We start from the raw sequence: 57,671 nt of genomic DNA on the forward strand, positions 1-57,671 counted from the left end.
GTGTGAAAGTAGGTTATCGTCAGGCTTTTATTCCGCATACCCCCAGTTACTTTACAGTGACTGGGGGTTTTGCTTTGCGCGAACAGAAAATCATTCCAGCAAAAACACGATCAACATCAACACCCACCAATAGTTCCGGGAGAACTTACACAGTTATTTTTACAGGCTCCAGCGGCACAGAGTTAGGAAGGGCCGCTTGCAAGCAGCCTTCGTTTCGCAGGCGCGCAGCATGCTGCACGAATTCCCTGCTATACCACAGAGATCCACAGAGAGATGCTCTGAGAAAAACAAAGCAAGTGCAAAGGCATCTCTGCTTTTACTCTGTGACCCTGCCTTCGGTGTATCAGTGGGAAGTAAGAAAGGTACAAACGGAAGAGTACAAGCTCTGTTTGCTCTGTGTGTTGAACTTTTCACACAGCATTTGTAGCCGTACTGCAACAGTTTTTTCGCAGACCAGGCCACGCTGCTTCCCTTCAGGGAGGGGCAAATTGGGGATAGGGTTCACTCAATTGACGGCATATGCTTTGAAGATAGCGACGCTTAAAATCATGAAATTCTCTTAATTTCTCTGTTGTGAGTGATCTTGTAGCGGTTTTTTGGACCTATTCTGCAAATGTCCGGGTGAGCTAGACCCGAATTCAGTTGACCTAAATTATTGATGCACCAAGATGGGGCAGCTGTATATGGATCAGCTTGGAAGGGCGTTGCAGATATAGCTTGTTGTGGGGGGGATTACGTTTATCCTCATTTTGACTTTCCCTCATTAGGGGGTTACTCTGTTGGAATTGCTTACAAATTTTATTTGTAGGCACAATTTTTGCAGACCCAATAGTGCCTAATATCAAGTATTATTCGCCTATTGAATTGTCGATATGTATTATTCCAACAAAAGAATATTATGAAGTCTCTAATGAGCAAGTCAGAGATCAAGCACTTCAATGGCAAAGAGCGCGGATTCACTCTCATTGAGCTGATGGTTACTATTGTAATATTTGCCATTTTATCTGCGATTGCTGTGCCAGGTCTGAAGGCGTTTATGATCGGTGCACGCATGAGAACGCAATCCAGTGATATCGTTGGCGCAATCAATTTGGCTCGTTCGGAAGCGGTCAAAAGGAATAGTGGCGTGACGATTTGCAGAAGTGCAGACGGTGCCACTTGTCAGGCCGCGGGTAATAACTGGGCTGTTGGCTGGTTAGTTTTTGCTGACCCTAATTACAATGGTGTAGTTAATGCTGGTGAAACGGTAATCCGGGCTTATCCAAGTCTGAGCGGTAATAGTACTGCTGTGGCCTCTGGTGGTAGTACACAAAACTTGGTTTTTACAGGATTGGGGCGACCGTTGCCAACATTTACTGGTGGCAAAATTACTATATGTCCTCCGTCAGGCGATGATCAATCAAATTGCAGGATTGTCTGTGTCAATTCACAAGGGCGGCCGCGGATCGATACGCCGAAAGAGTTAACTACTGACAGTTATTGCGGAAACTAGAGGATCAAGATGTTAACTGGCACAATATTGCGTCGCAAAGCTATGCATAAACGGCAATCTGGTATTGCCATGATAGAGGTTTTGGTAACCATGGTTGTTTTTGCCATAGGTGCCTTAGGCTTGGCTGCCATGCAAATAACATCCTTGAAATACAATAAAGACTCTGCGGTACGTTCAAAGGCAACCTTGCTCTCGCTAGAGTTATCGGATCGTATGCGTGCAAATATGACTGCCGTAAAGGCTGGTAATTACACCAGAAATGAGGGCTATACAGCAGCGGTGGGTGATAAACCGGCTGCTCCTGGTTGTGGAAACAATGGAACTGAATGCAGTCCAGCCAACATGGCCACGCTTGATCTGTCTGATTGGACCAACTCCATCGCCAATACTTTGCCTGGCGGCGCTGGTGCTTTGATACCAACAGCTAATAACTTCGAAGCTTTTAGTATTGTTGTCATGTGGAAGGAAAAAGCGTTGGTGGACGCAAATTCGACTGACTCCACGTGTCCAACTCCAGCAGTTGTTGGTGTGCGTTGTTTGAGCACACCATTCATTCCATGATTAAAGGTTGAAGAAATGACTCGTCCTGTCATCTCCCGGGAAAGCGGCTTCAGTATATTGGAGTTGATGATTGCAATGTCGATCGGGCTTGTGATGTCGGCTGCGGTGGTAAGCCTGTATATCGCGAATACACAATCATTTAAATATCAGGATAGTGACGCACGTCAGCAAGAGACCATGAGGGCTGCGATGGATGTGCTCGGTTACCACATTCGTCTGGCCGGATTTGTTGATTCTGTGAACAATCCTGGGACACGGCAAAATTTGCTGCAACCCGCCAACAAGGCCTGGTTGTCAAAAACAGATCCAACCAGAACCAATTTAGATTTGCTGGCGATGTATTTTGGACTGTCTCCACAGTATAGCAGTGGAACAAACAAGATACACGGTGTCATGGGTTGCAAAGGACTTTTTACCGCATCAAGTGATCCTTTGAAATTGGCTAACTGGACTTGTACAACGGCTGGTCCAAGTTCCCTGACGGTCGCGTATCAGGTACTCAATAGTGATGTAGGTGCTAATGCGGGCACGGTTCAGGCTGCAGCCGGTGCGATTGACACGATGTCGACATACGACGCCAATACTGGCCGGGGATCGGATTGTGGCGGCAATAATGTGAATGGGGCTACCGCAAGCCCTGCAGGGCCTTTGGCAATCAATCGTTTCTATGTTGACGTGGCAAGCAAGCGTTTAATGTGTATTGGTAACGGCGATCCTACTAAACCCAAAGCGATTGCAGAAGGTGTGGAGGATATGTATATCCTGTATGGTGTTGCACCAGCTACTGTCAGCACTACCGTTCCAGGGGACAGTGCTGTCGCCCAATATGTGACGGCAGACAATGTGACAGACTGGTCACGCGTCTTATCTATTCGTGTGTGCCTGCAAACGGTGGCAACAGCAAAGAACGTAGCGCTTACTGGGACAAATTACACTAACTGTCAGGGAACGACCGCGTCAGCATCCGACTTGCTTTATCGTCAGATTACGCGTTCCACCTTTTCTTTGCGAAATAATATTCTTACCTCTCCGGATGTGCTGCCATGAGCTCATTAAGTCTCAAACCGCGTCCAAGGCCACGTCAAATCGCAATGTATCGCGAACGGGGTAACTCCCTGATATTGACTGTGGTATTGCTAATGGCCTTATCCTTGCTGGGCCTGTCCGCAATGCAAAATAGCACTTTGCAAGAACGTATGTCGAATAACTTGCGTGATCGCAATATTGCCCTGCAAGCGGCCGAACTGACATTGCGTGATGCAGAGCGCGATCTTGCCAGTTTACTTGCGGATAATGTAACATTTTGCCCAGGTGGGGGCGCTGCCGGTACCGTGACTTGCCGTCCTGCTTCAGCGCGACCGGATGACGTTGCCCTTAGAGATGGCTTTTGGGTGTGGACAAGTACCATGCGTCAAACCTGGACACCAGATTGTGTTCTTGGGCAATGCCTGCCTTTAGATAATGCGACGGCACCAGTACCAGTATGGGATGACACTGCTGCGAACTGGTCTCCACAAACCGGTTCTACCGGCACTAATCCTACCGTGCAATATGGTACTTATACGGGGGCAACGGCAATACCAAAAGTTGCTGCGCAGCCAAGATATATTATGGAAATTTTCCCCCCTGGCGGGCTCACTCCTGATTTTGCAGGAACTTCAGGTTCTGCGCGTGTCGCGGTCCGGATTACCGTACGCGCTGTCGGACAAAACCCCAACACAGTTGTGATGTTACAGAGCGTCGTTGCTCCTCATTGACTTAAATATTGTCTGGAAAAATGATGATTACCCACTATTTGCCTGGTTCACTTCTGAAAAAATTAGTGCTCGGCTGTTTTATTGCTGCTTTGACCGCTGTTGCAGGTGCCGCGAATGTGATCCCATCCAAGATGCCTCTGGAAAACATTGACCGCGCATTATCCAACGTAGTGTTGGATCTGTCAGTGGAATTTCCTACTGGTGATGCGGCTAGTTATGCAGCAGCAAATGCGGCGTCATCGTCAGGAACCTATGTTCCTGCAACGACCTACTATGGTTATTTTGATAGTGCGAAGTGTTATTCATACAGTACAACCAACCTGTATTTTTCACCGACAACTTGCGCAAATGGGACCTTCAAAGGCAATTTACTGAATTGGGTATCAATGGCCAATTTGGATCAATTTCGCCAAATTATGACGGGTGGTAATCGCATTATCGACCTCCCGGGGACCACGGTATTGCAGCGCGCTTATAACGATGCGCAGAGTGGATCAGGTTACTTCCCGGACCGCTCGGCAACTACGACAGATGCCAACATTGCTACACAACAGACTTATCGCAGCGTTAACATGGGCGACAAGATGCTGGTGCAGGGGGGGGGGAGTGTCTCGGTATCAGGTTTGACGACTGCACAATTGACTACTGACACTTGTGCCCAATTGGTAACACACTATAAAGCAGCTAATAATAACAATAACCCCTCCTGGACTTGTTACCACGTCAGGGTCAAAGTGTGTGACAGTACGGCTGGGCTGGAGTCAAACTGTACCAATTACACTGCTACAGGCGGGACGTACAAGCCTGAAGGGCTGATGCAGCAATATAACCAAAATATGCGCTTTTCTGCATTTGGATTTTTGAATGATGGGACAACATCAAGGCAAGGGGGGGTACTCCGGGCTCGCATGAAATCGGTCGGCCCAACGATTGCCGACCCGATTAACTTTTCAATAGCCAACCCACGATTGGAGTGGAGTGGTACCACAGGTGTGTTCACTCTTAACCCAGATAGTACCGACCAGACTGCAACAAATGGCGCCACTAACAGTGGGGTCATCAATTACCTGAACCAGTTTGGTTATGCCAGTGGTTACAAAGGGTATGACCCAATGGCGGAGTTGTATTATGAGTCGCTGCGCTACCTAAGAAAGATGAGTCCGACACCACAGGCCATCTCGAATCAAACCTCGGCAATGGCAGACGGTTTTCCCGTGATTAATTTTGATGCAACAGTTGCCGCCAATGACCCGATAACCAGTTCTTGCCAACAGAATTTTATTGTTACCATCGGCGACGTCAACAATTGGTGCGATACCAGGGTGCCCGGTGGTAGTGGAAACTGTTCGGGTGTCGTTCCAACTGATAATCCTCCCAGCCCAGGTTCTGCGGTCAATTTTGCTACCTGGACCAACGCAGTGGCGACGATGGAAAATAATAATGGTATTACTGCTTCCTCTTCACCAGGACGAAGTGCGGGTTGGTACCTGGGCGGTCAGGCTTATTGGGCGCATGTTAACGATATACGACCAGACAAGGCCGCACAGCGGATTACGGGTCAGAAACAGACTGTCACCAGCTTCTTTGTTGACGTTATGGAGCCTTTTAACGGTCAAAACCCGGTACAGACAGGTGCAACTGTGACACCTATGTTCACCGCTGCCAAATATGGTGGTTTTAATCCTGCCCTGACACAAGCACCGTACACTGACCCTAACCTGACAGCGACAGGTAGTTTGATCAAATCATGGGATAAAGATGGTAACGGCACTCCAGACAACTGGTATGCAGGTAACGATCCTGTCGGTTTAAAAAATGGCTTGAGTAATGTGTTTCAACAAATCGTTGCCGCTGGCAGCCTGGGTGATGGTGCCGCACCTGCGACGTCTGGTGTGTCAATCGCCACAGCCAAAGAAATTTACTATGCAAGCTATTCTTTGATCAATGGTGGTCGCGGCGCAGTAAAAGCTTGTGGCTTTAATGTTCCTGTTGCTACCTGTGATGCCAGTCCTGACTGGGACGCCTCTGTATGGCTGGACCCGACTGCATCGACCACCTATTCGACCTACCAAACCAGTACTGCACGTCAGATTATTACCCGTTCTGGTGGTGCAGGCGTTGCGTTTAAGTATGCCAACCTTTCAGCGACGGATAAAGCCTTAATGGATACCAATCCAGCGACTGGGCTGACTGATACGCCAACTTTGTTAGGTGTTGACAGAGTTAACTACATACGTGGTGACTCTTCCAAAGAGTCGTCCAGAACAGGTGGTATATTCAGAACCCGTTTGAAAACCCAATTAGGCGATATTGTCGGTTCCGGACCTGTCTATGTTGCTGCACCAAACGCGCTGTATTCGGGTGATGCTTTCCCAGGATATTCGACATTTATTGCTAACAACCTAAATAGAAAACCTGTCATCTATGTAGGTGCAAACGATGGTATGTTGCACGCCTTTGACGCTTCTACTGCGGGCAAAGGCAAGGAATTGTTTGCCTATGTGCCTAGTAAGTTCATGCAGATAGATCCGACCACTTCTGCGCCAAAAATCTCTGCCTTGACAACACTCACCTATACGCACGAGTTCTATGTCGATTCGACACCGATGATAGGTGACGTGAAATTGACCAACGGTTGGGCGACCTTGCTGGTGGGTAGTTACGGTGCTGGTGGTAAGGGTTATTTTGGGCTTGATGTGACAGACCCGACGAAATTTACAGAAGCAAATGCCTCTTTGATTTCCAAATGGGAATTCTCTGAAACCAATGATGCGGATATGGGCTACAGTTTCAATCAACCCACACAAAGTCCTATCTCTGGCCAGGTGTTGCAGATCACAAAAATTCCGGATGGAACAACCACTGGTAAGTGGGCAGTCATCGTTGGTAACGGCTTTGGCAGTACCAACGGAAAAGCCGTCTTGTATATGCTTAACCCTGATGACGGTAGCGTCATCAATAAAATCGTAGTTGAAGGCACGTTAGGAAGCAATGGTCTTGCTACTCCGTTACCAATTGCGACTCAGGGCAATGGCTGGATAGACACGATCTGGGCTGGTGACTTGCAGGGCAATATGTGGCGTATCAGATGGGATACCGCAAGCAGTACATGGGTTGTCTCCAAAGCCTTTGCCGGTAGTGCAACTCAACCTATCACATCAGCACCTGCAGTAGCACCGCATGCCTTGGTGCCTAGCGCATGGGCCGTTGTTTTTGGTACAGGAAAATATATAGAAAGGGCTGATTACAATACCACCGTACAGCAAACAATCTTTGGATTCGCGGATACGTTCTCAGCGACACCCATTACAAAAGCGGATTTGGTAGCGCAAACCATCACGTCAACAACTACTCCAGATACGTCGACCGGGGATTTTTCCAGAACCACTTCTTCCAATGCCGTCGACTTTGCGACCAAGAAGGGCTGGTATATGGATATGCCGAACGTTAACGGTGAACGCAGTATCGTGAATTCGATTATGCCGGCAGATACGGGTATTGTCCTGGTCAGTTCGTTCACACCTGCCACTGCGTGTTTGCCGGGTACTGGGTATGTGAATATCTTTAACGCCTACAGTGGCGCTGCAGTGGTGGACAATACTTCGGGCACGCCTGTCCAACTCAGCAGTTGGGGCGCAATGGGAATGGGGATACCTTATTTCAGTTCCGTGGTATCCAGCGGCAAGAAAACGGTGGTAAAAGTCGGTGGCGTGAGGGTTGGTTATACTGCAAGTGCTAACAGTAAATCAGAGGTTGACGTAAATAAAAGTGTAGTGACAGGAGTAAGGTTTTCCTGGCGGCAAATTCGTTAAATCTTATACATTGTGACGAGCCCCTGGGTCTGCCAGGGGCATTTAAATTTGGAATAGATTATGCGCAAAACCTCAAGTGGTTTTACCCTGATAGAGTTGATGGTCGTGGTTGTCGTTATTGGGTTAATTGCTGCTGTCGCTATCCCTAGTTACCGGAACTATATCTTGACTGGTAATCGAAATACAGCCAAAGGCGATTTGATGGAATTGCAGCAGTGGATGGAGCGGAATTATTCGCTGACGAACAGCTATGCAGTGTTGCCAGATGGGACAACAGCCTTGAAGAACGCGCAGCTGCCGTTCAACACATCGCCGCGTTCATCGAAAACAAAGTACAACTTGTCTTTTACCGCTGATCCCACTGCAACGGCCTATACATTGCAAGCGGTGCCAGTAAATGATCAGGTCAACGATACTACCTGTTCTACCTTGACCCTTACCAGCGCCGGTGTGCGTGATGCAAGTGGTAGTGGCGGTGCTGCAGCTTGCTGGAATAAATAGAGGTCGCGAACGGATGTGTTCTTGCCTGGAGGGAGTCAACAAGAGGTAGGGAAATGTCGCAGCAATTCAATTCCGTGCTTCAACTTATTACAAAAAAAGACTTTTCTCGCTCCATCTTTGCATTAACTTTTTCATTGGTGATGCACGGCTTACTGGTGGTGTTCATCACATGTAAAAGCGCGCAGGATGGCAGTGTAGATAGTATCGTTGCAACGGCTGATACTTCCAAAATCCTGCAAGTTCACTTCGTCGTATCTGACACAACACAGCCTGACGCCAGCCAGGCTGTTTTCAACCCGCAAGCTGGGAACAATTCACAACACAACAATAAAGCAGATAAACCCAGGGCGGCCCAAGTCCAGCGCAAGAGCTTCCCGGCTTTGCTGCAGACCGTCAATTTGCTGACTTATTATCACCATGTTGAAGAATTGACTACACTTCCTGTCGTGCAGGATAACGTAGAGCCAAGTGCGGGCCTTACATTGAGCATGGATGAAGTTCCAGAGAACCCCCTGCAATTGCGTTTGCTGGTCAATGAAAACGGCGACGTTGATGATATCGAAATTGAAGAGAGCAAGCTTTCAGCAGAAGCCACACGAATGGTGAAAGAACAATTCTTGAAAATGAAATTTACACCTGGCATGATTGATGAATTTGCCGTGAAGAGCCAATTTGTGATCGAGGTATCACTGAGCGCTGCAGTGCGCCCATCTGAATTTATTGAAGTGTCAAGGAAAGTGCTTCGGTAGTTAAGCGGCACGACATTCCATTTTTATAGGACTTGCGCAACACCGTCCCAGCTGCGTTGCAGCTCCCGCATTTGGCAAAGACCTTGTACTAAAGTACTGTCTTCCTCGCTAAGGTGTAGTCGGGGTTTCAGGCAACATGTTGCCCGCCGGCGCTGCTGGGACAACTTTGCGTAAGCTCTATTTTATTAAGTAAAAGTAGAATTCATTCTCATGGCGAAATGAGTCCGGTTTGTTTTGCAGCTTAATTCTTCCTGACTTCCTGTATCGCTTCGGCAAATTCAGATACGTCTTCAAAGCTTTTGTAGACGGAGGCAAAGCGGATGTAAGCAATTTTGTCGAGGCGTTTTAATTCACGCATAACCAGTTCACCAACATGGCCAGACATGACTTCACGTTCGCCGCTGGAGAGCAATTTTTCTTCTATGCGCTGGATGGCGGTTTCAACGGCTTCGGCAGAGACTGGGCGCTTGCGCAAGGCCAGCATCAGGCTGGCGCGCAGTTTGGCGGTTTCATATTCTGTACGGCTGCCGTTTTTCTTGACGATGACAGGCATCACCAGTTCAACCCGTTCATAGGTTGTAAATCGTTTATCGCAATCGGCGCAGCGACGGCGGCGGCGGATCACATTGCCTTCTTCTGAAACACGGGTATCGATAACCTGGGTATCGTCATGGTGGCAGAAAGGGCATTTCATAGAGTTCGCCTAAAATTTAAAAAACGCCACTCAATGAGTGGCGTTTTATTTTGCTGAATTATGCTTCGTAGACCGGGAAAGCATCTGTCAGCGCTTTGACACCTGCCTTCGCCCGCTCAATAGTGGCGGCATCATGCGGGTTTTCAAGCACATCTGCAATCAGATTACCGACTTTTACTGCTTCGGCTTCTTTGAAACCGCGTGTCGTCATGGCCGGGCTGCCCAGACGTATACCGGAAGTGATCATCGGTTTTTGCGGATCATTCGGGATACCATTTTTGTTGCAGGTGATATGGGCAGAACCAAGAATGGCTTCCGCTTCCTTGCCTGTCAAACCTTTAGGGCGCAGATCAACCAGCATGACGTGCGATTCAGTACGACCAGAAACAATACGCAGACCACGTTCAGTCAGGGTAGTTGCCAGCGCAGCTGCATTTTTAACGACTTGCTCCTGGTAAGCCTTGAATTCTGGAGACAGGGCTTCTTTGAACGCCACTGCTTTACCAGCGATGACGTGCATCAGCGGGCCACCCTGGATGCCAGGGAAGATTGCAGAGTTGATTTTCTTGGCAATCGCTTCGTCATTGCTGAGGATAATGCCGCCACGTGGGCCGCGCAGGCTCTTGTGGGTAGTGGATGTCACCACGTCGGCAAACGGCACTGGATTAGGGTAGACGCCCGCTGCAACCAGACCAGCATAGTGAGCCATGTCAACCATGAAGTAGGCACCGACTTCTTTGGCGATTTTTGAGAAACGTTCAAAGTCGATACGCAACGCAAATGCAGAAGCACCGGCGATGATCAGTTTTGGTTTGGTTTCACGTGCCAGCTTTTCCATGGCATCGTAATCGATGTCTTCTGCTGCGTTCAGGCCGTAAGAAACGACGTTGAACCATTTACCGGACATATTCAAAGGCATGCCATGGGTCAGGTGACCACCTTCAGCCAGACTCATACCCATGATGGTATCACCTGGATTCAACAAGGCAAAAAATACGCCCTGGTTTGCCTGGGAGCCGGAATTGGGTTGCACGTTGGCAAAATTGGCATTGAACAATTGTTTCAGGCGATCAATCGCCAGTTGTTCAACCACATCCACGTGCTCGCAACCACCGTAGTAGCGCTTGCCTGGATAGCCTTCGGCATATTTGTTCGTCAATTGGGAGCCCTGGGCTTCCATGACGGCTGGTGAGCAATAGTTTTCAGATGCGATCAACTCGATATGTTCTTGTTGACGGACGTTTTCCTTTTGTATCGTAGCAAACAGTTCTGGATCTACGTTGGCGAGAGTTTGATTTTTTGCAAACATGGCGGTTCCTGATTATTCCTGTTAATTAATAAGTAATCAATAAGCAATTGATTAATGTCAATGAGGTGTCTGAAACGGATAGGGGGCAGCCTCATTGCTTTTACCATCAGGCTACCCAGGCGCACGGCTGGAGTCAGATCGACTCCGAAATCTCACGCTTCCCGATGGATATCCATCTTTGGCCGGTGTGATGCGTGTTCTGCATACCCTGCTGATGCAGGTTCGGCCGTTTCGCCAGTCACGTGAGACGAAATGGTGCATGAATTCTACGTGATGGCGTTTGAATGGGCAAGTGCAGGCTAGGCAAATATGTGCCTGTCCATCGGAAATGCTGCATGTGCATTAAAATGCCTGTATTCATCCATCACATTGAAGGAAATCAGCATGATCGTATTGATTACAGGCGCAAGCTCCGGTTTTGGCGAAGAAATGGCACGTAAATTTGTCAGCCAGGGCCATAAAGTCATTGCCGCCGCCCGTCGTGCAGAACGACTTGCCGCATTGCAAGCAGAGCTCGGAGCCGCATTATTGCCAGTGACGCTGGATGTCACCAGTAAAGATTCCATTCGGCAGGCACTGGATGGCCTGCCACAAGACTGGAAGCAGATCGATGTGCTGGTTAATAATGCCGGTCTTGCTCTGGGCACTGAACCTGCCCACCTGGCTTCACAGGATGAATGGGATACCATGATAGACACCAACACCAAGGGGCTGGTGACGGTGACCCGTGCCATTTTGCCTGCCATGGTGGTACGTGGCAGTGGCCTGGTCATCAATATCGGCTCGGTTGCCGGGTCCACTGCATACCCAGGCGGTAATGTGTATGGGGCAACCAAGGCTTTTGTTGATCAATTTACCAAAAATTTGCGCGCTGACCTGGTAGGAACCGGGGTACGCGCAACGAATATTGCCCCTGGTCTATGCGGTGGTACCGAGTTTTCGAACGTCCGCTATCGTGGAAATGACGATGCCGCAGCCAAGGTATATGAAGGGACTGTACCGCTGACTGCAACAGATATTGCTGAAACGGCCTACTGGATTGCGACTTTGCCAGCGCATGTGAACATCAATCACATAGAAATGATGCCGACTTGCCAAGGGTATGGACCATTGACCATCAAGCGTACGACATAAGCGCACACATAAGCGTTTCTGATGTCCAGATTGCTGTCGTAGAGACTCAACATGCTGATCAGATGCCAGATCAGCATGGTTTCAGTCATTCCCGGCAGAAGCAGCTTACAATAATGAATTCAATGCCAATTTTTTCACATCCCCGCTAAAGTTTTACCATATGAGCAAACCGTTTGAGTGGCAAGTACGGGTCTACTATGAAGATACCGATGCCGGTGGTATCGTTTTTTATGCCAATTACCTGAAGTTTTTTGAGCGTGCACGTACCGAATGGCTGAGGGCTGCCGGGGTGAACCAGCAGCATATGGCCGATCAGCTAGGATTGATGTTTGTCGTCAAAGCCACGGCAGTCGAGTATCATGCACCTGCCAGACTGGATGATGAACTAAGACTGACGGTAGTGGTCGAAAAGTTGGGCAGGGCATCAGTACAGTTCGAGCAGCAGGCCTGGTGCGGCGAACGTTTGCTGGCCAGCGGCAAGATCAAGGTGGGGTGTGTGGATAAGGCGAATGTGCGTCCAGCAGCTATTCCTGTCGAGGTCCTGGCAAAAATTGCCTGAAATTATTTGATACTGCTGAATACTCGTCTGGCTGAACGCAGCACATCACCAGGCTTACGTTTTTTGTTTTTTTATTTGATTCAATATGACTGTTACCCAAGATCTCTCATTCTTAAGCCTGATTACCAATGCTTCCGTCCTGGTGCAACTGGTCATGTTGTTGCTGTTGGGTGTATCCCTGACCAGTTGGACCTATATCTTCAGCAAAATGTTTGCCATCAAAAAAGCCCGTGGGCAGACTGAAGAGTTTGAACGCAATTTCTGGTCTGGTGGCAATCTGGTGGACTTGTACGCGGCTGCCACCAATAACCGCCGCACTGGCCGTGACAGTACAGGCGCGCTGGAACGTATTTTTGAAGCTGGCATGAGCGAATACCACAAGGTAAAAACTGCCAACAAGGCGTCGCTGGATGCTGGTGCCATGCTGGATGGCGCGCGTCGTGCCATGCGTGCTTCTTACCAGCGTGAAATGGATTTGCTGGAATCGCATTTATCTTTCCTGGCGTCGGTCGGTTCGGTTTCACCTTATATCGGTTTGTTTGGTACCGTCTGGGGCATCATGAATTCTTTCCGTGGCCTGGCGAATGTGCAACAGGCAACGCTGGCTGCGGTGGCACCGGGTATTGCCGAAGCCTTGATCGCAACGGCAATTGGTTTGTTTGCGGCGATTCCGGCGGTGCTGGCGTATAACCGCTACTCGCATGACATAGACAGGCTGGCGATTCGTTTTGAAACCTTCATCGAGGAATTCTCGAACATTCTCCAGCGTCAGTCACGCTAAGAGGAAAGAGGTCAGCATGAGTACCCTGCGAGGCGAACGTAAACGCAAATTCAAGGCAGAAATCAATGTCGTTCCATATATCGACGTGATGCTGGTGTTGCTGGTAATTTTCATGGTGTGTGCACCAATGACCAATCCCAGTGTCATCAATCTGCCGACAGCCGGACAATCGACACAACCACCGTCCGACTACATAGAAATCACCTTGCGCCCAGATGCACCTTCCACCATCAGCATCAACAGCAAGGCTGGCAACAATGGCAATAACCGCCAGGACAGCAAGGAAGAAGCAAAAGACCACAAGCAACTGATGCAAAAGCTGCGGGAGTTTCATGACGCCAAGCCAGAATTGTCGGTGCTGGTATCTGCCGACAAGGGCATGATTTATGATGAGGTCATACAAGTGATTTCGGAAGCGAAAAAACTTGGCATCAATCGCGTTGGGCTGGCAACCAAGTGAGTTATTACTGATGCAGATGACACTGCGTACCTCTCTTGCGATATGTTGTGCCCTTGGGTTAATCGGCACAGGGCAGGTCAGGGCGCAGCAGGCAGCAACACCGGTTGTTGCGCCAGCACCTCCGGCTACGATTGCACCTGCAGTTAGTCCCGCTCAGGACAATACGGATAACGATTCTGACACCGTGGTCAGGGCCAGCAGTGGACGTTTGCAATTGCAGGCTCCCAAAGCCCCGTGGGCAGATTTGCTGAGACAACACATCCCCGAATTTGCCGCCAGCGCCGATGCACAAAACATTACGCCTGCACTGATACGAAAACTGCGTCAGGATATCAGCGGCATCCTGGCCACCGAAGGTTATTTTTCACCGCAGATACAGTTTGATAATCTCGACAATACCAACACTCCTGCAGGCACTGTCAAACTGATCCATGTGACGGTAGATGCTGGTGTGCGTACGGTGATTGAAAATGTCTCAATAAAAATACTTGGCCCCATGGCTGACACCATAGACGCCGGGGATAAACCGACCTTCAAGCGCAGACGTGCCTTGCAAGAAGACTGGGGCCTGGCAGTCGGGCAGCCTTTTCGCGAAGCAGACTGGACCGACGCCAAAACACAATTGCTGGAAAGCCTGCGGGCAGATGCCTATGCTGCAGCCAGGATGACCTCCAGCGAAGCAAAAATCGATGCCGATGAACACAGGGGCGTCTTGCAGGTAGAATTGGATAGCGGTCCGGTATTTACACTGGGTGAGATACACGTGACTGGCATGCAGCGTTATCCTTCATGGCTGATAGACCGCTATCAGGCGCCCAAAAAAGGCGAACCCTATTCTCGGTCACGCCTGCTGGATTTTCAGCGCGCCTTGCAAAACTCACCGTATTTTGCCACCGTCACCGTAGGTATAGACCCAGATCCAGAGAAAGCTGATGCTGTACCAGTGGACGTGAATGTGGTTGAACGGCAAGCGCGCGACCTCAGTTTTGGTCTGGGTTACAGTACCAACACGGGTTATCGTAGCGAGGTCGCCTATCGTGACCGTGACATCCTTGGCAAAGCATGGGATTTACGTAGCGCAATACGGCTGGAGCAACGTCGGCAATTAGGCTATGCCGACATCTATTTGCCTCCGCGTGAAAACAATTATCTGGATTCTTTCGGTGTGCTGATAGAGCGTGAAGATATTTCCGGTGTGTTGACCAATCGCCAGTCTTTGGGTGTCAAGCGCACCAGCACACGCGGGCATCTAGAACAGCGTCTGGGCCTGAACCTTGTCCGTGAAAAACTGACTGTTGCCGATACACCAGATGAATTCCACCGGGCGCTGGTTGCCAGTGTGGGGTGGACCTGGCGTGATGTCGACCAACCGTTTGATCCACGCAAGGGAGAGATTTATCAACTCGATCTGGCTGCATCAGAAAAAGCATTGTGGTCAGATCAGCGTTTTGTGCGGACCTATGGCAAATACCAGCGCTGGATACCAGTACGCAAAACTGACAGCGTCATATTGCGTGCCGAACTGGGTGAGGTGTTTTCTACCAGTAGCGATGGTATTCCTGAAGACTATCTGTTCCGTACCGGCGGCAGCACTACCGTGCGCGGTTATGCCTATCAAAGTCTGGGGATACAAAATGCCACCAGTACGCGTGGTGGGCGTGTCATGGCGACGGCCAGTGCGGAATATGTACATTGGCTTTATCCTGAATGGGGGGCGGCCACCTTTATTGATGTAGGCAATGCAGCAGATACCTGGCGTGAATTGAATTTACGTCAGGGCATGGGTGTCGGGGCGCGGTATAAAACACCAGCTGGGCCGATAGCTCTGGACTTGGCTTATGGCCGCCAATCCAAAAAATTCAGACTGGATTTTTCCATCGCAATCGCTTTTTGACATGACGACACCTGAAGCAAAAATACCGGAACTCAAGAGCAAAAAAAATCGCTCGGCGATAGCACGCCTGCTGTTGTCTTTCTGTGTCTTCTTGCTATTGACAGGTGTTGCATCAGTTATTTTGATAGCCTGGGTCAGCAAGACGGAATCCGGTACCAGAGCCCTGTTAACCATCGCAGAAAAATTCAGCAGTGACAGTCTGCAATTTGAAGGCATCAAAGGTGCGCTGGGTGATGACCTGGCCATTGATAAGTTCGTTTATAAAAGTAAGACGCTAGTCATTGAAGCGACTGCTGTGAACCTGCAATGGCGACCTGCTGCCTTGTTGCGCCAACAGGTCGATATCCCGCGTTTGCAGGCTACTTCCCTGCGCATTGCCAGTTTGCCGGGTAAGGATGCAGCAAAACTACCGACTGACCTCAGCCTGCCGTTTGCCCTGGATGCACACAAACTGGCGCTTGGGCATTTGTATATCGCGACCCTGTCAGAAGATGGTAAACAACATGAAACTCTGGCGCTGAGTGCACTTAGTGGCAGCCTGCATTTTCAGGACAGGCAGTACCGGCTGGTGGCAGGAGTGACCAGCCCATGGGGACGGGCAGAAATGCAATCTTCGCTGGCCAGTTTGCGTCCCTATAAGCTGGATGGGCAGTTCAGCCTGCAAGGTCAGGTACAGCAAGACATACCGGCACTAAGCCTGAAGGGCGGTGTATCGGGTAGCCTGCAGGATTTGCAACTGACATTGCAAGCCCAGGCAGCTGAACAGAATCAGCACAATGCACAATTGCAGGGACATGCACAGGCTAGCCTGACACCTTTTACTGCACCGTATTTGCGTTTGCTGAACCTGGATATCCAGCATTTTAATCCGGCTGCCTGGCAGGCAACAGCGCCGCAGGCCGATTTGCGTTTACTCGCAAAACTAAAACCTGTTGACGACAAAAATGTATCCCGTTTTGTATTGTCGGGCGATGTCAGCGCTGGCAATACACAGGCAGCACCTATCAACAAACAGGGCTTGCCGGTACAGTCAATGACAGCCAGACTGCAACTGGAAGCAGATCGCCTCGCTTTGCAGGACTTGGCGGTGCAATTGAATGGCAATGGCAAACTGCAGGGGGATGCCAGACTGAGCTGGGCCAATGCAGATCTGGCCGCAGACATGCAATTGGCGTTGATGAATGTTGACCTCGCCCAGATAGACCAGCGTTTGCATGCCAGCCAGATCAGGGGCAAGCTTTCTGCTCAGACTGATAAAGACAAAGTCATCCATTTGCAGGCACAGCTAACTGATGCAAAGGCCAGCCTGAAGGCGGACGCGACTTACCATGGCGTGACACAGTTGTTCAGCCTCGACAAGTTTGATTTACAGGCCGAAGACGCTCATCTGCAGGGGACGGGAGATATCGTTTTTTCTGGCAAGCAGGCATTCAAGCTCAAAGCCAGTTTGACGAATTTTGACCCGGCACGCTGGATAGCGACACCGGCTGGCAAACTGCAGGCTGCCTTCAACCTTCAGGGCGAATTCATCCCCCACCTTAATCTGCAAGTCAGCATGCCGCAACTGCAAGGGCAATATGCGGGGCAAGACGTACAATCCAGTCTTGATCTGCAATGGCTGCAAGACCAGCAAGTGCGCGTCAAATCTCTTGATTTACGTTGGGGTAAAAATACCCTGAATGGGCAGGGGAACTGGGGTGGTGTTAACGATGTGCTGAAACTGAAGGTGGATGCGCCAGAGCTGAATAATCTCAATCCTTTGCTGAGTAACTGGCAACTGGCATTGAGTGGTGCCTTGAAAGCCGATGTCAGTCTGCGTGGCCGGTTTACCGAACCTGCTGGCAGCATGGATGCGCAAGCACAGCAACTGCGCATCAAATACAAGAACCGGGAATGGACTATCGACCAGTTGAAATCCAAACTGAATCTGGACAATGGCAGCAAAGGGAATTTTGATGGTGACATACTGGCGAGTCACATTGGAGGTGATTTGCCGGACTTTAGTACTGGCCAGGCTGGCAGCAACGTAGCACCTGCGCCAACACCAACGCAAGTAAAAGTACAAGCTGCGGCAGACAAGCTAAGTGAGTTACATCTGCAACTGAAGGGAAGGCGTGACGCCCATACCATCACGCTGGAAAGCACTTTCCCGAATCACCAGACCTTCGGTCTCAGTGCCAACGGTAGCATGCAGGCAGATTCAAAAAACACGCAAGGCTGGAACTGGAACGGCCAGTTACAGGCACTGAGCCTGAATGGCAAGCCCGATGTAAAACTGCAAGGCAGCGCGCCCCTGCAATTGTCATCACAGTCTGTGCGCCTGGGAGCTTTGTCATTGCAAAGTGGATTGGGTAACCTGGTACTGGAAGAGCTGGAATGGACACCCGCCGCCCTGAAAACCAAGGGTCACATCACTGATGTCCGGGTGATTGATATTGCCAACCTGGTCAGGCCGCAATATGCAGTCAGTGGCAACCTGAAGCTGAACGCGCAATGGGATGTGCAGTTGCGCGAACATGCGCAGGGCGAGATTAAAATCCAGCGTCAAAGTGGTGATTTGCGCTTCAATGATCCGGATGGCACGGGCAATTCTGTCGCCCTTGGCATACGTGAACTGCAATGGCAGATGAAGCTGGGTGGCCTGGTAGCAGGTACCGATGGGGAAGACCTGGCGTTGAGCGTGAATGCCGAAGGGGCACGCCTGGGGAGTTGGAAAATCAAGGCCAACACCTTGCTGAGCAAGCAGGATGGCGCCTGGACCGTCGCACCATCATCTACCCTGAATGGCCAGGTTAATGCTGCGATTCCTGATCTGCAATGGCTGGGGCCGTGGATCAACCCTGGCCTGGTACTCAAAGGAAAACTGAATGTCGATGCACGCCTGACGGGTACCGTTGGCAAACCCGGTTACCGTGCTGACCTGACCGGACGTGAACTGGAAGTGGCCTTCGCCTCTGAAGGTTTGTTGCTGCCAAATGGCAGCCTGGATGCGCAAATTGAAAATACCCACTTGAAGGTCAGTAATCTACAGTTTTCCAATACCATCACCAATGTACCGCGCCATGCGCTGTTGCAAGGCATGGACCTGGTTGGGCAAAAGGGTGAATTCAAGGCCAGTGGTGATGTCGACATAGGCAAGGAAACCGGCAGCATACAGGCGCAGTGGCAGCATTTCCCTTTATTGCAACGCAAGGACAGATGGCTGGTTGTATCAGGCAAGGCTGACATCGTTGAAGCCAATAATATCTGGAGCCTGACCGGCAAGATTGATACTGATGGCGCGTATTTCAGGTTGCCTAAAATGCCGCCACCAAGCTTGTCCAGCGATGTGGTGATTATCCGTAAAAGCGACAAACTGGCGGTCAAAGGTAATGACAACGATGCACCGAAAAAAGGTTTAAAAACCCGCGTCGATGTCAGCTTCGATATGGGCCCGCGCTTTGTATTCGTCGGGCGTGGCTTGGATACCGGGCTGGAAGGTAGTTTGAGATTGCGTTCTGTCGATGGCAGCCCGTTGCAGGCGACGGGTTCCATCCGTACCGTCAAAGGTGTGTATGAAGGATATGGACAACAGCTGGCGATAGAGCGCGGCATTTTGAATTTTCAGGGGCCACCGTCCAATCCCGGTTTGAATATCCGCGCCTTGCGCCGTGGCCTGGCAGTTGAGGCTGGGGTGGAAATTGTTGGTACAGTGGCCGCACCACAAGTCCGGCTGGTGTCTGAGCCTGCGGTGCCCGATGCAGAAAAACTGTCCTGGCTGGTATTGGGTCGGGGCGCTGATCAACTGGCTGGTAGCGATGCGTCTTTGCTGATGTCGGCCGCGTCGGCCATATTTGGTGGCGACGGTAGCCGCAATGTGCCGCGTGATATTGTGCAAGGGCTGGGGTTTGATGAATTTTCCATCGGTTCGTCGTCAGCCAATAATACGTCCCGTTTGCCCGGGCAGACTGTGGCTGGTTCTATCGGTAATACGACGACCAGTACAGACCAGGTGGTCAGTGTAGGCAAGCGCCTGATGCCTGGCCTGGTCTTGTCAATAGAGCGTGGTCTGGCAGATGCCAGTGGCGGTATCAAACTCAGTTGGCAACTGACGCGCAGGGTCAGCATTGTTGGTCGCACCGGTACCGAATCGGCGGTGGATGTGAACTACACATTCTCGTTCAATTAATTGAACATGTGATTGAACATGCGCAGGACAAAAAACAGGTTTAGTGATAACCCAGTTTTTTTTGCAGCCTTCGGGATCTGTTCGCCATTGCGAAAATCACCAAACAGAGGAATGATTCTGGCGTGGGTTGTGAATTAATCTGAAGTCATAATTTTCGGAGTGATATAGTAAATTCTGCCAACGCCATGTCGATGCACCAGATATTTCTCAGTGTGCCGACAATCGGCAACATGCCTCAAACAATCCCTTAAAGCATGGTATTCAATAGGAGACACACGAGATGCCAATATTAAGTATGCGGCCAGTCTTTGTTCTCGGCGCGATTGTCGCTTTTTTTGTATCTGCAGGTCAGTGTGCTGACGTAATTCAGGTGCCAGAGGTACGAAATACGTTGACGATAGATCAGGATTGGCGATTCATGCGCAGCGATGTCACCCACGGTGGTGCGACGAACCTTGATGACAGTGGTTGGGAAAAAATCAGTCTACCGCACAGTTATAATGCTGGCGACGGCACAGACCCCAAAACCTATCGCGGTCCCGCCTGGTATCGCAAGCTAGTGGCCCTGGCCAAACCCACCGCCAATCAACGCATTTATATCGAATTCGATGGTGCCGCACTGGCGACTGAAGTGTGGATCAACGACACGAAAGTCGGCAGTCACAATGGCGGGTTTGCGCGTTTTCGTTTCGATATCACTCCCTATGTCAGGTCTGGCTCCAATGTCGTGGCGGTGCGTGTCGACAATTCCAAACTGGCAGATGTGGCACCGCTTGGTGGCGATTACACTGTGTTTGGAGGCGTATACCGCAATGTTCGTCTGGTGACGACACAGGACGTGCATTTCGATATGCAGGATTACGGATCGTCCGGGATCTATTTCAAAGCAAAGAACGTGACGGCCAAAAGTGCCGAGTTGAACTGGGTAGCGCGCTTGGCAAATGATCGTGACAGAGCGATCCAGGTTGATGTCGTCGTGCATCTGTATGATGTGAGACACAAGGCCGTGGCGACCTTGAGCAAGGCAGTGAATTTGCCGCCGCATGAGATAATGCTGGTGTCGCTCGACACTCTGTTTGAGACGCCGCATTTGTGGCACGGGCGCGCCGATCCCTACCTTTATGCCAGTGAGGTCGATATCGTCACGGATGAGACTAAACCGATGATGCTTGATCACCTTGCATTTCCTGTTGGTATTCGCGACATTCGTCTCGATGCGGACAAGGGGCTGCTGCTAAATGGTCAGGCTTATAGCGTCCACGGTGTCAACATTCATCAGACTATTCTTCCGGGCAAAGGCTCTGCAGTTTCTGACGCTGACATCGATACCGATTATCAGATGCTTGGCGATCTCGGTGTGACAGGGCTGCGCTTCGCCCACTATCAGCATGCAGCCCATGAATACGATCTGGCCGACCGTAACGGCTATCTTGTCTGGACGGAATTGCCAATGTCGTCGGAGGTCAACGACTCGAACGCGTTTCAAACCAATATCGCGCAACAATTACGCGAACTGATCCGGCAAAATTACAACCATCCTTCCGTGTTTGTATGGGGTCTGGGTAATGAAATCTATAAAGTCGACGGCACCAGTGCCCGGTCGCTCCAAGCCATGCAGAAGTTGGCGCACGAAGAAGATGTCCTGCGTCCGACCACTTACGCCAATTGTTGCAGCGAGATCGACGGTCCGCAGGCGTCGCATACCGACGTGATCGGTTCGAACGTTTATTTCGGCTGGTATGACGGCGACTTCTTCGACCTCGGTCCTTGGCTGGACAAGAACCATGCCCGTCGCCCGGTGACAGCAGAAGCTGTCAGCGAATACGGAGCGGGTGCCAGCGTTCCGCATCAGCAAGATCCACCGTTGCGGCCGAAGCCTGCCAGCCAGTGGCATCCGGAACAATATCAGACGCTATATCACGAGGCGGCGTGGAAACAGCTTGAGGCGAGGCCATGGTTGTGGGCGAGCTTTATCTGGGTCGGTTTCGATTTTCCCTCTGCCGGTCGAAATGAAGGCGATCATGAGGGCATCAACGACAAAGGATTGATCTCTTTCGACCGCAAAGTCCGGAAGGATGCTTATTTTTGGTACCAGGCCAACTGGTCAGCCAAGCCCATGCTCTACATTACTTCGCGCCGTGATACGGTACGCAGCGTGGCAGATGTTGAGGTCAAGATATACAGCAACCAGCCGTCCGTTAGCCTGCGTCTCAACGGTGCCGATCAGGGCGAGCATGTGGTGACTGACCATATCGCCATCTGGCACATCAAGTTGACACCGGGGCGCAATCATATCAACGTGGTCGCAGGAATATTGTCGGACACAGTCGACTGGGTTTACCAGCCGCAGCGTCCTTGACATCTTTCAGCTCTTTGTATAGGCCCAATTAAGAACACTTTACGAACGCTTATTTGCCTTTTTTATCTTCAGGATACAAGACAACCTGCACATAGTTTTGCATGTTGAAATAGCGGTTGGCTGCGTCCTTGATCTGGTTGGCGGTCACTGCCTTGATGCGTTTTTCTGTTGATAAAATGGATTCTGGATCAGTCTGGTACAGGGTTGCCGTTTGCAGATGATCAAGCCAGCTTTCATTGCTGCGCAGGTCAACCTGGTGGTCTTGCAACCATGCCTGTTTCACCTTGTTCACATCTTCTGCTGATGGGCCTGCTGTCTGCAGTTTTTGTATCTCAGCAAACATGGCTGCGATGACCTTGTTCACGTTGTCCGGGCTGCAGGGCAAATCGATGTCTATACCATATTGCATCTGCGGGATTCTTTGTATGGAACCGTTGATGCCGCCGCTATAAATCAGCCCCTGCTTTTCGCGTAAAACATCAATGATTTTCAGGTTCAATACATCCAGCATGGCATGGAAGCGGGTGTTTTCTTCTCTTGAATAGATGGTTGGTCCGGTAAAACTGATGGAGATAATGCTTTTCGCTTCGCTACCTACCTTCACATCTTTTTTGACAATGCCACGTACCGGCTGAATGTTCAGATCCTGATAACCAATCTTGATATCTGTCGTCGGCAGGCTGGCCAGGTAAGTGGCGATCAGCGGTTTGATCTTGTCGGGATCGAAACTACCGACAAAAATGAAAGTCAGGTCTTTGGCGCTGCCATACCTGTCCTGGAAGATTTCCATGCTGCGGGTCATATCCAGTTTGTCAAAGTCTTCGACCTTGGCCTGGCGCATGACACGGGGGTGGTTTTGATAAAGCGTGGCGACAACCTGATCTGCAAAAATAGTTTCCGGACGAGCCCAGGAATTGCGTGCCAGTTCTTTCTGTGAGTTGATGAAGGATTGGTACATGACCTTATCCTTGCGCGGACTGGTCATGCGCAGGTACAGCAGTTGCAGCATGGATTCAATGTCGTCATTGCTGGATGTGCCACCGAAATTTTCAGTGTAATTGTCGATGGTGGTTCTGACTGTGACATATTTACCAGCCAGTGTTTCCTGTACATCCTTGGCGCTGAAATTGCTCACGCCCATTTCCCAGACGATGAAATCGGCGTACCAGGCATTGTAGAAATCTTGGTCGCTGTACACAGACGTGCCCCCAAAGCGTCGGGCACTCATTAAAATCTGGTCACTCTTGAAGTCAGTTTTTTTGAGTATGACCTTGACACCGTTTGACAGACTTAATTCAGTTAAACCCAGTAGCTTGTTTTCTTTTTCTGCCACAATCTGGCCAGCCTTGGGTGGGGTATTCATCAGCGCGCTTCTGGATTCCTTTTCTTTATATGCCTGTATAGGACGATTTTCTGCCTGGCTGGCATATTTCAACAGATCGGCGCTATTGGGAACGACTTCACCCGCCTTATTGGAACCCATGTAAAACACCAGTTTGCTGATATTGTCTGGCGTCACATTTTTTGCGTACTGCTCAAGTTCTTCCAATGTGATGCCTTCATAAAACTCCTTGAAATAGGCATATTCGTTTTTCAGCCCAGGGATAGGTTCTGCATGCAGAAAATTTCGTATGTATTCACTGGCAAAGCTGGAAGATGGGGAATTATTGCGCTCGTTGTACATGGTTTCGTAGTCGCGCGCCTCTATTTTCTTGGCCCTTTCAAATTCGGCAATGGTGAAGCCGAACAAGCGGATTTTGTTTTTTTCCTGCATCAACGCATTCATTGCTGCAGGTATGCCTGATTGTGACAAGACTGCGGCAGACATGAACGATTCATAACCTTCGACCACTTGCTCAGTACCGGCTGACGCCGTCAGGAACGGTGGTTGTGCCTGTTCTGTCAATGCACTCAGGCGCCTGTTCAGCATGGATTTGTAAATGCTTTTGATAATATCCTGCCGGTAATCGCCTATGGTCAGACGCGGGGCGACGGGCTGCAAGGGGTAACGTATCATCAGCAAGTTGCTGGTTGCTTCCTTATCGGTGATGACCAGTGCCTTGGAATCAAGGTTTTTAGGGATGACGGTGGGCAGGCGGGGACGGGATGGTACCGGGTTTTTCAAGCCTGAGAAATATTCACGCACTAATTGCTCACCTTCTGCCGGATCTATATCACCTACCACGACCACGGCCATCAGGTCAGGGCGATACCAGTCGCGGTAAAAACGGCGCAGGGCATCGTATTTGAAGGTTTTGATAATGTCTTCCTTACCTATGGGCAGGCGATCGGCGTACCTGGAGCCATTAAATACTTCAGGCAGCAATTGTTTGCTCATGCGGTCATCCGCACCTTTACCCAGACGTGCTTCTTCCAGGATGATGTCGCGTTCCTTATCGATATCAGCATCCTTCATCTTGACGCCCTGAGCCCAGTCAGCAAGCACCTGGAAACCGGTTTTCAGATTGGCTTTTTTGTCTGTCGGTATCGGCAGTACGTAGATGGTTTCATCAAAACTGGTAAAGGCATTCAGGTCGGCACCAAATTTCACGCCTATGGATTGCAGGTAGGAAATAAGCTGGGTTCTCTTGAAATGGGTGGATCCATTAAAAGCCATATGTTCGGTGAAATGGGCAAGACCCTGCTGATCATCATCTTCCAGCACTGAACCAGCTTTAACGACCAGGCGCAGTTCCACCTTTTTGCGTGGCGTGTCATTTTTTTGGATATAGTAGGTCAGGCCGTTGTCCAGCTTACCCAAAGTAAGGACTGGACTGATAGGAATCGGGTCGCTGAGGTTGATGCCTGCCAGCGCTGGCAAGACGGCAAAACCAAAAATCAGGCTGACCGTCAGTCTGGTGGTACGATGGAATAGAGCAGTGAAATGTGACGGCATGTTGTGGATAGTGCAAAAAAACTATCAGTGTACCTTGCCCTATGATTTCGAGTGGAATTTCATGTGGAAATTGTGCTGCGCTTATATTTGTAGCATGACTTTTGTCATGAAGATGATTGCCTCCGGCTTGACAGTTGGCTTAACTACCACACCCGCCGCCACAACCACCACCGCAGCTGCTGCCACAGCTTGATCCGCCGCCGTCGCAACCGCCGCTGCCCGCATCGCAGCTAGTGCTGCCGCAACTACTGCCGCCGCAAGATGCGCCGGAGCTGGTTGCCCGGGCTTGTTTCTTCATCATTTCTTCATATGCCAGGTTGGATATGAGCCCGGTAGCCAGCAACTGATCCGCACCAAAGCTTTCCGGGTAGCTTGATTTACCTGCACCGACACCATGCGCATTCATATTCTGGAAACCGATGCGTGAGTAGGTAGCAAAGTAGGAATACCCATCTGGCATGTGCAATTTGCGGTCCAGTGCAAACAAGCGCGGCAAGGATGAGCTGCCCGGTACGCGACCTTCTGCCAGTTGTGCCGTGATCAGGCAGGTGGCCAGCGCTGCATCCATCTCGCTTGCCATTTGTTCTGCTTCAACGTGCGGTATGCTGCGACCGAAGTGCTTCAGGCAGAAGTTATCCAGACTGATGGATGACCAACTGTTCCAGGCATGCCAGACTGAGTCAGCTGCCCTGGAGGGCAGGGCACAGGGCTTATTGCTGCGGCGGACATAATCGAAAAATTTCATCAGTCCTTCTGCCGCGCGGGCAAAAAAAATGGCATCACTGGGGACGCCGGGGAATTCATATTTTGCCTTTGTTTGCCATTGCAAAAACACCGCATTGGGAATATCCATCAATTGACGCCTGTAGTCCGAACACTCGGTGATATTTTTTGCACGCATCATCTGATATTTTTGTTTTAATTTACTTAACATAGTCTTTAATCTCCTTTTCTCTTTTGTTTTGGTGATTTCATCTTAGAAGAGATTTATGACAATTCCGTGACAAAAAAGATGGTGGAAAATACGTATATGCTGTAGCCGTTATTTCAGAGATGATGGAAGCTTATGCCCTCGCCAATACAGCTGGTGCTATCACCTTATGTGCCGGGCCAACGAACAGCATATAGGCACGCCCCAGGTTATTGTGTACGTGCACAACCGTGGTGATAGCAATGCTTGGGTGAGAGTCCGTGACTTGCTTGGAGACAGAGACTTTGACATCCAGATGTTTGTCGGAATCGCAGAAGATGACTTCTTCTTCTGACTTGTACACCAAAGAAAATATCCCCGCTCTGTCACCTACCTGATAGTCTTCTGCAGACTTGTTTTTGTTCAGCGACTTCATCCCACCTACGTTCTTTAAACCAAACAGGCCAACAACGCGATTGCGTATGCCCATCAGGCAATTGACCCAGGCTGGTGTCCTGGAAAAAGTATTGATATAGATTTGCATGGCGCTGAGCCCTTTATGATCAAAGGGTAACTGATAGCAATCGTAAAAATACGCACCTGGCAAGTCTGCGGCGATTTTGCTATGGGCCGGGACTGCAGTTTCTGTCACGAAGGCTTTCATGAATGCTGCCTTTGGTTAGAACGAATACTCAACAAGGCCAGTGCTGCTGGCATCGCTAGCCAAAATCCAGACGCTGGCATCAATATCACTCCCAATATGCAAGTAATCAATATGCCCAGACCCAGCTTGCCGGCTTCCGTAAAATCGTGTTTGTGTTCCAGGCTGTTGATGATGACACCCAGCAAGAAAAGCGGGCCGCCAAACAGTAAAAACCAGATGGCTGCTGACCGTAAAGGATCACGATTGACGGTATTGAATACACCGCGTTCCAGCATGCCCAGAAAGACGGGACCATATAAAAAGATGGCGGCTACCGTATGCAGAGCTGCGACGGCTATCAGGTAGCGGCCTATCCAGATTTTGCGGGGTTTAATTTGTGCTGACATGAGATGCTCCTTGTTTGGTCCAGGCTATTTCTGTATTAACGACCGCGCCCATTTTTTTGAGCATATTCATCAGTCCCAGGTAGGCACGATCAAAATAGGGCACATCTTCATGCCAACCCGCCAGGATGCCCGACAGCAGCCTGCTATGTTCGGCATTGATGGTTTTGGGGTAGGGCGATTTATTGCTAAAGTCAAAGCTGCTGCTTTGAAATGCTTCCATCTTCCAGGCATGCAGGTCTGCCAGTGCATACATGACGCTGCTGTCAAATTCTTCTTGCCTGACCGTTTCAGAAAACAAACCCAAATCAATATAGGCAAGACGCAAGAGACGGTTACGCTCAACTTCATCCGTCATTAACAAGGCACGCCAACTGCTGGCCATGGCATTGCAAAAATGGGATGACATTTTATTTGTGCAACCGAAATCCAGTACGGCCAAGCGCCCGTCAGGCATGAACAAAAAATTGCCGGGGTGTGGGTCTGCATGCACACGGCCCAGATCACAAACGCTGAACCAGAACCAGTCAAACAGCAATTGCCCAAAATGATTGCGCTGTGCCTGATCAGGTGCCGTCACCAGCCAGGCGTCAAGGTGCAGACCGTCGAGTTTTTCCATTGTCAATATCCGCTTGCTAGACATCTCGTCTATACATTTGGGAATGACAATACCGGGCAAGTTCACATGCTCATGAAACCAGTTGAGCTGTGTCGCTTCATGTTCATAATCAAGCTCTTCACCCAGCTTGACTTCCAGCTCGCTCATGAAACGGTCTATGACTTCTTTGCGTGGCAGGATGGTGGTGCCCATCGCCATTGTTTGGAAGATGCCGCGCAGCATGCGCAAATCACTGCCTATGGCAGATGCAATGCCGGGGTATTGCACCTTGACCGCCAGTTGCTGGCCATCTGCCAATTGAGCATGATGTACCTGGCCCAGGCTGGCCGCAGCAAAGGCGTGAGAGTCAAACTGTGCGTACAGATGTTCAGGTGCCTGCCCAAATTCACTTTGAAAAACTTTGTGGATCAGCGCGCGATTCAACGGTGTAACCTGATGGCAGCCTTTGGCCAGTTCACGGCGAATGCCTTCAGGTAAAAAATCGGCTTCCATACTCAGCAATTGCGATACCTTGAGGGCGCTGCCTTTTAACTGATTTAATGCCTTGAAAAGTATGCGACCCAGTTCAGCCTCATGCTGTTCTTGCGCCACCTGCTTGTCATCGTCGCTGCGCAGCATCTGCCTTGCCTTGTGCCCAAGCTTGCTGGCACCTGCCTTGGCTAGTGCCAGCCCCGTGATGGCGGTTCTGCCCAGCTTACTGGCGGGCGGTGCCTTGTTCATCGCGCATCCCCCAGGCCACGTCCCAATCCATTCTGCACGAGCTTGACCATCTCCAGCAAGCCAGAACCATTTTGCATAATGCGCGACAACTGGTTACGCAGCATGAAACTGGCCAACTCTGATACCTTATTGACGATGCCGCTCTTCAAAGCCATGACCAGTATCGCCAATGTCATGTCTACCAGTTGCGTGGTGTTGGAAAATTCTTCCGACTCATCCTTGAGCCAATACGCGATGACGGCGAACAGATAATCACCAAACAAGCCACCGATCAGGTTCTTGAAATCGCAAGGGGAAATTTCGCCGCGTTGTTCAGCTTCTTCCAGCAGACTTATGATTTCCTGCTTCAGGGTTTGCTGGCCGGGCATATTGTCGCGCATCATCAGCAGTGGTGATTTGCCAAAGATATCGCGTGTGATTTCTACAAATTCGCGGTCACCCAGCAAGAGTTCCAGCAAAGCATCCACCAGCCTTTGCAGTTTTTCTTGCAGGGTAAATTCTTCCCAGCCTGGCGTTTCTTGCACCACTTCCAGGGTGATTTCTATGCACAATTCATAATAGGCCAGCAGGATTTTCTCTTTGCTGGGGAAGTACTTATAAATCGTCGCATCACCGATGCCCGCCTCACGGGCAATCTGCTTCATGGTGGCAGCGTCATAGCCTTTTTCAGTAATCAGGTCGACGGCAGTACGGATCAGATTACGCCGGGTTTGCTCTTGCTGAGACTTGGAAGTTTTCATAATCGAGACGAACTTCTATAAAAATGGTGTTTGAGTTCCATTAATATATACATAGTTTCGTTAAATAACAAGGTTTACTTGTTTAATGGGGAGTTTGTATTGATTGAGGGGTGTGAATTGGAAGGTAGACGTAGGTTGGGCTACGCTTTACCAGCCCAACACTCGGCTTGTAATAACGTACATCGTCCTTCAATCGCCCAGTGTTGGGCTGGTAAACTGTAGCCTAGCGAGGCCCGGCCTAGCGAGGCCCGGCCCAACCTACATGATACCCAACCTATAAACACTAGAGTTCCACCGCCCACCACCCCGGCAACAAAGCCCGCACATCTCCACGCCCAAACCGGTCATCAATCAAATACACTACGCCCTTATCATCCGTCTGCCGTATCACGCGCCCGGCAGCTTGCACCACCTTTTGCAGACCAGGGTAAAGATAAGCATAGTCATAACCCGCGCCAAAAATCTTGTCCATGCGCAGTTTGATCTGTTCGTTGATGGGGTTAAGCTGCGGCAGGCCCAGTGTGGCGATGAAGGCACCAATCAGACGAGCACCTGGCAAATCTATGCCTTCGCCAAAAGAGCCGCCCAGCACCGCAAAGGCAATGCCCTGGCTGTCTTCAGTGAATTGCGCCAGGAAATCTTCACGATCAGATTCATTCATACGCCGGGTTTGCAAACGTACGGGGATATCTGGATGCAGATCTATGAAGCTGCTACTGACCTGGGCCAGATAATCAAAGCTGCTGAAAAACGCCAGATAATTGCCGGGTTGTGCATGATATTGTTGCGCCATCAAAGCCACGATGGGGGCAACAGAATGGCTACGGTCGGCATAGCGGGTGGATACCTTGTCGACGATATGTACGGTTAATTGATCCGCAGAGAAAGGCGATTCCACATCCACCCAGGCGGTAGTATCTGGCAAACCCAAGGTATCGCAATAATAATTCCAGGGACTGAGCGTGGCCGAGAATAAGGCGGTCGTATGACTGGCCGCAAAGCGCGGTGTTAAAAATGTTGCCGGCACGATATTGCGTATGCATAGCGTCGATGTGCCATGTTCTTTGCTGATATCAAACAATGAATGGTCAGCAAAGCTTTCTGCCAGGCGGTTAAACAACAAGGCATCCAGATAAAACTGCTGCAGATCAGGTGCTAACTGGCTGGGATTGTCGGCAAAGTAAAGGCCAATGTCTGTGCACAGACGGGTTAATGCGGCCAGCAATTTTTCTGGTATTTCGGCATAGGCCTGGTAATCAGAATCCTGCTCTTTTTCCAGTTGCAGCCACGCGCGATACAAGCGATCCAAAGGTTTTTTGAGAGCAGGCGGTGGTGTCTTGCGCAAGCGTTTCAGGCTATCACGCTGCAACTCTGCGCTATACATCTGGCGCGCCCGTGTCACCATATTGTGTGCTTCATCCACCAGCACGGCCACGCGCCAGTCATTCACCACGCTTAAACCATACAGTAAAGCGTAGATGTCAAAATAATAGTTGTAGTCACCAATGATGACATCGGCCCAGCGAGCCATTTCTATGCCCAGGTAATAGGGGCACACCTGGTGCGCCAGGGCGACATGGCGCAAGCCTTCCTTGTCCAGTAATTGCTGTTCAACAGCAGCAGCGCGGGCCGCAGGCAGGCGATCATAAAAGCCTTTGGCCAGTGGGCAGGCATCGCCATGGCAGGCGGCTTCCGGGTATTCGCAGGCTTTGGTTTTTGCCACTAGCTCCAGCGTGCGCAGGTTCAACGATGGGGTGCTGTTTTGTATGTTGGCCAGCGCATGCAAAGCCAGTTGCCGGCCTGAGGTTTTTGCTGCCAGATAAAATATCTTGTCCAGCTTATGTTCTGCCGTGGCTTTTAACAGTGGAAACAAACTGCCTATCGTCTTGCCTATACCGGTGGGCGCTTGCGCCAGCAGGCAACAACCGCGTTTGCTGGCCTTGTACATGGCTTCAGCCAGTTGCCTTTGCCCTGGCCTGAATGTCGCGTGCGGAAAAACCATGTTCGCTAATGCCACATCACGCGCTGCACGGTGAGTCACTTCCTGCTCTGCCCACGCAATAAAACGGCTACACAGCAGGGCAAAAAAAGTCGCCAACTCCGCAGCATCAAGTGCCTGCTGCAATACCGTTTCTTTCTGGCTTTGTATATTGAAATACACCAGTGCCACACTGATCTTTTGCAAACCCAATTTTTGGCATAACAAATGCCCATACACCTTGGCCTGCGCCCAATGCAAATGGCGGTGATTGTCTGGCATGGTGTGCAAGTCACCCAGATAGGTTTTGATTTCTTCCACCTGTTGCAAGTCAGGGTCATAACCATCGGCACGGCCACGTACCTGCAAGCTGCCATGCTGGCCTTCAAGTCTGACTTCGCGCTGGTAACTACTGTTTCTGCGCAAGGCCACCGTCGTATGTCCGGCCATGCCTTGCTCGGCAGTGGGTGAGGGGGTAAAGCGTAAATCAAGGTCACCCTGCTTGGCCGTGAATTCACACAGCGCACGCACGGCTACGGTATAGCCGTCAGCACTCACTGATCAGCCTCTTGCCATTCCAGATAACAAACCGTGACGGGCATACCATGCATGGCACAAAAATCCAGCCAGCGCTTCTGGTTATCTTGCAGCTTATCTCCAGGGCCTTTGACCTCTATCATCTGGTAACGTTGCTCTCGCGGCCAAAACTGTATCAGGTCTGGGAATCCATTACGGTTGGTCCTGATGTCGAGCAAGATGCGCTCGAAACTATGCTTTAAGTGTTGCGGCGGTATGCATGCCAGCGCCATATCCAGCAAGTCTTCAGACAAGGTATTCCAAAACACAAAGGGTGATTGCAGGCCAAATTTGGCGGCATAGGTTGCGCGTATGGTCTGGCGGTAGGCGCCGGTATCCAGCTGCGCAAAACAGGCAGCAAAATCATCTGCCCGCCGCACCTGAAAATCTGCATTCAATAAATCTGCAGGCCCGCGATGAAATGGATGAAAAAAAGCCCCCGGTATTGCCTTGAAAATCGCTGGCCAGCACAACAAGCCAAACAATGAATTGATCAGCGCATTCTCTACATAAAACACTGGTGCCTCATCACAGCTTAAATGATCACGCACCACATATTCAACCACATAATCTTCTTGTGGAAACGGCAGGCGCAAAGCTAGTTCTGTTGGTAGTGTGCTGGTTGTTGCAGCCATTTTAGCCAGACCCAGCTTGCGCGCAAGGCGCGGGGCTATGCGCAACATCTGCTGGTGTTCTGCCTCGCTTTCAGGCGCTTGCTGCGCCAGCGTCAGCAAATCAAAAGCCGCCCGGGTTTGCCCGCTTTTTTCCAGCACACGTATGGCACGCAAACGCGCACCTGGGTAAGTACAGTCCGCATATACTTGCTGCGCCAGCGCCCAGTCTTTTTGCTTTTCTAAATGCTCACCAATTTGATACAGCAAACGGTTACGTCGGCTGGCCAGCCAGGCATTGCCCTGTGCATGCAGACCAGTGGCAGCCAATTGCGCCAAGACATCAGGCACAGGTTGCTCCGCATGGAAAGCCTCGCGGCAGGCATGCAGGGCCAGGTAAGCGTCGATATCAGCACGGCTGCCAAAGCCACGCGACGCCGCAGAAAACTCCACCTTCTCATACTGAAAAATACCCAGGTCAGACAACACAAATTCTGACCAGTCCTGATACAGATTACCAAAAAACAGCAGCCGCAGCCGGTCACACAAATCCTTGTTCAACACCTGGTAAGCCACATCATCCATACCCGCACACCAGTCAGAAAATGCCTTGCTGCCGGTATGCTGCTGGCCCAGCAAAGCCAGTTGATCTGCCTTTTGCAATTTCTTTTCAGCAGGCGTCATCGCTAATACCAGTGCCAGTTCTGGCTTTTGCAGCAAATCAAACAAGCCAACAATATCAATCGCAGGATCAGCCTGCACCCAGCCCATATCTACCAGCGCTTGCATGGCTGCACGGGTATCACCAATCTCTGCATAATTGAGCTTGCTGGCCCTGAACACGCAGCCCTTGCGCATCACCATACGCACATACAAGGCACGTGATGTCTGCGGCAAACCGGCAAACCGGGCGATAAAGTCTTGCTCATCTTGCACCAGCAAATCCGCATAGCGACCAGCTACCCAATCCAGCACTGTCTGGAAGTTTTCAAGGTAGTAAAAAGGATTATCCAGATTGGCAAGCATGAGGCAGGGGGGGGCGTTTAAATAACTGTATATGCATACAGTTTAACGCAATGTGGCATGTAGGGTAAACGAGAACCGCGAGCATTTCCGTCTGTATTGAAGGTCCAGCGGTTAAAATACCGCCATATACTCCTTCCTCTTCAAGGGGAAGGCAGGGATGGGGATGGGTTTCCATTGCATACCCAAGCAGTAATTCTGCTCATTACCTCGCCCAAATACCCACCGAAGACAAAAAATGAACAAAACCGAAGCTATACAGATTGCCAACGATTCCCTGCAAGCCAACGTCCTGAACGATGGCAACACCCAATTCTCACAAGTTGTACGTTATGGTAATGACGAAGGCTGGTGGCTCAACATCCCGCTGACCAACTTCAGAAAAGAAAACCACTTCCTTATCTGTAGCGAAAAAGCCAAAATTATCCGTCACTTGATGATCAAGGCCAACAACATCCTCAGCCCCGCCACCAAGTTCCGCGTCAAAGACGGCATCGCTGACATCTTCATCTCAGCCGGTAACCCCAAACGCCTGACTGACGTATTGCAAGGCGGTAGCAAGTACAGCTTTAATAAGCATTTGGTGGATGAGCACAGGTATTGAAAGATTACGGACGAGCGATTTCCGATGAGTATGTCAAACATTAACAGAGACATGCGCAATTTGATACATGTTCATGCGATGGACATCAATGTTCCGGGTGAGTGGTGCGATTGTTGAGACTGGAAATATCGGATTATTAAATCCGCCATAAATAAACGAAATTATTAAATGAAGCAAGAGCGAGGATATAGCATGCAGCATAAAATTGAATTCGAGTCGCCGTTGAGTGAAATTCCGGTTTCTCCGTCGACAGGGTTTGATTTGACTGGTGCAAATATTGACGATGCATCGCGTCGTGCTTTCATGCTTGCATTTGCGGGGCTGGCTTTGTCGGCTTGTGGTGGCGGAGGCGGGGCGGGGTCTGCGTCGACACTTCCGACATCGACAACTGCAACAACATCAACAACATCAACAACATCAACAACATCAACAACATCAACAACATCAGCGTTTCACCATCCGGGCTTATTGCATACACAGCCCGATTTTGATCGCATGGCAGCAAAGGTTGCAGCGAATGCGTCGCCTTGGATCGATAGCTGGAATATCCTGATCTCAAACAGTCATGCAAGCCTGAGTTATAACCCCAGGCCCCAGGCGATAATTTACCGGAATAATCCACCGAATGCCGATAATTCCGCGTTACTGTTTAACGACGTCGCTGCGGCCTATGCATGTGCCTTGCGTTGGAAAGTTACTGGCAATGCAGCCTACGCTGAAAAGGCGGTGCAGATTATGAACGCATGGTCATCGACGCTGACCAGTATCAGTTGGCGCGATGGTTACTTCGATGGTTTTTTGGCGGCGGGTCTGCAAGGCTACCAGTTTGCCAATGCAGGTGAAATCATGCGTAACTACTCTGGTTGGGCAACTGCAGACTTTACGCGTTTCCAGGGCATGATGACGAACGTTTTTTATTCGATGAATAGCGGCATGTTGACTACGCCGTCTAGCTTGTTGGTCTACTCTAACTGGGACCTGTGTGGGCTTGCATCTATCCTCGCTATAGCCGTACTTTGTGATAACCAGGCGATGTTCGATGCCGGGATTAATTATTTCAAAAATGGTCTGGGCAATGGAGGTGTAGCCAATACGGTAAATTATATCCATCCTGGCTACCTTGGTCAGACTCAGGAATCCGGGCGAGATCAGGGGCACAATACCCTGAGCATGATATTGCTGGCCACTATTTGTGAAATGGCATGGAATCAAGGCGTAGATTTGTATGGTTACGATAATAACCGTGTGCTGGCCGCTGCCGAATATGTAGCCAAGGGCAACCTGATCGAGAGTGGTACGACGTATTACAGTGTGCCGTTTTCTCCCTATACCAACGGTAGCGTCTACAACACCGAATTTTCGGTAGCATCGATAGGAACGCAGCGGCCCGGGTGGGCGTTGATTTATCACCATTACGCCAATCGTAGAGGCTTGTCTGCACCTTATACGAAAAAATTCATGAACCTGGTGTCCCCCGAAGGTGGGGGCGGTAATTATGGACCCAACAGCGGTGGTTACGATCAATTGGGCTACACCACACTGACTTGTACGCGCGACCCGATTGCCGCCAATGTCGCGCCGAGTGGTTTGACGGCATATGTAACAAATGGGAAAGTCATTTTGTCCTGGTGGGGTACGGTCTCTGCAACTAGCTATAGTGTTATGCGCAGCACGACGGCAGGTGGACCTTATACCCTGGTCGCGGGCAACATTGCTGATCCATTGACTTTTACTGACAACGGCTTGGCAGCCGGAACCTATTTCTATGTAGTGACTGCCGCGACCGCAACAGGTGAAACCGTCAAGTCGAACGAAGTGAAGGCAATTACAGCCGTACAGTTGCATACCTATTTGAATTTCGATGCCGACAGCGGAACCATTGCGGCAGATATCAGTGGCAATGCGCGTAATGGGACCTTACATGGTGCGACCTGGGCTAAAGGGAAACTTGGCAATGCAGTTTCCCTGGAAGGTAAAAGCGCTTACCTTAGCTTGCCGAATGATTTGCTATCTGATGTCGCCGATTGCACTATTGCCGCCTGGATTTATTGGAACGGTGGTGATAACTGGCAGCGCATTTTTGATTTCGGCTCGGGTATTGGACGTTACTTGTTTTTGACACCGAAAAGCAGTGCTGGCACGGTGCGTTTTTCTATAACCACTAACGGCGGTGTAGGCGAGCAAACTATAGTCGGCAAAACAGCTTTGCCGGTTGGCATATGGACACATGTCGCCGTAAGCTTGAAAGGGGATACTGGCATCTTGTACGTGAACGGCGTTGTCGTTGGTACCAACACAGCGATGACGACCGCGCCATTCCGCATGAGTAGCACAAATCAGAACTGGCTTGGTCGCTCGCAATATGCGGCGGACCCGTATTTCAATGGCTTAATCGACGAGCTGCGCATTTATTACGGTGCGTTGACGCCAGCGCAGATTGCCGCATTGTGATCGAATGGTTGAAGGAGCCAGTGGTTGACACAGATTAGAATTTATGCGAAAAATTGCTAAAGTAGCATAAAATAATGACACGCTGCCTACCAGACAAACATTCGTGTGTACTCCCTTACACCAGAAAATGACAACATGAGACGGCGATAGTACAGAGACAGACCGACGACGCAGATACTAATTCAAGTAGTAGGATAACCTCGCAAGAGAGAGCAAATGAAAACTGCCGTGCCAACTGCGAAAAGCGAATTACGGGCTGAATCAGCCCGTACGCAATTGGTACAGACAAAGTCAACTACTGAATCTGATACTGCATTAACAGACCGCAGATCATCGGTCCTTGCACAGCAAAAGCGCCAGCATATGGCGAACAATAGCAGGCAGGCGACACAGCTCAAAGCGCACTTGTCGGTGATGGCTGCCAGCCCGCAGGCCATGCAGATGCGGGCCATGGCCCAAATGATGCGCCGTGACGAAAAAGAAATTACGTCACCGCTTTCAGAAAATGACACAACGCAGATGATGGGTGCACAAACCCAGTTGAAGGGTGACGCTAAGTCACCTAACCGTACCGGTCTGCCAGACCAACTTAAATCAGGTATCGAATCACTTTCCGGCGTGAGCCTGGATCATGTGAAAGTGCATTACAACTCTTCACAACCTGCGCAATTGAATGCGTTTGCCTATGCGCAAGGCAGTGACATCCATGTCAGCCCCGGCCAGGAAAAACATTTGCCACATGAAGCCTGGCATGTAGTGCAACAGGCACAAGGTAGAGTTAACCCGACCATGCAGATGAAAGATGGCCTGGCGGTGAATGACAACACTGGCCTGGAAGCAGAAGCCGATGCCATGGGCGCGAAAGCAGCGTCCATGTCCATGGGGGAGCGTGGCCTTTTACAACCAAGATCAAGTGTCAGCAATACAGCGTCGTTTGCGGAACCAGCATATGTGGTGCAACGTTATGTAGCTGGAGAAGATGGAAGAAAAACATCTGAACACGGGCGCATTGTGTACCGGGGACGCCAAGACTTACTGGCATCACCTGATCTGGTCCGGAATGCAAATCAGCAACTTCAATCGTCTGGTGGGCATGGCAGCATGATTACCTTGGGTACAGGTGACCGTCGGGTAGTTGGCGGCATCGGCTTGGTTAAAGTGAGCCCGGAGTTTAATCTTGATGCTTACAATCGCCGTAGAGTGACACAACGTGGCGTCGGTTTCCATGAGCGTATGCTTGGACCAAATCGGACAGGCGACGCGCGCGAGCAAACAACTTCAGAAGCAGAATTACAAGCGATTTTGAGGGTATATGCGGCGATTCCAGCGCCCACAGAAATTGAGACGCGTAACTTGCAGCGAGCTTTGCGATCAAGTGGAGTTGAACAAGGTCAGATTGTAGTCGGAGATGAGATACAGGAGCCAAGCGTCAGTCCTGATGGGCGAATTGCATTGCCAGCTGATTGCCGGCGTGCAGCAGAAGCGATTACTGGTACCCAGACGGCTATGGGATACGATGAGCGACGAGTGAATGTCGCACCGCCCGGTGCGGCGCCCGCATTGCGTGGAGGGTCTGCCTTGGAAGTGCCGGGTGAAGGAGTCAGAGGTGATACCACTACACATCGATTGAGCATGCAGGTGTATGTCAGTAGTATTGGCCCGTTTCTTTTGGGTAATGCGCGAGCAAATATGTTGAATGCCGACATCTTTAATGACGCACGTTTTAGGGGGTTGGTGGGAGTTGTCGGCACGCCTGAGAACCATTTTTCTGCGCGCCCCGATTTTGCCTGGAAAGCTTATACAGCGTTGACCCCTGAAGGCAAACGGCAATTTGCTGCGTTTGCGCGCATCAATGAATCAGCCAGCCCAGAAGTTGGTGATAGTTATACTACCGTTACTGAATATAGATTACCAGGCTTCCGGAATCGTCGGGCGCGCGATGATGATGGCGCGGAGCGTGCCGATGGCGCAGATATTGACGCCTGGACTTTTCATTGGGGCGGCGTCATTTTAAAAGATGGTGAAGATATTCTTGCCCTGGAAAACTATTCTGTTGGCGACGAAAACGCGACGAATCGTAACTGGCAATTTGAAATGTATGGAACCAGACTTCCGGCGCAGACATTTCATCGCCGACATATGGCTAGCGACCTGCACGGAACGATTGGTACAACCTTGCACGTGCAGAATGCGAACACGCCTGGAGAATTACGTGCCTTCATCGCGTCGCTGGCTGAATTGCAGCGCCTGATAGGCAATGCTGGTTTTGCTGCAAAACGGCTAGCGGTCAGGACTGAACGCCAGAGATTAGCTCCCATATATGGGGCCGGGGCTCAACCCGCACCTGCTGCACACCACTCCGCAGTATTTACGCAAGGCGTTGCAGAAATTCAGGCGGCAACACGTTTAAATAGATACTGTCGATTGGCAGGGCAATTTGTTGCAGCAATTGGCGCAGCAGATTTTGGAGACAGGGCAACGGCATTGAATCTGCTTCTTGCCAGCATTGGTGCAGAATACAGAGAGTTGATTCGCACACCGATGAAAAGAGTGGAAGCTGCCAATACCGTGCATCAACAGATCAATGCATTCCGTCTAGCTGTTCCTGATTTGGAAGCCGTGATTGGTGCGGATGGTTATCGGGCTGAAAATGAACGTTTGACAGTTTTGTTCAATGCCATACCTGAAGACCGGCGTAATTTGGTCAATGCGCATGACATACGCCTCCAGGCCGCACGGACGCTACATCGGCAAATCATGACATTCCGTGCAGCAATCCCACAATTGGAAGCACTGGCAGGACAAGATGGATATGATGCACAAGTCGAAGTCCTCAGAAGATTGCGCAATGCCATACCACAGCTCAGCAGGGGTTTAATTGTGGCTGACATGGTAAGGGCTGGTAATGCCAATACCCTGCATCAACAAATCAATGCATTCCGGGCTGCTGTCCCTGAACTGGAAGCCGTGATTGGCACGGATGCTTATCAGGCAGAAAATGAACGTTTGACAGTTTTGTTCAATGCCATACCCGAAGCACGACGCAATTTGGTCAATGCGCATGACATACGCCTCCAGGCTGCCCGGACTGTGCATCGGCAAATCATGACATTCCGTGCAGCGATCCCACAATTGGAAACACTGGCAGGACAAGATGGATATGATGCACAAGTCGAAGTTCTCAGAAGATTACGGAATGCCATACCACAGCTCAGCAGGGGTTTAATTGTGGCTGACATGGTAAGGGCTGGTAATGCCAATACCCTGCATCAACAAATCAATGCATTCCGTGTAGCTGTTCCTGAACTGGAAGCCGTGATTGGCAATGACGGTTATCAGGCTGGAAACGAACGTTTGACAGGTTTGTTCAATGCCATACCTGAAGGTCGGCGTAATTTGGTTAATGCACATGCCGTACGTTTCCGTGCCGCGCAAGCTGTGCATCAGCAAGTCATTGCATTTCGTGCGGCCATTCCACAACTTGAAGTGCTGGCCGGGCAGGATGGATATGATGCGCAAGTGGCAATCCTTAGAGGATTACGCGATGCCATACCAGTAGATAATCGAGGTTTAATCACTGTAGACCTGGAAAGAATTGCTACTTCCAATACCGTGCATCAACAGATCAATGCATTCCGTCTAGCTGTTCCTGATTTGGAAGCCGTGATTGGTGCGGATGGTTATCAGGCTGAAAATGAACGTTTGACAGGTTTGTTCAATGCCATACCTGAAGGCAGGCGTAATTTGGTCAATGCACATGTCATACGCTTTCGTGCAGCCCAAGCCGTGCATCAGCAAATTAGTACATTCCGTGCAGCTATCCCGCAACTGGAAGCGCTTGCTGGGCAAGATGGATACGACGCACAATTCGAAATCCTTAGAGGATTACGTAATGCCATACCAGTAGGTAATCGAGGCCCAATCGCTGTAGATATGGAAAGAATTGTTACTGCCAATACCTTACATCAGCAAGTCAATGATTTTAGAGCCGCAGTCACCACCTTGGAAACCCACGTGGGTACGGCTGAATTTGAAGGACAAAGAGTCCAGTTGATGCCGTTGCACAATGCAATTCCTGTTGAACATCGACCATTGATTGCCGCTGACATAGTTAGGGCGCAGACGGCAATTGCGAGCCATAATGAAATTGGATAAGATCCCTACGGGATATGCAGCAAAGATGGCACCGTAGCTTGAATAAGCATTTGGTGGATGAGCATAGGTATAAAACGACTGCAGAATGGCGATCCCTGATGACGACCTTTGAGGCTGGCGGAGGCATACGGAATTTGACAGATGTTATATCCTCCGCAGAACTTCAAGGAAGAATCGATTTTCCAAAAATAATCGCAATCGGACACCTTGAAATTAAACATGACCAATTCCGTGACGCTGAAGCTGTTTTTGCTGATATGGACGAATCTTGTAGCTGATATATCGTGAACTAGCTGTAGCGTGGACCTTACACAGATTTTTTTCAGATGAAGTTCACCATTTCAAATATTTCGAGTTCGGATCAACATTGCGTTCCAGCTTATTGTTTAGCTCCCAACTGACCATGCGGGCATTGGTGAATAGATTGGAGCCGCCGCTTAAGTTCGGAACAATATGGTCTGCTTCTGGCCTGCTCAGGCGGCCAGCTTCCCACAATTTCTGATGTGGCTCGGTTGAATGTGGGACCCAGGCATCTGATTCCATATCGCCGCCGTTGAGGTTGCGATTGTATCTGATGAGCCAGTCAATTTGCCATGATTTAAAGCCAACCCGGGAACCAGGATTTCCTTCCCCGTTGATACCGTTGAGCCATAAAATATCCAGAGGGAGGTAAGGCGAATCCTTATAGTTATCTGGAATCCAGCCCTTGCCGTGCGCCTCTTCCAGGAATTCTAATGCGTAATCTTTGTTTTTCTTGACTTTGCTTTCTTTGCCAATGAAGTCAGTCGTCTTTTTATCAAATTTTTCACGCTCTACTACCGCGTGATCGACGGTAAATGATTCGACACCATCAATGTCAACTGCGATTTGATTCGGTACGCGGCCATCATCGTCATCGTCGTATTCAGGTTTAATCGTGATCTTCTTGCTGCCTATATACGTATCGAGCTTGTTTTCAACATTTTTCCACTCACCCGTATTAAAGTTAGGCAACATGGGAACCATATTGATGTCGCGGTAAGTGCCACCAAACTGTCGGGCAGCTACATGTCCACTGTGATAGCCCTCCATATCTTCATATTGTCCTTCGTCAAAATTATAGAAACTGTGAGCGGTAGCTGGTGCTGTTTCATCGCGCTTGTTTCTTCCCATAATGACTACTTTGGATACGCGTTCCCGGTCTGTTTTTTCATCTTCATAGGAAAAATCTTCGGTCTCGTAACTGATCTTGTCGATAGTCTCAGCTGTTGCCATCTGGATAGCATTGGAGGTGTTATTCGCAGGTGATGGAATAGGTGCAGATTGGATGCGATCAATATTCGCAGCTTGCACCAAAGGGCCACCTATTGCCTGCGCTTGGGCACCCATCACATCGGCTTCTGCTTCCAGACCTTGGTCATCATTGAGCGGTGTGCCTTCTTTCATTTGCATGGTCGGTCTGACCCTGCCTTGTGCCTGTTGTACTACATGCCAGGCTTCATGCGGTAAATGCCGCTCTTGCCCAGGGGCGATGTGAATGTCACTGCCCTGAGCATAAGCGTGCGCGTTGAGCTGTGCCGGTTTGTCAGAGTTAAAGTTGACTTTGACATGATCCATGCTCATGCCTGAAAGAGATTCTATACCTGCCTTGAGTTGATTTGGCAGGCCTGTGTTATTTCGTTCTGGAGTAGTTTCGTCAACGGATTGCAGGGTACCTTCACTTGCCAGTTTCGCTTGCAGTGGTTGTTTTTCTTCTTCTTGTTTTTGTACCGTGATCGGTTTGTTTTGTACCGAATCTTCGTCTTCATATCTTTGCGAGATAAATGCCTGCATGGATTTGAGTTGCAGTGATCGCGGACCGTTTTGCATCATATGCTGGTAGGCAAGCAGTTGCTTCGCCTGAGGGCTATTATTCGCCATTTCCTGACGTTGCCGTTGCGCAATAGCTTGAGGGCGGGCGTCGACAAACCCGGTGGCGAGTTCAGCCCCGGTTTGTGGTGCTAATGGCGTTCTTTGCTGTGGCTCTGCTTTAGCTTGCTGTAAAGGTACCGGCGCGCTCATCATCGACCTCGCTTGAAACCAGCTCACTACATAGAAGGTATTAATTTTATTTCATTTTTGAGTGAAATAGATGAGTGACATGTCATTGTTTTGAACCGATTTTACACACTTGCGCTTGCGAAACAGTGCCGTAGATTATCTGAATGACGATAGTGCTTGAGGTAAGACAAATTACATGTTTGGCGAAATGAAACATACGTGCCTTTGTTCAAAATTCGTCCTATCCTGTACCATGTAAGCATCATTCAATTAAGCATCATTCAATTGCTTATCAGGAACTGGGCATGCAGCGACGAACTTTATTACAACTTGCTTCCTTGTCAGGGCTGGCACCTTTCAGTGTTCTGGCGCAAGACAGCAAGACCCTGCAAATATCGACACTCATAGAAAAAGATCCCGCAACCCGCATCGCAGAAAAGATTGTCGAAGCCGCATACCACAGGTTGGGCTGGCATTTAGTTGTCCACTATTTGCCCGGTGAACGTTCCTTGCGGAGTGCCAACAATGGCGAAATGGATGGCGAGCTATACCGTAAGCTGGGTATGGAAAGGACCTATCCCAACCTGGTCATCGTGCCAGTACCCTTGCTTAGCTATGAAATTGTTATTTTCACCAATGGCACTAATTTTGTCGTCAATAACTGGGACAGCTTGCGTCCTTACACGATAGGTTTTGTCAAAGGCATTAAAATCATCGAGCAAAACACCGTAGGCATGAAACTGGAACCAGCCCCTACGGTACGCCAGGCATTTCAAAAGATGTTGCTAGGACGTTCTGATATTGTCGTTGCAAACCGCATATCTGGCCTCGCAGCATTGGCTGAAATGAAGCAAACAGACATCACAGTACTCACGCCACCACTTGCCACCTTCCCTGTATTCCATTATCTCAACAAAAAACATGAGGCGCTGGTACCAGCACTGACAGCCGTTTTACAAAAAATGCAAAAAGAAAAAATCATAGAAGGCATACAGAATTCCGTCATGCAAGAGCAGCAACGCCACGAGTAAAACAAAAACTGCAGTTCTTTGCGCAAGTCGGTGCAATGTTCAAATACATGCCACCACCAACGGATAAAGTATTAATTTTATCTTTTGGTTTGGTGTGCTAATTTTGGTATTTTGAGTCCATAGAATTGCTGGATTCAATTATGGACGCAAAAAAATTGGCTGGTAATAAATCTACTTGGACGCTAATAAACAAAAAACCCGCGTTCTTCATAGAGAAACACGGGTTGCTTTGTATGTTACTGGATGTCTTAAAACATCTATTTGGTGCCGAGAGCCGGAATCGAACCGGCACGCCTTGCGGCGCGGGATTTTGAGTCCCGTGCGTCTACCTATTCCGCCATCTCGGCAACGCAGACCGAAATTATGACAGAGCTGTCAGATTTTTGCAAGCGGGTGCTCAATCTGCGGCTTTCGGTTTGTGTTTATGCCCGTATTATGGGCTGATGTCTGGTCGTTCAAATTTCACGTTCCTGCGCCACATGGCGGGGGTAGGGAAGCGTTTTTGTACGATGCGCAGGTAATACCACAGGCTGAAGGCGACGATGGCCAGGCTGGTGCTGTTGGCCATCCAGAAACCGGCTGCACCGTGGAGGAAGGTGGGGCTGATATGGTAAGGGTCCAGGCCCAGGATGAAGCCGCCGCCGAGGCCGCAGCCCCACAATGCAAAGGCATACAAGATGGTGGGGACGATGGCAATTTTGTAGGCACGCAGGATGAAAGCGGTGGTGACTTGTATCGCATCAAAAATCTGGTACACCGATATAAAGGTGAACAGGGGCAGGGCGGCTGCAATGATCAGGGGGTTGGATGTATAGGCGTGCAGGATCAGGCCACGGCTGAACCAGATGGTGATGCCGATTGGCACGGCCAGCATGGCCGCCAGGATGATGCCGGCATTGCCGGTAACGCGGGCTGCCTGCATTTGTTTGGCACCGATGGCTTGTGCCACCAGGGTGCCGGTGGCGCTGGCGATGGATAGTGGCAGCATGTATAAAATGGTGCCGAAGTTGGCGGTCAACTGGTGGCCAGATACGGCTATCTCACCCAGCCTGGCGATAAACAGGGCCATGAAGGCAAAGGCGGTGACTTCGATTAAATAGCTTAAGCCCATGGGTATGCCAAGGTTAAGCAGGCTGCGCAGGGCTTTCCAGTTGGGTTTGACAAAGCCGCTGCCAAACAGGGCAAACAATTCATAATATTTGACGTGCTTGAGCATGAGCCAGCCGGTGATCAGCATCAGCCAGGCATTGACGGCAGTGGCGGCAGCGCAGCCGGGGCCGCCCATGGCGGGTATGCCCAGACCACCAAAAATGAACAGGGTGTTGAGCGGGATTTTAATCGCCAGTGCTGCCAGTTGTATGGCCATGACCATTTTGGGGCGGCCCACTGCATTGTTGAGTGCGCCATAAATACGAAAACCCAATGTGGCGGGTAGGGCAATGGCCAATATCTGCAAGTATTGTGCTGCCTTGTCATTCAATGTCGGCGAAGCCTTGGCGATGGATAACAAGCCCTGCGGGAAGATCAATATCAGGCAACCTATGCAGGCCAGAAAAAGGCCCAGCCACACGCCTTGTTTGATTTCTGCACCTATCTGCTTGAATTTGCGTGCGCCAAACAATTGGCCCACCACGGGGGAGATGGATTGCAGTATGCCATTCAGGCCAACAAAGATGCTGACGTAAATCGAGATGCCTATGGACAGGGCCGCCAGGTCAGTCGCAGAAAAGCGCGAGGTCATGGCGGTGTCGATCACCCCGTTGCCCACCACGGCCATCTGGCCCACCATCATGGGCCATGACAGTGAGGCGATGCGTTTGATATTGCCGCTGAGGGTGCTGGGGTGTTCGAATTTCATGACTATTTACGCTGGTACAGGGTAAATACTTCATCGTTGTCTGCGGCACGGTGACCAAACCAGATAGCGGTCCATTCTTTTGACTTGTATTCTGCTGGCAGCACCAGTTCCTGATCCTGGCCTTCAGTCTGAGCTTGATGCGCACGTTTGCTGTTTTGTATCAGCAGCAAGCGGCAGTCGTTGTCAGAGAAACCGGCAAATTTCATTTTGCCAAAATAGGCAAATGAAGCGCGTTGTGAAGGACCTATCAGTGCCTGTATACAGTCATAGTTGGCCGGCAGGTTTTTAGCCAGTTCTTGCGACAGTGGCGCATAACTGATTTTCTGGTTGGCCCATGGCAGCCACAAGCTCAGCAACAGCAGCCAGCACAAAATTACACCACCGCTGGACAATACCACGGCACGCCACAAGACGGCGGGTTGGCGCGATATGCGCCAGTACACCAGACGGAACCAGGCCACAGTGGCGACCAGGGCGATGAGCATGACAAAAATGTTGAGGCTGCTTTTGTAACCGGGGGCCAGCGCGCTGGCTCTGCCTGCCCATGCAACCGGCCAGCCAGTCTGGTCTGCTATCCAGTAGATCCAGATGGCACCAGCGGCAGCGGTGAAGATAATCACAGAGAACCAGTCCACGGCATTAATTGCGCTGCGCTTCATGGTGGGCAAACCAAATGCTGCCAATATGGCCAGCGGTGGCAATATGGGTAGTAGCAGGGCTTCTTCAGACTGGGTGTTGATGATGGCGAGTAGGGCAAAGCAGGCCAGGAAACTGACAGGTACTGAAATGTGCAGGGCTTTTTCTTGTTTGCGCCAGGCATAAATGGCCCATGCGGCAAACGGCCATGCTGGCCAGCTAAACCAGATGCCGTTGCTGAACAGGTAGCCTATGCTTTCTGCATTGGGGATATTGAATTGCCGATAATTCCATAACATCCAGGCCTGGTAAGGTGAGCTGTCATAGGGGTGCAGCAGGTTGATGGCCGTCAGCCAGGTGGCTGCAACCACGCAGGCAACTGGCAGGCTGATCAAGGCCAGGTATTGAAGGGGTTGGCGTTGCTGACGGTAAGCGCAGGCGGCCAGCAGGCTGATCCATAAGGCGATGGGTAATACCCAGCCCCTGGTTAGAACCAGCAAGCCAAAGACGACACCGATTTTGAGGGCAGTGAGTTTGCCAGGTTCGTCCAGCAGGCGTACACAAAAATACAGGGTGCAGGCGACCAGGGATATTTGCAGGGTTTCTGCGCTGGTTTCGTGGCTGCGCACCAGCAGGCCCAGGCAGCCGAGGTAGATCAGCAGGGCGCCATCGGCCAGGGTGCGGCCAAAATCTTTTGGCTCAGGCTGGCCACCAAAGGCCAGTTTCAGTGGCTGTGCTTCTGACCTGCGGCCCAGCAAATAAGTGGCGTACCAGACCGACAGGCAACCGAGCAGAAAAAAGAATCCTGTACTGAGGCGGGCAGCCATGGGTTCACCCACCAGCCAGCCAAATAATTTAATACATATGGCACCAAGCCAGAATGCCAGCGGGCCTTCTTCAGGCATGGGCAGGCCGACTATGTGTGGCCACAACCAGTCGGCCAGAGTGCCATGGGCCATGGTCCACATGATGCCAAAACCGGCTGCATCGTCACCTTTCCACGGGTCGCGGCCGATCAGACCCGGTAAGATATACAAGAGACACAGGGCGAAGATTCCCCAGCGCGGTAGCGCAACTGTTGCAGCAGCAGGAAGTCGGACTGGCTTCATATCTTAATGATGGAAGGAAAGGATGCTTATTGTAGGGTAAAGCGTTAGTAAAAAAGGCAGCCAGGGCTGCCTTTTTTTACTTAAATCCTGGGGAATACACACATAAAAGCATACATAAGCGCGCTTTAAGCCAAGGCATGACGCAAATCGGGTTTGCGCATGGTCCACGTGACAGCTTTTTTTGCAGGCATGTGCTGCCCTGCAAAAAAAGTGAACGGAGCATTACATTTGCCACGCTTAAACAGTGTATTCCTGTGCTGATTAGCCTTCGGCGATAGAAGTCTTGGAGCCGACTTTGCCGAATTTTTGGCGGAATTTTTCAACGCGGCCAGCAGTATCAACGATTTTATGTTTACCAGTGTAGAAAGGATGGGATTCTGCAGAAACCTCGATCTTTACCAGTGGGTATTCTTTGCCTTCGAATTCAGCTTTGTCTTTTGTGTTGATTGTCGAACGTGTGACGAATTTGAAATCGTTAGAAACGTCGTGGAACAATACTTCACGATAATTTGGGTGGATGCCGTCTTTCATGCTTGCCTCAAAATAAGTTAGGTAGCCAATAAGCACTTCGTCGGTCGCCCAGCTTCTTGACCCGATTGCATTATCACTTGCCAAAGGTTAATTAGTTAACTAATAGTCTGGATTCTGGATGCCCAAAATGCCAAGCCCATGATTATACAATGAAAATTAGGGTTTTTGCGATGGAGTTTTGTGGGCTTCAGCCATAGGATGTTGCTTGTTGCGTGCTTTTTCTGTTCTTTTTGTTATAACTTTTGTCAGTGTGCAAAGAAAGTCGCTGGGCTCCTGCCTCCGCAGGAGCGACGAATTTGAGAGCCTGGCTGTTCTAATTGCCTTCAGGTTTTTTGCCTCCTCATTGCATTTCTCTGTGGTGCAGTAAGGAATTCAAGCAACATGTTGCTTGCTTGCGGAACGATGATCTTTTCCAAAAGATCATTTCTCCCTCTGTGCCTCTGTGTTGAGAGGTCTCGAACTTCAAACGCAAATACATTCCATCCCCATTCGCCTTCCAACTTGCTAAAATCTCTATTTGTACACAAAGCCCTGAAGGAAAACCATGACGACTAGCTATCTGGGTATGAGTTCGATGTTGCATACCATTGAAGTCGCCGGGATACTGGCTTTTGCCAGTTCAGGATTTATTGAAGCCAGACGTAAGCGCATGGATGTGGTGGGCGTGTTTACGGTGGCGTTTATTACTGCCTTTGGTGGTGGCACGCTGCGTGATTTGCTGCTGGACAGGCGGCCACTGTTTTGGGTCGAAAACCAGGAATACCCTATCATCATCTTTGTGCTGTCGCTTATTGCGATTCCGTTTATGCGGCATTTACGCAATATAGTGACAGAAAACGCAATCGTGCTGGCCGATGCATTGGGGCTGGGTTTGTTCAGTGTGACCGGGGCTTCGCTGGCGCTGGAGGCAGATATGCCCATGTTTATCTGCGTGATGATGGGGGTCATCACAGGCATTTTTGGTGGGGTCTTGCGCGACATTATTTGTAATGAAATACCCTTGGTATTCCGGCGCAGTCATTTATATGCGACTTGCGCCTTTGCCGGTTGCTGGACTTATCTGCTGTTGAACTGGCTGCATGTCAACGAAGCGGTGGCGCTGGGCTTTGGTGTCGGTATTTGCTTCGCACTGCGCATGCTGGCAGTGCGGTTTGACTGGAAGCTGCCGGTCTAGAGTTTTTTAGACCGCATCTCATCTCTATTGAGGAAATGAGTTCTAGTTTTGATTGGCGACCAGGCGCATGTTGCAAGTTGCTTCCACAAGCTTTGGTTTTTTTAATGGTGGACGGGCGACCAGGCCAGCGATGAACATGTCCACCATGTCTTCGGCGTGTTGCATCAGGCAATATGCAGAGGTGTCTTCCAACCATTCGTGGACGATGCCAATGACGTAAGCATGTATGGCTTGCATGGCGATCCAGGTATCGGTATCGGCATGCAGCAGGCCTTGGTCAACAGCTTGTTTGATGATGGCTTCGACTTTGGCAAGGCATTCAATGCGTTTTTCGCTTTCGGCAGAAAAGAAGATCAGCTCACTGTTTTTCTCACAGCGGTGGAAAATGATGTCGAACACTCTTTGCTGGTGCTCGCTACCGGTGACCAGGTTGAGAAAGTGGACATTCAGTTGCCTGATACCTGCCAACGGATCTTTGTGCGGGGTGGCTGCAATTTCATTGAGCAGCGCTTCCATGGGCAGGAAGGCGCGATCACACATGGCTTGAAAGAGGGCGTTTTTGTCTTTGAAGTGCCAGTAAATCGCACCGCGCGTCATGCCTGCTGCATTCGCAACATCGTTGAGCGTTGTGCTGGTCACACCTTTTTCGGCGAACACTTTTTCAGCTGCATCGAGAAGGGTATTATAGGTTTCCTGTGCTTCTTCTTTCGTCTTTCTTGCCATCTTGTTCCCTTTGTGCGTGCCACGTTTTTTTCATGTGACACACTATTTTTATGTCTCTTCGTTATTGTAGGTTAGCTTTACTGATAGAGCGCTTGTCCGTGAGACTTCACAATAAAACTCACCCCTATTAATGAAATGAGTTTTGGTAAATGTTTATATCGTTTTTTTGCTTTTAACGCCTGCTTTGTTACGCATTGATACTGGTGCAGATTTTAAAAAACGACCTGTTCCAGATCAAATTTGTTGTCTCGCAGCAGAAATTTCTTGCCTGCTTTATACTTGTTTTCTTGCTTTGGTACCAATCCTTTGTCAGCCCATGAGATCAGGCTGTCATTTGGCGTCTTTCATATCAGTGCCGCACTTTACGTCGCGCTTGCAATGCTTGCTGCGCTGACTATAGTGCTAATGTTTATTTACTAATTCTCTTATTGGACTCTGTTGAGAGTCTGTTAGAGCCAGGTCTCTTCCAAATCCCTGTATTACCGTAGGGTTGTTCAAAAACCTTATTTACAAACATTCGTGAATGTATATAATAGCACACCGCCTTTCAATTTAGAAGAAAGAATCTCCCATGCGCTCCCCTGCACAATTATCTACTCCGTTTTTTAAGCTTTCATCTATTAGCAGTCACATGGCGCAGGCATTGCCGGCCTTGCGTATCGCTGCGGTCAGTTTGCCTTTGCTGGTATTGGCTGCTTGCGGCAAGCAGGGCGCCAATGCGGCACCAGGCAATATGCCGCCACCTGAAGTGAATGTGGTGACTGTAGAGAACCGTAGTCTGGCTATGGATTTTGAATATGCTGCACAGACTGCAGGCTCACGTGAGACTGAAGTGCGCGCCCGTGTCGCCGGCATTTTGGAAAACCGTCTGTATGAAGAAGGTTCTCGCGTCAAAGCAGGTACAGTCTTGTTTCAGATTGACCAGGGGGCGTACCGCACGCAACTGGCGTCTGCAGAAGCCGCAGCCGGTGTAGCCGAGGCCAAGCTGAACCAGTCAAAACGCGAATTTGCCCGCCTGGCACCGCTGGCTGCAGAAAAAGCCATCAGCCAGAAAGAATTTGACGATGCCAAGTCTGCGCTGGAAACAGCGGAAGCCAGCTACAAGCAAGTGCAGGCACAAGTCAATGAAGCCAAACTGAATTTGGGTTATACCCGTGTCGTGGCTCCTATTGACGGTGTGACTGGTGTTGCTGCCAAATCCAACGGTAGTCTGGTGACTGCGACTGACAGTTTGTTGACCACGATCGTGCAAACTGATCCTGTGTATATCAATTTCAGCGTACCAGAAGCGGATTACCTGAAACTGAGCAAGGAAGTCGGTGCCGGTAAAGTGGCTTTGCCTGGCAAGAAAACCAATAACGGCAGTCTGGCATTTGATGTGCAGATGAAGCTGGCTGATGGCAGCATGTTTCCCACCACTGGCAAGATGAATTTTGTCAGCGAAAAGGTGAACCCGGCCACGGGTGGTTTTGACGCGCGTGCGCAAGTCCCTAATCCTGACGGGACCTTGCGTCCTGGCCAGTTTGTCCGTGTGATACTCAGCGGTGCGACACGTAACGGTGCACTGGCAGTGCCACAGCGTGCTGTGATCGATAGCCCTATGGGCAAGATGGTGTTTGTCGTTTCACCTGACAACAAGCTGGTACCGAAACCAGTTGAACTGGACGGTTGGTCGCATGGCGAATGGATAGTCACCAAAGGCTTGCAAGGTGGTGACCGCGTATTGGTGGATGGTTTCATCAAGGCACATGAGCCAGGTATGACAGTGACGCCGGTAGCGATTACAGCCAAGGCAGCGACTACACCGGCTGCTCCAGCAGGCGCACCTGGTGGAGCACCTGCCGGTAAGCCTGAAGGCAAACCGGAAGCATCGGCTGGTGCGGCATCCAGCGCATCTGCTTCTGCACCGGCTGCCAGCGCTGCCAAGTAACAATAAGCAATAAAAAGCCAGCAATATGCTCACATCAAGCTGATCTATCCGCTGCATAACGAAGCTAAGGCTACAAGGAATTATTCATGTTCTCAAAATTTTTTATTAACCGGCCGATCTTCGCGACAGTCTTGTCGCTGATCATCGTGCTGGCCGGTCTGGCCGCCTTGCGCGTCCTGCCGATTTCGCGTTACCCGGAGATATCGCCACCAGTGGTCAATGTGACTGCGGTATACCCAGGTGCATCTGCAGAGGTGATTGAACGCACCGTTGCCGGCCCTATCGAAGAACAGATCAACGGCGTGGAACACATGCTGTATATGGATTCGGTTTCTTCTGCTGATGGCCGGGTTTCGATCAACGTCACTTTTGAAGTTGGTACCGATCTGGATATTGCAGCCGTTAACGTCAACAACCGGGTGCGCCAGGCTGATGCCAAGCTGCCGCAAGAGGTAAGGCGTCAGGGTGTGACAGTGTCCAAGAGCTCTGCCAACTTCCTGGTAGTGGCTGCGCTGTTCTCGCCAGACAACCGTTATGACGCCTTGTTCTTGTCCAACTATGCAACCCAGAATGTGCTGGATGCATTGAAGCGTGTGCCTGGTACGACTAACGTCCAGATTTTCGGTGCGAAAGATTACGCGATGCGTATCTGGATGCGCCCTGATCGCATGGCGCAACTGGGTGTGACGGTTGCTGATATTTCGAATGCAATTACTGAGCAAAACGCGCAGTATGCTGCCGGTAAGGTCGGTGCGCCGCCCAACAACACCGAAGAGCTGACGATGACAGTCACAGCCAAGGGACGTTTGCTCGAACCTTCTGAATTTGCCAATATCATCGTCAAGTCGGACAAAGGTGGTTCTGCCATTCGTATCAGTGATGTGGCAAGGGTAGAGTTGGGCTCCAAGGATTACAACTTGTATGGTCGTGTTAATGGTCATCCATCCGCGAATATTGGTGTGTTCTTGCAGACCGGTGCAAATGCGCTGGAAACGCGTAAGGCGGTAGAAAAAACCCTGCAAGACCTGAAAGCCAAGTTCCCTGAAGGCATGGAATATACAACGCCTTATGACACCACGCCTTTCGTGACAGAGTCCATCGCCGAAGTGTTGAAAACCCTGGCAGAAGCCATGGTGCTGGTGTTTATCGTCGTATACCTGTTCTTGCAAAGCTGGCGTGCAACCATCATCCCGACACTGGCGGTGCCGGTATCGCTGATTGGTACCATGGCTGGCCTGCATTTGCTGGGTTATAGCATCAATACCCTGACCCTGTTCGGTATGGTACTCGCGATTGGTATTGTGGTTGATGATGCGATTGTGGTGCTGGAAAACGTCGAACGTCTGATCAATGAAGAAGGCATGACGCCAAAAGATGCAGCGATTGAAGCGATGCATGAAGTGACTGGCCCGGTTGTTGCGATTGTACTTGTGTTGGTAGCGGCCTTTGGTCCAATTGCTTTCCTTGGCGGTCTGGCGGGTGAGTTGTATCGTCAGTTCTCGGTCACCATTTCTATTGCTGTGGTTTTGTCCGGTATCGTTGCTTTGACGTTGACACCTGCCTTGTGCTCGATCTTGCTCAAGCCTGGTTCAGAAAATCATAATCGTTTCTTCACCTGGTTTAACGCGGCCTTTCTGCGTCTGACCAAGCGTTATACCAATGGCGTAAGTTTCTTCATGAAACGTGCAACGCTGGGTGTGGCACTGGTACTGGGTATGGTGGCATTGACCGGCCTGTTATGGAAAAATGTACCGGGCGGTCTGGTGCCGGATGAAGATCAGGGTTACTTCATTGGCGCAGCGATCATGCCGGATGGTGCCTCACTGGATCGTACCGATGCCATGGTGCGTCAGGTTGAAACCATCATGAAAACCAACAAAAATATCGATACCACCTTTGCACTGGTTGGTCTGGATTTTCTGGGTGGTGGCGGTTTGAAATCATCTGCGGCGACTATGTTCTTCCCTCTGAAACCATGGGAAGACCGTCATCAGTCTGCACAGCAACTGGTGGGCGAAAGCTATATGAAAACCGGCCGTATCAAGGAAGGTTTACCTTTGTTCTTTGCACCTCCTGCGATTCAAGGGCTGGGGCAAACCGGTGGCTTTGAATTCTATCTGCAAAACGCGGGTGAGGGCGGCGTCAAACGTCTGGCGCAACTGTTGCCTTTGTTGATTGCAGAGGCTAACAAGCAGCCTGAGCTGGCTGGTGTTAAAACCTTGTGGCAAGCCAATTCACCACAGCTGTATGTGGACGTTGATAATGAAAAAGCACGCTCCATGGGTGTGGCTTTGTCTGACGTGTATAACACCCTGGCAGCGACCCTGGGCAGTTATTACGTGAATGACTTCAACAAAAACGGTCGTATCTATACCGTTCAGTTGCAGGCAGAGGGGCGGTATCGCGCCAAGCCGGATGACATCGGCAGTATGTATGTGCGTTCTGCCACTGGCCAGATGATCCCTGTACGTGCTTTCACGACCATCAAGTTCATCACCGGTCCTGATTCTGTACAGCGTTTCAATGCCTTGCCTGCGATTAAATTGCTGGGTGACGCCAAGCCGGGCTTCAGCTCTGGCCAGGCGATTGCAGCGATGGAACGTGCTGCGAAGAATGTCCTGCCTAGTGATGTTGTGTATGACTGGGGTGGCGCATCCTTCCAGGAAAAACGCAGCAGCAATGCGGCTGGTCTGGCACTGGGTGCTGGCGTGCTGATGATTTTCCTGATCCTGGCTGCACAATATGAAAAATGGTCTTTGCCGTTCTCGGTCTTGCTGGCCATGCCGTTCGGTATCTTTGGAGCCCTGCTGGCAGTGTACTTGCGTAAGTTCAACAATGACGTGTATTTCCAGATCGGTCTGGTGACCCTGCTGGGCTTGTCGGCGAAAAATGCGATTCTGATTGTGGAATTTGCGGTAATGAAAGTACATGAAGGTTATGCACCGGTTGCGGCAGCACTGGAAGCGGCACGTTTGCGTTTCCGCCCAATTCTGATGACCTCGCTGGCTTTTATTTTGGGTGTGGTGCCACTGGCGTTCTCTCATGGTGCCGGCGCGGCAGCCCGTCAGTCTTTGGGAACAGGTGTATTGGGGGGCATGTTGGGGGCAACTTTCCTGGCGATCTTCTTCGTACCTTTGTTCTTCAAACTGATCAATGACAAACGCTTGAAAACGACAGATGCGGACTTTGAACACCCTGTCCATATTTTGCACAATGAGTCACAAGCAGATGTGAAGGAATAATGATGTCTGGAACAAAATTAATATTAACGACGCTGGTCGCCAGCCTGGTGCTGGCAGGATGCGCATCGGTCGGGCCTGACTATCAACGTCCGGCCCTGGAAACACCAGCCAACCTGGGTAGCATCACCACACAAAACAAGCTGGCAGCTGCTGACTATATGTCGTGGTGGAAAAGCTTTCAGGACCCGGTTTTGGATAGCTTGCTGGATGAAGCGGCAAAAAATAACCAGGACCTGGTGCTGGCAGCAGGCCGCATTGAAGAAGCGCGCGCGGTGGCGGTGGGTACCAATTCCAACCGTTATCCCACGGTGGATGCGAATTTGAGTGCTTCCCGCAGTCGTACCAGTGAAAACGCTGGCAAGTTGGGTACGGGTGTCAACCCGATCAGCAAGGATTTTCAGGTCGGTTTGACGGCTTCCTATGAAGTGGATTTCTGGGGCAAGCTGGCGCGTGCTGATGAAGCAGCGCGTGCCCGTTTGTTTGCGCAGGAAGCCAATCGTGGTCTGGTACAAAGCAGCCTGTATGCAAACGTTGCGCAGACTTATTTCAGCCTGCGTGCAGGGGATGCTCAACTGGCCCTGGCCGATTCAACGCTGAAAACCCGGCAAGAAAATTTACGCCTGCAACAGAAACGTTATACCGCAGGCGCTGTGGGTGAACTGGACTTGCATGTTGCTGAATCAGAGACTGCCGCTGCAGAAATCAGTTATGCCCAGGCCAAACAGGCTGTATCGAATACCGAATCAGCATTGGCCGTGTTGCTGGGTCGTTCTGCCACTGGTGTTGCGCAACCCGTCATCGCCCGTGGCAATTCGATTGACGGTTTGTACCAGCAATTGACGGTACCATCTGACTTGCCTTCTGATTTGCTGAATCGTCGTCCGGATATCCTGGTGGCAGAGCAAAACCTGGTGGCAGCCAATGCTGATATCGGCCAGGCGAAATCCCAATATTTCCCTAGCGTGAAATTGACAACTACAGCTGGATACGAATCTCGCGTGTTTCAGGATTTGCTGAACCCGGCTTCGCTGCTGTGGAACCTGGGTAGCAGCCTGGCGCAACCAGTATTCCGCGCCGGTGCGATTGGTGCGGTGGTGGCTGGTGCCGAAGCGCGCAAGACCCAGGCTTTGGCGCAATATGTACAGGCAGTGCAGGGCGCTTTCCATGATGTTCATGATGCCCTGAATAATACAGAGGCGAATGAGCAGGTGAATGTCGCCAGTGAACGTCGTGTCGTGGCTTTGAAGGATTCGCTGCGCCTGGCAGATTTGCGCTACAAAAATGGTTATAGCAGCTATCTGGAAGTCTTGAATGCGCAAAGGGATTTGTTCCAGGCACAATCCAGCCTGATCGACAGCAAACGCGCGCACTTGTCTTCCATTGTCAGTATCTATAAAGCCGTGGGTGGTGGTTGGACCAAGCCCGAGAGTTTGGCTAGCAAGTAAGATTAACTGGCTAACACCAGTTAGTTATCAGTAAAAAAAGGGCCGATTGCAAGATCGGTCTTTTTTTTGCCCGCACTTGGTCGCTGCGTTACATTTTGCTACTTACGCTTGTTACGCTCTCTTACAGGTTTTTTGTCATCGACGTATTCTGATGAGTCGTTATATGCACGTGACTGGCACGAAAATTATCTTAACACTCTACAAGGACATCATCATGAACAAGAAATTTATCCCTTTATTGTTGGCTGGTTTGCTGGCTGGTCCGGTATTTGCACAAAGCGTTAGCAGCGATGTACAGCGTGACGTTAACCAGCAAACACGGATAGAAGATGGCTTGAAAACAGGTCAGTTGACGACCAGAGAAGCTGGCAAGCTGGAACGCGAACAGGCTGCCATATCGCGTGAAGAACATAAAGCGCTGAAAAATGGCAAACTGAGTACTGGCGAAAAAGCAAAAATTGACAGGATGCAGAATAAAGCCAGTGCCGATATTTATGCAGAAAAACATGATGGACAAGTCGGCAACCCGAATTCTGTATCAAGCAAACGCATGCAGGCTGATGTGCAAAGAAACGTGAATCAGCAACAGCGCATAGAAAACGGTGTCAAGACTGGTGCACTGACCAATCACGAAGTTGCAAAGCTGGAAAAAGGTCAGGCAAAAGTGGAGCATAAAGAAGCTGCCGCCGCTAAAAATGGACACGTCGGTGAGGCTGAACAACATGCGATACAGCATGCTGAAAATCATCAATCCAGGAAAATCCATAAAGAAAAAACGGATGAACAGGTACGTGGCTGATACGAAAAACAGGCAATATAAAAAAGCCGGACCTTAATCAGGTCCGGCTTTTTACTTTGTATCAGAGGGGAATTTAACGGGTAGAATTTACATCGAGGTTTTTGAGGGCCAATTTGATAGTCTTCAAAAATTCATCGTCAACTGTTCCCAAGGTACCACTACGTGCAAGAATGCGGCCATCTTTATCCAGTAAAATCAGGGCACTGGTATGGTTAAATTCACCGCTCTCCATTTTACGATACTGGATATTTAATACAGCAGCCAATTGACGGACAGATTTTTCGTTAGTGCGTGCCAGTACCCAGCGCTGTTTGTCCAGCTCACGGGCTTTTGCAATGGATTGCAATGTGGCGACATCATCCCTGGCTGGATCGAGTGTTACCAGCAAGATGGATAGATGGGATTTTTCTTCCTCATCCAGTTTTTTCTCCAGCATTCTGACGGTGTCTATCAGCATGGGGCATACATACTCACATGAGTTATAGAACATGCTCGTAATCACAATATTCCCTGCCTGGCTTGCCAGCTTGAACTTATTGCCCTGCTGATTTTCAAGTGTGATCGGTAATTGGTAAACCGAATCACCCGGAAGAATCTGTGCTTGCTTAGCGGGT

Annotated in this window: 40 protein-coding genes, 1 tRNA gene and 1 riboswitch (1 of these 42 running past the window's edge); of the genes, 24 read left to right on the top strand and 17 right to left on the bottom strand. The window is 50.2% G+C overall.

Annotation, left to right across the window (positions count from 1 at the left end; genetic code table 11):
• Positions 1-910 precede the first annotated feature (910 nt).
• The 7 genes from AC1RVX_RS26745 to AC1RVX_RS26775 are packed head-to-tail and all read left to right on the top strand — an operon-like array spanning position 911 to position 8,872.
• Entirely contained in the window at positions 911-1,492 is a 582-nt protein-coding gene (locus AC1RVX_RS26745) for a GspH/FimT family pseudopilin (protein ID WP_493219635.1), read from the top strand.
• A gap of 9 nt (positions 1,493-1,501) precedes the next feature.
• Entirely contained in the window at positions 1,502-2,053 is a 552-nt protein-coding gene (gene pilV / locus AC1RVX_RS26750) for a type IV pilus modification protein PilV (RefSeq protein WP_493219636.1), read from the top strand.
• 15 nt (positions 2,054-2,068) lie between these two features.
• Positions 2,069-3,100 carry a PilW family protein gene (locus AC1RVX_RS26755; protein WP_493219637.1) on the top strand — a complete coding sequence of 344 codons (1,032 nt, stop codon included), beginning with the start codon at positions 2,069-2,071 and terminating at the stop codon, positions 3,098-3,100.
• Positions 3,097-3,810: a pilus assembly PilX family protein gene (locus AC1RVX_RS26760; protein WP_493219638.1), complete on the top strand. Its 714-nt coding sequence runs from the start codon at positions 3,097-3,099 to the stop codon at positions 3,808-3,810. The genes AC1RVX_RS26755 and AC1RVX_RS26760 overlap by 4 nt, the downstream gene beginning before the upstream one ends.
• A 20-nt stretch (positions 3,811-3,830) precedes the next feature.
• Complete coding sequence (locus tag AC1RVX_RS26765; protein ID WP_493219639.1) at positions 3,831-7,622, top strand: pilus assembly protein; 3,792 nt, start codon at positions 3,831-3,833, stop codon at positions 7,620-7,622.
• Between the two features lie 60 nt (positions 7,623-7,682).
• Positions 7,683-8,123 carry a type IV pilin protein gene (locus AC1RVX_RS26770; RefSeq protein WP_493219640.1) on the top strand — a complete coding sequence of 147 codons (441 nt, stop codon included), beginning with the start codon at positions 7,683-7,685 and terminating at the stop codon, positions 8,121-8,123.
• Between the two features lie 53 nt (positions 8,124-8,176).
• Positions 8,177-8,872: an energy transducer TonB gene (locus AC1RVX_RS26775; protein WP_493219641.1), complete on the top strand. Its 696-nt coding sequence runs from the start codon at positions 8,177-8,179 to the stop codon at positions 8,870-8,872.
• Positions 8,873-9,113: 241 nt separating this feature from the next.
• Here AC1RVX_RS26775 and nrdR read toward each other — a convergent pair whose 3' ends face one another.
• Both nrdR and glyA read right to left on the bottom strand, forming a co-directional pair.
• Positions 9,114-9,566, bottom strand: a complete 453-nt coding sequence (nrdR, locus tag AC1RVX_RS26780) for a transcriptional regulator NrdR (RefSeq protein WP_493219642.1) — start codon at positions 9,564-9,566, stop codon at positions 9,114-9,116.
• A gap of 58 nt (positions 9,567-9,624) precedes the next feature.
• Positions 9,625-10,875 carry a serine hydroxymethyltransferase gene (gene glyA / locus AC1RVX_RS26785; RefSeq protein WP_493219643.1) on the bottom strand — a complete coding sequence of 417 codons (1,251 nt, stop codon included), beginning with the start codon at positions 10,873-10,875 and terminating at the stop codon, positions 9,625-9,627.
• A gap of 106 nt (positions 10,876-10,981) precedes the next feature.
• A riboswitch (ZMP/ZTP riboswitch) is annotated at positions 10,982-11,127 on the bottom strand.
• Positions 11,128-11,259: 132 nt separating this feature from the next.
• Between glyA and AC1RVX_RS26790 the strand changes: the two genes are divergently transcribed.
• The 7 genes from AC1RVX_RS26790 (at position 11,260) to AC1RVX_RS26820 (ending at position 22,230) form a co-directional block, all read left to right on the top strand.
• Positions 11,260-12,009 carry an SDR family NAD(P)-dependent oxidoreductase gene (locus AC1RVX_RS26790; protein WP_493219644.1) on the top strand — a complete coding sequence of 250 codons (750 nt, stop codon included), beginning with the start codon at positions 11,260-11,262 and terminating at the stop codon, positions 12,007-12,009.
• Between the two features lie 160 nt (positions 12,010-12,169).
• The gene (gene ybgC, locus AC1RVX_RS26795; protein WP_493219645.1) at positions 12,170-12,568 is read left to right on the top strand and encodes a tol-pal system-associated acyl-CoA thioesterase; all 399 of its coding nucleotides are present in this window, start codon (positions 12,170-12,172) and stop codon (positions 12,566-12,568) included.
• 85 nt (positions 12,569-12,653) lie between these two features.
• Positions 12,654-13,349: a protein TolQ gene (gene tolQ, locus AC1RVX_RS26800; protein ID WP_493219646.1), complete on the top strand. Its 696-nt coding sequence runs from the start codon at positions 12,654-12,656 to the stop codon at positions 13,347-13,349.
• 16 nt (positions 13,350-13,365) lie between these two features.
• A complete protein-coding gene (locus AC1RVX_RS26805; RefSeq protein WP_493219647.1) occupies positions 13,366-13,809 on the top strand; it encodes an ExbD/TolR family protein in 444 nt (147 codons plus the stop codon).
• A complete protein-coding gene (locus AC1RVX_RS26810; RefSeq protein ID WP_493219648.1) occupies positions 13,775-15,703 on the top strand; it encodes an autotransporter assembly complex protein TamA in 1,929 nt (642 codons plus the stop codon). Before AC1RVX_RS26805 ends, AC1RVX_RS26810 begins: the two co-directional genes overlap by 35 nt.
• Positions 15,648-19,871: a translocation/assembly module TamB domain-containing protein gene (locus AC1RVX_RS26815; RefSeq protein WP_493219649.1), complete on the top strand. Its 4,224-nt coding sequence runs from the start codon at positions 15,648-15,650 to the stop codon at positions 19,869-19,871. The genes AC1RVX_RS26810 and AC1RVX_RS26815 overlap by 56 nt, the downstream gene beginning before the upstream one ends.
• 418 nt (positions 19,872-20,289) lie before the next feature.
• Positions 20,290-22,230: a glycoside hydrolase family 2 protein gene (locus AC1RVX_RS26820; RefSeq protein ID WP_493219650.1), complete on the top strand. Its 1,941-nt coding sequence runs from the start codon at positions 20,290-20,292 to the stop codon at positions 22,228-22,230.
• 49 nt (positions 22,231-22,279) lie between these two features.
• Here AC1RVX_RS26820 and AC1RVX_RS26825 read toward each other — a convergent pair whose 3' ends face one another.
• The 8 genes from AC1RVX_RS26825 to AC1RVX_RS26860 form a co-directional block, all read right to left on the bottom strand.
• On the bottom strand, positions 22,280-25,126 hold the full coding sequence (locus AC1RVX_RS26825; RefSeq protein ID WP_493219651.1) for a M16 family metallopeptidase: 2,847 nt from the start codon (positions 25,124-25,126) through the stop codon (positions 22,280-22,282).
• 139 nt (positions 25,127-25,265) lie between these two features.
• On the bottom strand, positions 25,266-26,060 hold the full coding sequence (locus tag AC1RVX_RS26830; protein WP_493219652.1) for a UCP032817 domain-containing protein: 795 nt from the start codon (positions 26,058-26,060) through the stop codon (positions 25,266-25,268).
• Between the two features lie 130 nt (positions 26,061-26,190).
• On the bottom strand, positions 26,191-26,700 hold the full coding sequence (locus tag AC1RVX_RS26835; RefSeq protein ID WP_493219653.1) for a DUF2867 domain-containing protein: 510 nt from the start codon (positions 26,698-26,700) through the stop codon (positions 26,191-26,193).
• The gene (locus AC1RVX_RS26840) at positions 26,697-27,086 is read right to left on the bottom strand and encodes a DUF6463 family protein (RefSeq protein WP_493219654.1); all 390 of its coding nucleotides are present in this window, start codon (positions 27,084-27,086) and stop codon (positions 26,697-26,699) included. The genes AC1RVX_RS26835 and AC1RVX_RS26840 overlap by 4 nt, the downstream gene beginning before the upstream one ends.
• Positions 27,070-28,422, bottom strand: a complete 1,353-nt coding sequence (locus AC1RVX_RS26845) for an ABC1 kinase family protein (RefSeq protein WP_493219655.1) — start codon at positions 28,420-28,422, stop codon at positions 27,070-27,072. Before AC1RVX_RS26845 ends, AC1RVX_RS26840 begins: the two co-directional genes overlap by 17 nt.
• Entirely contained in the window at positions 28,419-29,162 is a 744-nt protein-coding gene (locus AC1RVX_RS26850; RefSeq protein ID WP_493219656.1) for a TetR/AcrR family transcriptional regulator, read from the bottom strand. Before AC1RVX_RS26850 ends, AC1RVX_RS26845 begins: the two co-directional genes overlap by 4 nt.
• A gap of 283 nt (positions 29,163-29,445) precedes the next feature.
• A complete protein-coding gene (locus AC1RVX_RS26855) occupies positions 29,446-31,698 on the bottom strand; it encodes an ATP-dependent DNA helicase (protein WP_493219657.1) in 2,253 nt (750 codons plus the stop codon).
• On the bottom strand, positions 31,695-33,353 hold the full coding sequence (locus tag AC1RVX_RS26860; protein ID WP_493219658.1) for a VRR-NUC domain-containing protein: 1,659 nt from the start codon (positions 33,351-33,353) through the stop codon (positions 31,695-31,697). Before AC1RVX_RS26860 ends, AC1RVX_RS26855 begins: the two co-directional genes overlap by 4 nt.
• A gap of 235 nt (positions 33,354-33,588) precedes the next feature.
• Here AC1RVX_RS26860 and AC1RVX_RS26865 point away from each other — a divergent pair, with 235 nt between their 5' ends.
• The 4 genes from AC1RVX_RS26865 (at position 33,589) to AC1RVX_RS26880 (ending at position 40,838) form a co-directional block, all read left to right on the top strand.
• Positions 33,589-33,954 (top strand): hypothetical protein, encoded by a 366-nt coding sequence (locus AC1RVX_RS26865; protein ID WP_493219659.1) that lies wholly within the window; start codon positions 33,589-33,591, stop codon positions 33,952-33,954.
• A gap of 303 nt (positions 33,955-34,257) precedes the next feature.
• Positions 34,258-36,405 carry a LamG-like jellyroll fold domain-containing protein gene (locus tag AC1RVX_RS26870; RefSeq protein ID WP_493219709.1) on the top strand — a complete coding sequence of 716 codons (2,148 nt, stop codon included), beginning with the start codon at positions 34,258-34,260 and terminating at the stop codon, positions 36,403-36,405.
• Positions 36,406-36,621: 216 nt separating this feature from the next.
• A complete protein-coding gene (locus AC1RVX_RS26875; RefSeq protein WP_493219660.1) occupies positions 36,622-40,560 on the top strand; it encodes an eCIS core domain-containing protein in 3,939 nt (1,312 codons plus the stop codon).
• Between the two features lie 98 nt (positions 40,561-40,658).
• Entirely contained in the window at positions 40,659-40,838 is a 180-nt protein-coding gene (locus AC1RVX_RS26880) for a hypothetical protein (protein WP_493219661.1), read from the top strand.
• A gap of 55 nt (positions 40,839-40,893) precedes the next feature.
• Here AC1RVX_RS26880 and AC1RVX_RS26885 read toward each other — a convergent pair whose 3' ends face one another.
• The gene (locus AC1RVX_RS26885) at positions 40,894-42,603 is read right to left on the bottom strand and encodes a DNA/RNA non-specific endonuclease (RefSeq protein WP_493219662.1); all 1,710 of its coding nucleotides are present in this window, start codon (positions 42,601-42,603) and stop codon (positions 40,894-40,896) included.
• 281 nt (positions 42,604-42,884) lie between these two features.
• On the opposite strand from AC1RVX_RS26885, the gene AC1RVX_RS26890 reads away from it, so the two are divergent.
• Positions 42,885-43,610, top strand: a complete 726-nt coding sequence (locus AC1RVX_RS26890; protein WP_493219663.1) for a substrate-binding periplasmic protein — start codon at positions 42,885-42,887, stop codon at positions 43,608-43,610.
• 262 nt (positions 43,611-43,872) lie between these two features.
• On the opposite strand, the gene AC1RVX_RS26895 is transcribed toward AC1RVX_RS26890, so the two are convergent.
• The 4 genes from AC1RVX_RS26895 to AC1RVX_RS26910 form a co-directional block, all read right to left on the bottom strand.
• Positions 43,873-43,957: transfer RNA gene (locus AC1RVX_RS26895), tRNA-Leu, on the bottom strand.
• An 86-nt stretch (positions 43,958-44,043) separates the two neighbouring features.
• Positions 44,044-45,468, bottom strand: coding sequence for an MATE family efflux transporter (locus tag AC1RVX_RS26900; RefSeq protein WP_493219664.1), 1,425 nt, complete (start codon positions 45,466-45,468; stop codon positions 44,044-44,046).
• Between the two features lie 2 nt (positions 45,469-45,470).
• Entirely contained in the window at positions 45,471-47,213 is a 1,743-nt protein-coding gene (locus tag AC1RVX_RS26905; protein ID WP_493219665.1) for an ArnT family glycosyltransferase, read from the bottom strand.
• 261 nt (positions 47,214-47,474) lie between these two features.
• A complete protein-coding gene (locus AC1RVX_RS26910; protein ID WP_493219666.1) occupies positions 47,475-47,744 on the bottom strand; it encodes a type B 50S ribosomal protein L31 in 270 nt (89 codons plus the stop codon).
• 544 nt (positions 47,745-48,288) lie between these two features.
• Between AC1RVX_RS26910 and AC1RVX_RS26915 the strand changes: the two genes are divergently transcribed.
• A complete protein-coding gene (locus tag AC1RVX_RS26915) occupies positions 48,289-48,918 on the top strand; it encodes a trimeric intracellular cation channel family protein (RefSeq protein WP_493219667.1) in 630 nt (209 codons plus the stop codon).
• A gap of 42 nt (positions 48,919-48,960) precedes the next feature.
• Here AC1RVX_RS26915 and AC1RVX_RS26920 read toward each other — a convergent pair whose 3' ends face one another.
• Entirely contained in the window at positions 48,961-49,641 is a 681-nt protein-coding gene (locus AC1RVX_RS26920) for a TetR family transcriptional regulator (RefSeq protein WP_493219668.1), read from the bottom strand.
• A gap of 631 nt (positions 49,642-50,272) precedes the next feature.
• Between AC1RVX_RS26920 and AC1RVX_RS26925 the strand changes: the two genes are divergently transcribed.
• From AC1RVX_RS26925 to AC1RVX_RS26940, 4 genes are all read left to right on the top strand, one after another.
• Complete coding sequence (locus tag AC1RVX_RS26925) at positions 50,273-51,571, top strand: efflux RND transporter periplasmic adaptor subunit (RefSeq protein WP_493219669.1); 1,299 nt, start codon at positions 50,273-50,275, stop codon at positions 51,569-51,571.
• Positions 51,572-51,657: 86 nt separating this feature from the next.
• On the top strand, positions 51,658-54,813 hold the full coding sequence (locus tag AC1RVX_RS26930; protein ID WP_493219670.1) for an efflux RND transporter permease subunit: 3,156 nt from the start codon (positions 51,658-51,660) through the stop codon (positions 54,811-54,813).
• Entirely contained in the window at positions 54,813-56,258 is a 1,446-nt protein-coding gene (locus AC1RVX_RS26935) for an efflux transporter outer membrane subunit (RefSeq protein ID WP_493219671.1), read from the top strand. The genes AC1RVX_RS26930 and AC1RVX_RS26935 overlap by 1 nt, the downstream gene beginning before the upstream one ends.
• Before the next feature lie 214 nt (positions 56,259-56,472).
• The gene (locus tag AC1RVX_RS26940; protein WP_493219672.1) at positions 56,473-57,057 is read left to right on the top strand and encodes a hypothetical protein; all 585 of its coding nucleotides are present in this window, start codon (positions 56,473-56,475) and stop codon (positions 57,055-57,057) included.
• A gap of 73 nt (positions 57,058-57,130) precedes the next feature.
• On the opposite strand, the gene AC1RVX_RS26945 is transcribed toward AC1RVX_RS26940, so the two are convergent.
• Positions 57,131-57,671 carry the 3' portion of an SCO family protein gene (locus AC1RVX_RS26945; protein ID WP_493219673.1) on the bottom strand. It continues 116 nt past the right edge of the window, so the window shows 541 of its 657 coding nt (coding positions 117-657); its start codon lies off the right edge, out of view — the gene reads right to left on this strand; its stop codon occupies positions 57,131-57,133.

The sequence above is a fragment of the Undibacterium sp. GW821-FHT11B02 genome, from assembly GCF_058808955.1.

Bases quoted from the DNA above. Each gene is read 5' to 3' on its own strand.
- AC1RVX_RS26745 (WP_493219635.1), top strand. From the start codon at position 911: ATGAGCAAGTCAGAGATCAAGCACTTCAATGGCAAAGAGCGCGGATTC.
- pilV (WP_493219636.1), top strand. From the start codon at position 1,502: ATGTTAACTGGCACAATATTGCGTCGCAAAGCTATGCATAAACGGCAA.
- AC1RVX_RS26755 (WP_493219637.1), top strand. From the start codon at position 2,069: ATGACTCGTCCTGTCATCTCCCGGGAAAGCGGCTTCAGTATATTGGAG.
- AC1RVX_RS26760 (WP_493219638.1), top strand. From the start codon at position 3,097: ATGAGCTCATTAAGTCTCAAACCGCGTCCAAGGCCACGTCAAATCGCA.
- AC1RVX_RS26765 (WP_493219639.1), top strand. From the start codon at position 3,831: ATGATGATTACCCACTATTTGCCTGGTTCACTTCTGAAAAAATTAGTG.
- AC1RVX_RS26770 (WP_493219640.1), top strand. From the start codon at position 7,683: ATGCGCAAAACCTCAAGTGGTTTTACCCTGATAGAGTTGATGGTCGTG.
- AC1RVX_RS26775 (WP_493219641.1), top strand. From the start codon at position 8,177: ATGTCGCAGCAATTCAATTCCGTGCTTCAACTTATTACAAAAAAAGAC.
- nrdR (WP_493219642.1), bottom strand. From the start codon at position 9,566: ATGAAATGCCCTTTCTGCCACCATGACGATACCCAGGTTATCGATACC.
- glyA (WP_493219643.1), bottom strand. From the start codon at position 10,875: ATGTTTGCAAAAAATCAAACTCTCGCCAACGTAGATCCAGAACTGTTT.
- AC1RVX_RS26790 (WP_493219644.1), top strand. From the start codon at position 11,260: ATGATCGTATTGATTACAGGCGCAAGCTCCGGTTTTGGCGAAGAAATG.
- ybgC (WP_493219645.1), top strand. From the start codon at position 12,170: ATGAGCAAACCGTTTGAGTGGCAAGTACGGGTCTACTATGAAGATACC.
- tolQ (WP_493219646.1), top strand. From the start codon at position 12,654: ATGACTGTTACCCAAGATCTCTCATTCTTAAGCCTGATTACCAATGCT.
- AC1RVX_RS26805 (WP_493219647.1), top strand. From the start codon at position 13,366: ATGAGTACCCTGCGAGGCGAACGTAAACGCAAATTCAAGGCAGAAATC.
- AC1RVX_RS26815 (WP_493219649.1), top strand. From the start codon at position 15,648: ATGGCCGCCAATCCAAAAAATTCAGACTGGATTTTTCCATCGCAATCG.
- AC1RVX_RS26820 (WP_493219650.1), top strand. From the start codon at position 20,290: ATGCGCAGCGATGTCACCCACGGTGGTGCGACGAACCTTGATGACAGT.
- AC1RVX_RS26825 (WP_493219651.1), bottom strand. From the start codon at position 25,126: ATGCCGTCACATTTCACTGCTCTATTCCATCGTACCACCAGACTGACG.
- AC1RVX_RS26830 (WP_493219652.1), bottom strand. From the start codon at position 26,060: ATGTTAAGTAAATTAAAACAAAAATATCAGATGATGCGTGCAAAAAAT.
- AC1RVX_RS26835 (WP_493219653.1), bottom strand. From the start codon at position 26,700: ATGAAAGCCTTCGTGACAGAAACTGCAGTCCCGGCCCATAGCAAAATC.
- AC1RVX_RS26840 (WP_493219654.1), bottom strand. From the start codon at position 27,086: ATGTCAGCACAAATTAAACCCCGCAAAATCTGGATAGGCCGCTACCTG.
- AC1RVX_RS26845 (WP_493219655.1), bottom strand. From the start codon at position 28,422: ATGAACAAGGCACCGCCCGCCAGTAAGCTGGGCAGAACCGCCATCACG.
- AC1RVX_RS26850 (WP_493219656.1), bottom strand. From the start codon at position 29,162: ATGAAAACTTCCAAGTCTCAGCAAGAGCAAACCCGGCGTAATCTGATC.
- AC1RVX_RS26860 (WP_493219658.1), bottom strand. From the start codon at position 33,353: ATGCTTGCCAATCTGGATAATCCTTTTTACTACCTTGAAAACTTCCAG.
- AC1RVX_RS26865 (WP_493219659.1), top strand. From the start codon at position 33,589: ATGAACAAAACCGAAGCTATACAGATTGCCAACGATTCCCTGCAAGCC.
- AC1RVX_RS26870 (WP_493219709.1), top strand. From the start codon at position 34,258: ATGCTTGCATTTGCGGGGCTGGCTTTGTCGGCTTGTGGTGGCGGAGGC.
- AC1RVX_RS26875 (WP_493219660.1), top strand. From the start codon at position 36,622: ATGAAAACTGCCGTGCCAACTGCGAAAAGCGAATTACGGGCTGAATCA.
- AC1RVX_RS26880 (WP_493219661.1), top strand. From the start codon at position 40,659: ATGACGACCTTTGAGGCTGGCGGAGGCATACGGAATTTGACAGATGTT.
- AC1RVX_RS26885 (WP_493219662.1), bottom strand. From the start codon at position 42,603: ATGATGAGCGCGCCGGTACCTTTACAGCAAGCTAAAGCAGAGCCACAG.
- AC1RVX_RS26890 (WP_493219663.1), top strand. From the start codon at position 42,885: ATGCAGCGACGAACTTTATTACAACTTGCTTCCTTGTCAGGGCTGGCA.
- AC1RVX_RS26900 (WP_493219664.1), bottom strand. From the start codon at position 45,468: ATGAAATTCGAACACCCCAGCACCCTCAGCGGCAATATCAAACGCATC.
- AC1RVX_RS26905 (WP_493219665.1), bottom strand. From the start codon at position 47,213: ATGAAGCCAGTCCGACTTCCTGCTGCTGCAACAGTTGCGCTACCGCGC.
- AC1RVX_RS26910 (WP_493219666.1), bottom strand. From the start codon at position 47,744: ATGAAAGACGGCATCCACCCAAATTATCGTGAAGTATTGTTCCACGAC.
- AC1RVX_RS26915 (WP_493219667.1), top strand. From the start codon at position 48,289: ATGACGACTAGCTATCTGGGTATGAGTTCGATGTTGCATACCATTGAA.
- AC1RVX_RS26920 (WP_493219668.1), bottom strand. From the start codon at position 49,641: ATGGCAAGAAAGACGAAAGAAGAAGCACAGGAAACCTATAATACCCTT.
- AC1RVX_RS26925 (WP_493219669.1), top strand. From the start codon at position 50,273: ATGGCGCAGGCATTGCCGGCCTTGCGTATCGCTGCGGTCAGTTTGCCT.
- AC1RVX_RS26930 (WP_493219670.1), top strand. From the start codon at position 51,658: ATGTTCTCAAAATTTTTTATTAACCGGCCGATCTTCGCGACAGTCTTG.
- AC1RVX_RS26935 (WP_493219671.1), top strand. From the start codon at position 54,813: ATGATGTCTGGAACAAAATTAATATTAACGACGCTGGTCGCCAGCCTG.
- AC1RVX_RS26940 (WP_493219672.1), top strand. From the start codon at position 56,473: ATGAACAAGAAATTTATCCCTTTATTGTTGGCTGGTTTGCTGGCTGGT.